This window comes from Rhodococcus sp. FG69, assembly GCF_057808915.1.
The window spans coordinates 1-54,895 of sequence record NZ_JBMDIX010000029.1; the positions used below are offsets into that span (position 1 = coordinate 1).

Annotated in this window: 61 protein-coding genes and 2 tRNA genes (1 of these 63 cut by a window edge); 30 read left to right on the plus strand and 33 right to left on the minus strand. The window is 63.1% G+C overall.

Annotated elements, in window-relative coordinates:
- Together ACODSO_RS20420 and ACODSO_RS20425 are read left to right on the plus strand one after the other, a co-directional pair.
- Positions 1-696 (plus strand): acetyl-CoA C-acyltransferase (locus ACODSO_RS20420; RefSeq protein ID WP_489038549.1); only part of this gene is annotated, 696 nt, incomplete at its 5' end.
- Between the two features lie 101 nt (positions 697-797).
- On the plus strand, positions 798-1,289 hold the full coding sequence (locus ACODSO_RS20425; protein WP_489038550.1) for an SRPBCC family protein: 492 nt from the start codon (positions 798-800) through the stop codon (positions 1,287-1,289).
- A gap of 8 nt (positions 1,290-1,297) precedes the next feature.
- Here the strand turns inward: ACODSO_RS20425 and ACODSO_RS20430 are convergent, their stop codons facing one another.
- A complete protein-coding gene (locus ACODSO_RS20430; RefSeq protein WP_489038615.1) occupies positions 1,298-1,975 on the minus strand; it encodes a DNA alkylation repair protein in 678 nt (225 codons plus the stop codon).
- A gap of 5 nt (positions 1,976-1,980) precedes the next feature.
- Positions 1,981-2,490 carry a VOC family protein gene (locus ACODSO_RS20435; protein ID WP_489038551.1) on the minus strand — a complete coding sequence of 170 codons (510 nt, stop codon included), beginning with the start codon at positions 2,488-2,490 and terminating at the stop codon, positions 1,981-1,983.
- An 80-nt stretch (positions 2,491-2,570) separates the two neighbouring features.
- Here ACODSO_RS20435 and ACODSO_RS20440 point away from each other — a divergent pair, with 80 nt between their 5' ends.
- Both ACODSO_RS20440 and ACODSO_RS20445 read left to right on the plus strand, forming a co-directional pair.
- Entirely contained in the window at positions 2,571-3,044 is a 474-nt protein-coding gene (locus ACODSO_RS20440; RefSeq protein ID WP_489038552.1) for a MarR family winged helix-turn-helix transcriptional regulator, read from the plus strand.
- Between the two features lie 64 nt (positions 3,045-3,108).
- The gene (locus tag ACODSO_RS20445) at positions 3,109-3,261 is read left to right on the plus strand and encodes a hypothetical protein (RefSeq protein ID WP_489038553.1); all 153 of its coding nucleotides are present in this window, start codon (positions 3,109-3,111) and stop codon (positions 3,259-3,261) included.
- Between the two features lie 4 nt (positions 3,262-3,265).
- On the opposite strand, the gene ACODSO_RS20450 is transcribed toward ACODSO_RS20445, so the two are convergent.
- A complete protein-coding gene (locus ACODSO_RS20450; RefSeq protein ID WP_489038555.1) occupies positions 3,266-3,553 on the minus strand; it encodes a hypothetical protein in 288 nt (95 codons plus the stop codon).
- A gap of 57 nt (positions 3,554-3,610) precedes the next feature.
- Between ACODSO_RS20450 and ACODSO_RS20455 the strand changes: the two genes are divergently transcribed.
- From ACODSO_RS20455 to ACODSO_RS20465, 3 genes are read left to right on the plus strand one after another with little or no spacing between them, the layout of a single operon-like run.
- Complete coding sequence (locus ACODSO_RS20455) at positions 3,611-3,940, plus strand: ArsR/SmtB family transcription factor (protein ID WP_489038556.1); 330 nt, start codon at positions 3,611-3,613, stop codon at positions 3,938-3,940.
- Positions 3,937-4,326 carry a VOC family protein gene (locus tag ACODSO_RS20460; protein WP_489038557.1) on the plus strand — a complete coding sequence of 130 codons (390 nt, stop codon included), beginning with the start codon at positions 3,937-3,939 and terminating at the stop codon, positions 4,324-4,326. The genes ACODSO_RS20455 and ACODSO_RS20460 overlap by 4 nt, the downstream gene beginning before the upstream one ends.
- Before the next feature lie 22 nt (positions 4,327-4,348).
- Complete coding sequence (locus ACODSO_RS20465) at positions 4,349-4,738, plus strand: MmcQ/YjbR family DNA-binding protein (RefSeq protein WP_489038558.1); 390 nt, start codon at positions 4,349-4,351, stop codon at positions 4,736-4,738.
- On the opposite strand, the gene ACODSO_RS20470 is transcribed toward ACODSO_RS20465, so the two are convergent.
- From ACODSO_RS20470 to ACODSO_RS20480, 3 genes are all read right to left on the minus strand, one after another.
- Positions 4,633-5,637, minus strand: coding sequence for a TIGR03619 family F420-dependent LLM class oxidoreductase (locus ACODSO_RS20470; RefSeq protein WP_489038559.1), 1,005 nt, complete (start codon positions 5,635-5,637; stop codon positions 4,633-4,635). The two genes, ACODSO_RS20465 and ACODSO_RS20470, sit on opposite strands and share 106 nt — an antisense overlap.
- 84 nt (positions 5,638-5,721) lie before the next feature.
- Complete coding sequence (locus ACODSO_RS20475) at positions 5,722-6,276, minus strand: cysteine hydrolase family protein (RefSeq protein ID WP_489038561.1); 555 nt, start codon at positions 6,274-6,276, stop codon at positions 5,722-5,724.
- A gap of 46 nt (positions 6,277-6,322) precedes the next feature.
- Positions 6,323-10,345 carry a bifunctional nitrate reductase/sulfite reductase flavoprotein subunit alpha gene (locus ACODSO_RS20480; RefSeq protein WP_489038616.1) on the minus strand — a complete coding sequence of 1,341 codons (4,023 nt, stop codon included), beginning with the start codon at positions 10,343-10,345 and terminating at the stop codon, positions 6,323-6,325.
- Positions 10,346-10,620: 275 nt separating this feature from the next.
- Here ACODSO_RS20480 and ACODSO_RS20485 point away from each other — a divergent pair, with 275 nt between their 5' ends.
- Both ACODSO_RS20485 and ACODSO_RS20490 read left to right on the plus strand, forming a co-directional pair.
- Positions 10,621-11,223 (plus strand): PadR family transcriptional regulator, encoded by a 603-nt coding sequence (locus ACODSO_RS20485; RefSeq protein WP_489038562.1) that lies wholly within the window; start codon positions 10,621-10,623, stop codon positions 11,221-11,223.
- An 8-nt stretch (positions 11,224-11,231) separates the two neighbouring features.
- Positions 11,232-12,719 (plus strand): MFS transporter, encoded by a 1,488-nt coding sequence (locus tag ACODSO_RS20490; protein WP_489038563.1) that lies wholly within the window; start codon positions 11,232-11,234, stop codon positions 12,717-12,719.
- A 9-nt stretch (positions 12,720-12,728) separates the two neighbouring features.
- Here the strand turns inward: ACODSO_RS20490 and ACODSO_RS20495 are convergent, their stop codons facing one another.
- Both ACODSO_RS20495 and ACODSO_RS20500 read right to left on the minus strand, forming a co-directional pair.
- Positions 12,729-13,451 (minus strand): GAF and ANTAR domain-containing protein, encoded by a 723-nt coding sequence (locus ACODSO_RS20495; RefSeq protein ID WP_489038564.1) that lies wholly within the window; start codon positions 13,449-13,451, stop codon positions 12,729-12,731.
- Between the two features lie 117 nt (positions 13,452-13,568).
- On the minus strand, positions 13,569-14,030 hold the full coding sequence (locus tag ACODSO_RS20500; protein WP_489038565.1) for a cupin domain-containing protein: 462 nt from the start codon (positions 14,028-14,030) through the stop codon (positions 13,569-13,571).
- 114 nt (positions 14,031-14,144) lie between these two features.
- On the opposite strand from ACODSO_RS20500, the gene ACODSO_RS20505 reads away from it, so the two are divergent.
- Complete coding sequence (locus ACODSO_RS20505) at positions 14,145-14,594, plus strand: universal stress protein (RefSeq protein WP_489038566.1); 450 nt, start codon at positions 14,145-14,147, stop codon at positions 14,592-14,594.
- Positions 14,595-14,607: 13 nt separating this feature from the next.
- Here ACODSO_RS20505 and ACODSO_RS20510 read toward each other — a convergent pair.
- Positions 14,608-14,681, minus strand: a tRNA-Ile gene (locus ACODSO_RS20510).
- 68 nt (positions 14,682-14,749) lie between these two features.
- Entirely contained in the window at positions 14,750-16,885 is a 2,136-nt protein-coding gene (locus ACODSO_RS20515) for a molybdopterin-dependent oxidoreductase (RefSeq protein ID WP_489038567.1), read from the minus strand.
- Positions 16,886-17,105: 220 nt separating this feature from the next.
- Here ACODSO_RS20515 and ACODSO_RS20520 point away from each other — a divergent pair, with 220 nt between their 5' ends.
- The 4 genes from ACODSO_RS20520 to ACODSO_RS20535 all read left to right on the plus strand — a co-directional run bounded on the left by ACODSO_RS20520 (position 17,106) and on the right by ACODSO_RS20535 (position 20,322).
- Positions 17,106-18,233, plus strand: a complete 1,128-nt coding sequence (locus tag ACODSO_RS20520) for an NDMA-dependent alcohol dehydrogenase (RefSeq protein WP_068374926.1) — start codon at positions 17,106-17,108, stop codon at positions 18,231-18,233.
- 108 nt (positions 18,234-18,341) lie between these two features.
- A complete protein-coding gene (locus ACODSO_RS20525) occupies positions 18,342-19,154 on the plus strand; it encodes a serine hydrolase domain-containing protein (protein WP_489038568.1) in 813 nt (270 codons plus the stop codon).
- Between the two features lie 144 nt (positions 19,155-19,298).
- Positions 19,299-19,811 carry a DUF3145 domain-containing protein gene (locus ACODSO_RS20530; RefSeq protein WP_489038569.1) on the plus strand — a complete coding sequence of 171 codons (513 nt, stop codon included), beginning with the start codon at positions 19,299-19,301 and terminating at the stop codon, positions 19,809-19,811.
- Positions 19,812-19,893: 82 nt separating this feature from the next.
- Positions 19,894-20,322: a cold-shock protein gene (locus tag ACODSO_RS20535; RefSeq protein ID WP_068374912.1), complete on the plus strand. Its 429-nt coding sequence runs from the start codon at positions 19,894-19,896 to the stop codon at positions 20,320-20,322.
- 87 nt (positions 20,323-20,409) lie between these two features.
- Here the strand turns inward: ACODSO_RS20535 and ACODSO_RS20540 are convergent, their stop codons facing one another.
- The 6 genes from ACODSO_RS20540 to aceE all read right to left on the minus strand — a co-directional run bounded on the left by ACODSO_RS20540 (position 20,410) and on the right by aceE (position 29,088).
- The gene (locus tag ACODSO_RS20540) at positions 20,410-21,843 is read right to left on the minus strand and encodes an acyl-CoA carboxylase subunit beta (protein ID WP_489038570.1); all 1,434 of its coding nucleotides are present in this window, start codon (positions 21,841-21,843) and stop codon (positions 20,410-20,412) included.
- A gap of 109 nt (positions 21,844-21,952) precedes the next feature.
- Positions 21,953-23,203, minus strand: a complete 1,251-nt coding sequence (locus ACODSO_RS20545) for a KasA/KasB family beta-ketoacyl-ACP synthase (RefSeq protein WP_489038571.1) — start codon at positions 23,201-23,203, stop codon at positions 21,953-21,955.
- An 8-nt stretch (positions 23,204-23,211) separates the two neighbouring features.
- Complete coding sequence (gene acpM, locus ACODSO_RS20550) at positions 23,212-23,514, minus strand: meromycolate extension acyl carrier protein AcpM (RefSeq protein WP_027497448.1); 303 nt, start codon at positions 23,512-23,514, stop codon at positions 23,212-23,214.
- Between the two features lie 173 nt (positions 23,515-23,687).
- Positions 23,688-24,596, minus strand: coding sequence for an ACP S-malonyltransferase (locus ACODSO_RS20555; RefSeq protein ID WP_489038572.1), 909 nt, complete (start codon positions 24,594-24,596; stop codon positions 23,688-23,690).
- 128 nt (positions 24,597-24,724) lie between these two features.
- Positions 24,725-25,990 (minus strand): PucR family transcriptional regulator, encoded by a 1,266-nt coding sequence (locus tag ACODSO_RS20560; RefSeq protein WP_489038617.1) that lies wholly within the window; start codon positions 25,988-25,990, stop codon positions 24,725-24,727.
- Positions 25,991-26,256: 266 nt separating this feature from the next.
- Positions 26,257-29,088, minus strand: coding sequence for a pyruvate dehydrogenase (acetyl-transferring), homodimeric type (gene aceE / locus ACODSO_RS20565; protein WP_489038573.1), 2,832 nt, complete (start codon positions 29,086-29,088; stop codon positions 26,257-26,259).
- A gap of 257 nt (positions 29,089-29,345) precedes the next feature.
- Here aceE and ACODSO_RS20570 point away from each other — a divergent pair, with 257 nt between their 5' ends.
- The 3 genes from ACODSO_RS20570 (at position 29,346) to ACODSO_RS20580 (ending at position 30,421) form a co-directional block, all read left to right on the plus strand.
- Entirely contained in the window at positions 29,346-29,768 is a 423-nt protein-coding gene (locus ACODSO_RS20570; protein WP_489038574.1) for a DUF3052 domain-containing protein, read from the plus strand.
- A gap of 29 nt (positions 29,769-29,797) precedes the next feature.
- Positions 29,798-30,256 carry a peroxiredoxin gene (locus ACODSO_RS20575; protein ID WP_489038575.1) on the plus strand — a complete coding sequence of 153 codons (459 nt, stop codon included), beginning with the start codon at positions 29,798-29,800 and terminating at the stop codon, positions 30,254-30,256.
- Between the two features lie 93 nt (positions 30,257-30,349).
- Positions 30,350-30,421, plus strand: a tRNA-Val gene (locus ACODSO_RS20580).
- A gap of 124 nt (positions 30,422-30,545) precedes the next feature.
- On the opposite strand, the gene ACODSO_RS20585 is transcribed toward ACODSO_RS20580, so the two are convergent.
- Positions 30,546-30,905 (minus strand): DUF5655 domain-containing protein, encoded by a 360-nt coding sequence (locus ACODSO_RS20585; RefSeq protein WP_489038576.1) that lies wholly within the window; start codon positions 30,903-30,905, stop codon positions 30,546-30,548.
- A gap of 31 nt (positions 30,906-30,936) precedes the next feature.
- Positions 30,937-31,548 (minus strand): TetR/AcrR family transcriptional regulator, encoded by a 612-nt coding sequence (locus tag ACODSO_RS20590; RefSeq protein ID WP_489038577.1) that lies wholly within the window; start codon positions 31,546-31,548, stop codon positions 30,937-30,939.
- Between the two features lie 65 nt (positions 31,549-31,613).
- Here ACODSO_RS20590 and ACODSO_RS20595 point away from each other — a divergent pair, with 65 nt between their 5' ends.
- A complete protein-coding gene (locus ACODSO_RS20595) occupies positions 31,614-32,255 on the plus strand; it encodes a TetR/AcrR family transcriptional regulator (protein WP_489038578.1) in 642 nt (213 codons plus the stop codon).
- 33 nt (positions 32,256-32,288) lie between these two features.
- On the opposite strand, the gene ACODSO_RS20600 is transcribed toward ACODSO_RS20595, so the two are convergent.
- The 3 genes from ACODSO_RS20600 to ACODSO_RS20610 are packed head-to-tail and all read right to left on the minus strand — an operon-like array spanning position 32,289 to position 33,783.
- Entirely contained in the window at positions 32,289-32,684 is a 396-nt protein-coding gene (locus tag ACODSO_RS20600; protein ID WP_489038579.1) for a DUF5313 family protein, read from the minus strand.
- Positions 32,681-33,130: a MarR family winged helix-turn-helix transcriptional regulator gene (locus ACODSO_RS20605; protein WP_068374850.1), complete on the minus strand. Its 450-nt coding sequence runs from the start codon at positions 33,128-33,130 to the stop codon at positions 32,681-32,683. Before ACODSO_RS20605 ends, ACODSO_RS20600 begins: the two co-directional genes overlap by 4 nt.
- Before the next feature lie 29 nt (positions 33,131-33,159).
- A complete protein-coding gene (locus ACODSO_RS20610) occupies positions 33,160-33,783 on the minus strand; it encodes a LysE/ArgO family amino acid transporter (protein WP_068374878.1) in 624 nt (207 codons plus the stop codon).
- Positions 33,784-33,851: 68 nt separating this feature from the next.
- On the opposite strand from ACODSO_RS20610, the gene ACODSO_RS20615 reads away from it, so the two are divergent.
- Positions 33,852-34,727 carry a LysR family transcriptional regulator ArgP gene (locus ACODSO_RS20615; protein ID WP_068374848.1) on the plus strand — a complete coding sequence of 292 codons (876 nt, stop codon included), beginning with the start codon at positions 33,852-33,854 and terminating at the stop codon, positions 34,725-34,727.
- Between the two features lie 19 nt (positions 34,728-34,746).
- Here ACODSO_RS20615 and ACODSO_RS20620 read toward each other — a convergent pair whose 3' ends face one another.
- The 7 genes from ACODSO_RS20620 to ACODSO_RS20650 all read right to left on the minus strand — a co-directional run bounded on the left by ACODSO_RS20620 (position 34,747) and on the right by ACODSO_RS20650 (position 43,186).
- Positions 34,747-35,679 carry an NAD(P)/FAD-dependent oxidoreductase gene (locus ACODSO_RS20620; protein ID WP_489038580.1) on the minus strand — a complete coding sequence of 311 codons (933 nt, stop codon included), beginning with the start codon at positions 35,677-35,679 and terminating at the stop codon, positions 34,747-34,749.
- A 4-nt stretch (positions 35,680-35,683) separates the two neighbouring features.
- On the minus strand, positions 35,684-36,268 hold the full coding sequence (locus tag ACODSO_RS20625) for a hypothetical protein (protein WP_489038618.1): 585 nt from the start codon (positions 36,266-36,268) through the stop codon (positions 35,684-35,686).
- 57 nt (positions 36,269-36,325) lie between these two features.
- Positions 36,326-36,925: a superoxide dismutase gene (locus tag ACODSO_RS20630; RefSeq protein ID WP_489038581.1), complete on the minus strand. Its 600-nt coding sequence runs from the start codon at positions 36,923-36,925 to the stop codon at positions 36,326-36,328.
- A gap of 87 nt (positions 36,926-37,012) precedes the next feature.
- Positions 37,013-38,764 carry a nitrilase-related carbon-nitrogen hydrolase gene (locus ACODSO_RS20635; RefSeq protein ID WP_489038582.1) on the minus strand — a complete coding sequence of 584 codons (1,752 nt, stop codon included), beginning with the start codon at positions 38,762-38,764 and terminating at the stop codon, positions 37,013-37,015.
- Positions 38,765-38,778: 14 nt separating this feature from the next.
- Positions 38,779-40,221, minus strand: a complete 1,443-nt coding sequence (locus ACODSO_RS20640) for a purine-cytosine permease family protein (RefSeq protein WP_068374793.1) — start codon at positions 40,219-40,221, stop codon at positions 38,779-38,781.
- A 288-nt stretch (positions 40,222-40,509) separates the two neighbouring features.
- The gene (locus tag ACODSO_RS20645) at positions 40,510-41,667 is read right to left on the minus strand and encodes an iron-containing alcohol dehydrogenase (RefSeq protein ID WP_068374792.1); all 1,158 of its coding nucleotides are present in this window, start codon (positions 41,665-41,667) and stop codon (positions 40,510-40,512) included.
- 28 nt (positions 41,668-41,695) lie between these two features.
- Positions 41,696-43,186, minus strand: a complete 1,491-nt coding sequence (locus tag ACODSO_RS20650) for a CoA-acylating methylmalonate-semialdehyde dehydrogenase (protein WP_489038583.1) — start codon at positions 43,184-43,186, stop codon at positions 41,696-41,698.
- A gap of 115 nt (positions 43,187-43,301) precedes the next feature.
- Between ACODSO_RS20650 and ACODSO_RS20655 the strand changes: the two genes are divergently transcribed.
- Positions 43,302-44,195: a LysR family transcriptional regulator gene (locus ACODSO_RS20655; RefSeq protein WP_489038584.1), complete on the plus strand. Its 894-nt coding sequence runs from the start codon at positions 43,302-43,304 to the stop codon at positions 44,193-44,195.
- On the opposite strand, the gene ACODSO_RS20660 is transcribed toward ACODSO_RS20655, so the two are convergent.
- Entirely contained in the window at positions 44,189-44,644 is a 456-nt protein-coding gene (locus ACODSO_RS20660; protein ID WP_489038585.1) for a MarR family winged helix-turn-helix transcriptional regulator, read from the minus strand. The genes ACODSO_RS20655 and ACODSO_RS20660 overlap by 7 nt on opposite strands.
- Positions 44,645-44,760: 116 nt before the next feature.
- Here ACODSO_RS20660 and ACODSO_RS20665 point away from each other — a divergent pair, with 116 nt between their 5' ends.
- The 5 genes from ACODSO_RS20665 (at position 44,761) to ACODSO_RS20685 (ending at position 47,908) form a co-directional block, all read left to right on the plus strand.
- Positions 44,761-45,861 (plus strand): substrate-binding domain-containing protein, encoded by a 1,101-nt coding sequence (locus ACODSO_RS20665; RefSeq protein WP_489038586.1) that lies wholly within the window; start codon positions 44,761-44,763, stop codon positions 45,859-45,861.
- Between the two features lie 25 nt (positions 45,862-45,886).
- Positions 45,887-46,090 carry a hypothetical protein gene (locus ACODSO_RS20670; RefSeq protein ID WP_489038587.1) on the plus strand — a complete coding sequence of 68 codons (204 nt, stop codon included), beginning with the start codon at positions 45,887-45,889 and terminating at the stop codon, positions 46,088-46,090.
- Positions 46,069-46,563, plus strand: coding sequence for a GAP family protein (locus tag ACODSO_RS20675; protein WP_489038588.1), 495 nt, complete (start codon positions 46,069-46,071; stop codon positions 46,561-46,563). The genes ACODSO_RS20670 and ACODSO_RS20675 overlap by 22 nt, the downstream gene beginning before the upstream one ends.
- A 26-nt stretch (positions 46,564-46,589) precedes the next feature.
- Positions 46,590-46,838, plus strand: a complete 249-nt coding sequence (locus tag ACODSO_RS20680; protein ID WP_068381145.1) for a hypothetical protein — start codon at positions 46,590-46,592, stop codon at positions 46,836-46,838.
- Between the two features lie 146 nt (positions 46,839-46,984).
- A complete protein-coding gene (locus ACODSO_RS20685; protein WP_489038590.1) occupies positions 46,985-47,908 on the plus strand; it encodes a YdcF family protein in 924 nt (307 codons plus the stop codon).
- A 2-nt stretch (positions 47,909-47,910) separates the two neighbouring features.
- On the opposite strand, the gene ACODSO_RS20690 is transcribed toward ACODSO_RS20685, so the two are convergent.
- Positions 47,911-48,474 carry a permease gene (locus tag ACODSO_RS20690; RefSeq protein ID WP_489038591.1) on the minus strand — a complete coding sequence of 188 codons (564 nt, stop codon included), beginning with the start codon at positions 48,472-48,474 and terminating at the stop codon, positions 47,911-47,913.
- A gap of 47 nt (positions 48,475-48,521) precedes the next feature.
- Between ACODSO_RS20690 and ACODSO_RS20695 the strand changes: the two genes are divergently transcribed.
- Positions 48,522-48,746: a hypothetical protein gene (locus ACODSO_RS20695; RefSeq protein ID WP_489038592.1), complete on the plus strand. Its 225-nt coding sequence runs from the start codon at positions 48,522-48,524 to the stop codon at positions 48,744-48,746.
- Positions 48,747-48,799: 53 nt separating this feature from the next.
- Entirely contained in the window at positions 48,800-49,780 is a 981-nt protein-coding gene (locus tag ACODSO_RS20700) for a cobalamin biosynthesis protein (RefSeq protein ID WP_489038593.1), read from the plus strand.
- Here ACODSO_RS20700 and ACODSO_RS20705 read toward each other — a convergent pair.
- From ACODSO_RS20705 to ACODSO_RS20715, 3 genes are read right to left on the minus strand one after another with little or no spacing between them, the layout of a single operon-like run.
- The gene (locus tag ACODSO_RS20705; protein WP_489038594.1) at positions 49,724-50,662 is read right to left on the minus strand and encodes an SURF1 family cytochrome oxidase biogenesis protein; all 939 of its coding nucleotides are present in this window, start codon (positions 50,660-50,662) and stop codon (positions 49,724-49,726) included. The genes ACODSO_RS20700 and ACODSO_RS20705 overlap by 57 nt on opposite strands.
- 33 nt (positions 50,663-50,695) lie before the next feature.
- On the minus strand, positions 50,696-51,196 hold the full coding sequence (locus tag ACODSO_RS20710) for a low molecular weight protein-tyrosine-phosphatase (protein WP_489038595.1): 501 nt from the start codon (positions 51,194-51,196) through the stop codon (positions 50,696-50,698).
- Entirely contained in the window at positions 51,193-51,900 is a 708-nt protein-coding gene (locus ACODSO_RS20715) for an HAD-IA family hydrolase (RefSeq protein WP_489038596.1), read from the minus strand. Before ACODSO_RS20715 ends, ACODSO_RS20710 begins: the two co-directional genes overlap by 4 nt.
- A gap of 71 nt (positions 51,901-51,971) precedes the next feature.
- Between ACODSO_RS20715 and cobC the strand changes: the two genes are divergently transcribed.
- The 3 genes in view from cobC to ACODSO_RS20730 are tightly spaced (at most 50 nt apart) and all read left to right on the plus strand, a layout consistent with a single transcriptional unit that may run on beyond the window.
- Complete coding sequence (cobC, locus tag ACODSO_RS20720; RefSeq protein WP_489038597.1) at positions 51,972-52,985, plus strand: Rv2231c family histidinol phosphate aminotransferase CobC; 1,014 nt, start codon at positions 51,972-51,974, stop codon at positions 52,983-52,985.
- Positions 52,986-52,991: 6 nt separating this feature from the next.
- The gene (locus ACODSO_RS20725) at positions 52,992-54,131 is read left to right on the plus strand and encodes a Nif3-like dinuclear metal center hexameric protein (protein ID WP_489038620.1); all 1,140 of its coding nucleotides are present in this window, start codon (positions 52,992-52,994) and stop codon (positions 54,129-54,131) included.
- A gap of 50 nt (positions 54,132-54,181) precedes the next feature.
- Positions 54,182-54,895 carry the 5' portion of a zinc ribbon domain-containing protein gene (locus ACODSO_RS20730; protein WP_489038598.1) on the plus strand. The gene runs 24 nt beyond the window's last position, so the window shows 714 of its 738 coding nt (coding positions 1-714); the start codon lies at positions 54,182-54,184; its stop codon lies beyond the right edge, outside the window.

A 54,895-nucleotide genomic window follows, 5' to 3' on the forward strand; every position in this document is an offset into this window, starting at 1 on the left:
GAGGGTGCGGTGGCGTGTAGTCGTGAGGAGCAGGATGCGTTTGCGGCGGCGTCGCATCAGCGTGCGGCTGCGGCGTGGAAGAACGGGGTGTTCGACGATGAGGTGGTGCCGGTAGAGGTTCCGCAGCGTAAGGGTGATCCGGTGGTGTTTGCGCAGGATGAGGGGATCCGCGGGGATACGACGGTGGAGTCGTTGGGGAGGTTGCGTCCGGCGTTCAGTGCGTCGGGGACGATCACGGCGGGTAATGCGTCGACGATCAATGATGGTGCGTGTGCGGTGGTGGTGATGAGTCGGGCGAAGGCGGAGAGTTTGGGGCTCGAGTGGTTGGCGGAGATCGGTGCGCATGGGGTGGTGGCGGGTCCGGATTCGTCGTTGCAGTCGCAGCCGGCGCGGGCGATTGTGAAGGCGTGTGCGCGGGAGGGGATCGATCCGGTGGATTTGGATGTGGTGGAGATCAACGAGGCGTTTGCTGCGGTGGGTATTGCGTCGATGCGTGAGTTGGGTATCGCGGAGGATCGGGTCAATGTCAATGGTGGTGCGATTGCGATCGGGCATCCGTTGGGGATGTCGGGTGCGCGGATTGCGTTGCATGTGGCATTGGAGTTGGCGCGGCGTGGTGGTGGTGTCGGTGCGGCGGCGTTGTGTGGTGGCGGTGGTCAGGGTGATGCACTGATCCTGCGAGTCCCCAAGAAGTAGAAGTCGTCGCAGTGGCCGGACCGACCGAACGCACACCGACGCTCTCTGATCTGATGGGGCGGACCATTCACGCGACGATGTCCCCGGAAAGGGGTTGTTCGATGGCTCGCTTTCGCTTGCAGCCGGTATCCGACCACAGCATTTTCGAGACGGCGAAGTACACCTACACGTACACGCTGGACCTCGCGGCGGATGCGGACACCGTCTGGGCCGGCCTCACGGCAGACCAGCCGTTGGCGTGGTGTTCGGCGTTGAAGGGGCAGTACACCTCCGGCCGCCCGTTCGGGAGCGGAACTACTCGCAACGTCGTCGTCGCTCGGCTCCTGCGCTTGAACGAGCGGTTCTTCGAATGGGATGAGAGCAATCGGCGTCATTCGTTCTACGTCGAGAGTGCGAGCCTGCCGCTCTTCGGAGTGTTTGCGGAGGACTACCAGATCACTCCTACCGCGACCGGCTGTCGGTTCGTCTGGCGTTTCGCCTTGGAGGCCAGGCCTGGCCTGGGGGTCCTGTTGGCCGTGACTCAACCACTGAACAAGAAGGTCCTTCTCGACGGTTTGGTGCGCGACACGATCGCCCACTTCGGGCGTGCGTGACCTGCGGGTCAGGATCGCCGGCTCACCATTTCGTTGATCCAGGTCGGAGCGAAGGGTGAAGTGCAGTTCGGGGGCGTTGGGTAGTCCTCGAGCACCTTCAACCGTTCCCCGATGTCGAGTGCGCGAGCCCGGAGGTCGGCGTGCTCGATGCCGATCTGCGCGAGGCAATGGTTTATCGCCCACTGCAAGCGGTCGGGTGCGTCTTTCATGTCTGACTCGATGACGTCGAGTAGCGATGAAAGGTCAAGACCGTCGGGACGTTTCGCGACTCGATCCGTCGTCAGCGCCCAACCGGCGCTGGCGACGGCCGCATCCGGATCATCGATCCACAGTAGGCGTAGTTCCTCCGAATGCGGATTCTTCTTCACTGCGTAATTGACGAGCCAGTCGTGCACCTTCGGAGTGCGTGCGTCCCGAATCATGGAGTCCAACTCGTCACGCTCGTACAGCTTGGGGCGACAGATCAGCAGCGCCAGGAGTCTCGCTGCGGTGTCTTCGGTGGCCCACAACGCGCGTGCAAGTTCGTGCTGGGTCTTCAATCGCCTGGCGATCGCGCGCAGCGCGCTGAGATTCACACCGTGGTCGTCACCGTGCTTGGCATTGACCTGTCGGAACTTGGGGTCGTCGAGCGAGGCCAACTCCGCCAGCAACTCGGTGACCGTCGGCCCGATGTCCTGCCCCGGAATGCCCTTCACAGCACGTGATTTCCGTACATCTCGCCGAGCGGATCGGCAATCAGTTCGATGCGGGCGCCGTCGGGGTCGCGGAAATAGAGCGATACCTCGCTGTGCTCGGCCAGTTCGATGCCGGCATCGATCAACTTGGCGCGCAGCTTCTCCCAGCGGTCCGGTTCGACGCTGATTGCTACGTGGTGCAGTCCGCCGAGTACTTCCTGATACGGCCCGACGTCCAACCCCGGAAAGTCGAAGAATGCGAGGAGGTTGCCATGGCCGATGTCGAAGAAGAAGTGCGACGACCCCGGGTAGTCGCGGTTCTCGATCAATTCCGTCAGCGGGAACTCCAACACGCCCTGATAGAACTCCACCGTTCGCTGGACGTCACTGCTGATCAGTGCCGTGTGGTGCAGTCCGCGCGCGGACGATGTCGGACGTTCACTCTTGGGAACTAGATACTGGGCCTTGATTCGTTCGCGTTCGTTCGCGTGATGCAGGGAACGTCGGTTCTCGTCTGTCGTGCTCATGGCCGAACTCCTCGTGGTGGCGCGCTCCGGGCAGCGCGGATAGTTGCCGTGTCAATTATATGACGAATATGCTTTCGGTCATGAACGCGACGCGATGGCTCGAACCTCACGAGCAGCACGCCTGGCGCGCGTACCTCGAAGCGACACGGCTCCTCGTTCGCACGCTGGACAACCAACTGATCCGTGACGCCGGCATCTCGTTCAGCGATTTCGAGTTGCTCGTCGTGTTGTCCGAGGCGCCGGAACGACGGCTCCGCATGAGTGAACTGGCGGATGCTGTCACCACCACCCGAAGCGGGGTTACTCGTGCAACCAGCCGCTTGGTGGACGCCGGCTGGGTTGTTCGCGTCAAGTTCGAAGACGACAAGCGCGGAATGTCCGCCGCGCTGACCGATGCCGGTATGGCAAAGCTGACGGCGGCCAGCCCGGGTCACGTAGCAGCCGTGCGGGAGAACATGTTCGATCTCCTTTCGGTGGACGATGTCGACGCGATCGGCCGAGGCTATCAGCGAATGCGCGAGCACATGTCCGGTAGATCGGGAACCGCCCGCTGAAGCATCGAACCCGCCACGTATGCCGAGCCTCCGGGCGCCGAATATCGGTCTAAGCTCGGATGCTGTGGAGTGGGGCGATGGTCTACAGCTGGCGGCAATCGTTCTGCTGTGCGGGGTGGGGGCGTGCCTGATCGTGGTGGGCGCATATGGATCGGGCGGGCTGATGTTCGCCGCGTCGGCCTTCTGGTTCTGGCGGTTGTACCGAACAGGAGAGTGACCGGCTAGCTTTCCGGGCGTGGGACTTCGGTTTCCCATCGAGCACGCCGCTCGTCGTCGGTTTGTTCCCACCAGGGTGTACCTCGTTCGCCTAGGGCGACTTTGGCTGCTTGTACACCGGCTCGCGACTCTGGCGCGCCGTTCGTCACGCGGACGTCGCGCCTCCAGGCCATCAAGATCGATCGCAATTCGGCGCCCCGTTCCTCTGGGATGGCGGGGTCGGTCGCACGCCAACGGCGGCCTTCGATCACGATGTATCGTCCGTCGTCGCTGTACTCGGGTTGCTCGGCCATGACTCCGACGTTAGCCGTCCATTGACATGCAAGCAGTTACTTGCCTATTGTCCATGTATGCCCGAGGAGCCGGGAGTCGCCGAGTTGTTCAAAGCCTTGTCCGACCCGACCCGTCGAGTGATCCTCGACGAGTTGGTTCTCAGGGACGAGCAGACATTGTTCGAGCTGTGCACCAGGTTGATCTCGATACACGGCATGTCCTCGTCGAGGCAAGCGGTCTCGCAGCACTTGGATGTCCTCGAAGCGGCGGGGCTCGTCCGAGTGGAACGTAAGGGCCGCTACAAGTTTCACTTTCTCGACACCGCGCCGCTTGCACGTATCGCCGAGAGATGGACCTCCCCGAATCACCCTGAACCGAATCACACTGAGCCGAAGGAACTGTTATGAAGATCTACATCTCCAGTCTGATGGTCACCGATCAGAACAAAGCCCGTGACTTCTACACCGAGATCCTCGGTTTCGTGGTCAAGCACGAGATTCCTTTGGGGGAACACTCGTGGCTCACCCTGGTGAGCCCCGGCAACGAGGACGGCCCGGAACTCGGACTCGAACCGGCCGAGCATCCTGCAGTCAAGCCGTTCCGGGATGCGCTCATGGAAGACGGCATTCCCGCAACCTCGTTCGCCGTCGAGGACGTGTACGCCGAATACGAACGTCTCCTCGCTCTCGGCGTCGTGTTCACTCAGAAGCCAACCGAGATGGGCCCGGTCACGGTTGCGACGTTCGACGACACCTGTGGCAACCTCATTCAGATTTCCAGCTACGCCGGCTAGGTACGCGCACTATCCTCGAGCCATGGCGACGCTGGACGACGTGGAACGATTGGTGAGCGAGCTGCCCGAGGTGTCCACCGGTACAAGCTACGGAAACAGAGCATGGTCGGTCGGCGGCAAAGTCTTCGCGTGGGAGCGGCCGTTCAGCAAAGCTGATATCAAGCGATTCGGGGACGAGTCGCCTCCGTCGGGACCGATTCTGGGAATCCGCACCGAGGATCTGGGGGACAAGGAAGCGATCCTGACGGCGCATCCGAAATCATGCTTCACGATAAGCCATTTCGACGGCTTCTCGGCGGTCCTGGTTCAGGTGGAAGCTGCGGACACAGAGGAGCTACGCGAACTGCTCACCGATGGTTGGCTGGTCTTCGCGCCCGCGGCGGTGGCCACGGCCTTCCTGGGCGACCGGTGATCCGACAGACCGATCTGAAGTAACTCTGCCAACTCGGACGCGACGTCGATCGCTTCGTTCACCGAACCTGTCGAATAGTGGAGATCGAAAAACACTCCGTCCACACCGTCTGCAGCCAGGGTGTCGACCGTGGATCTCAGCGAGTGGAGACTCTGTCCCGCTTCGACATTGACGCGTGTATCTCGTCGCAGTACATCCGGATCTCGTCCGGCATCGACCGCGGCAGACCGTGCACACGACCACAGGTGGGCCACATACTCGGCAGGCATGCCCCACAAGTTGATCCAGCCGGCGGCGCGTCTACCGATTCGACGTAGAGCCGCGACGCTGAATCCAGCAAGCATGATCGGCGGGCCGCCGGGCTGGGTCGGTCGGAGATCGACTGCGGACAGCGGAATGTCGAAGTGTTTTCCGTGGTACTCGACGGGATTCGTGGTCCACAGCACATGCAGAGCGTCGAGTGTCTCGTCGAGTCGTTGCGCTTTGCCTGTCCACGGCAGTCCGAGGGCGAGATACTCGTCCCGCATCCACCCCAGCCCCAGTCCGAGCGTCAGCCGACCCTGGGCGACGGCGTCGAGACTGCTGACCGAACGAGCGAAGAGCAGAGGGTGATGCCACGTCGCATTGACCGTGCTGGTGGCCAGGCGGACATGGTCGGTGGCGACTGCCGCTGCCGTCAGCGCGACGAACGGGTCGAGTGCCGCAGTGAATTCGGGTGGATATGGATTCTGCGGTGTGCCACCCACCGGGTACAGGTCAGTGGGGTGCAGCGGAGTGAGCACTCGGTCGCCGACCCACAGAGAGCGATAGCCGAGCTGTTCTGCCGTGTGTGCGAATTCGGCGACCCGGCTGCCATCGCAGTGCGGGCCGAGCTGGGGCAAGCAGATTCCGATATCCATGACGAGCCTTCCTTCGAACGACGGATGTGTCGTTCGAAGACAGTGCCCGGGCGTCCTTGTCGTCCGCTTGGAGTCGACTTGGATCTACCGATCGAAACGGATGTCCTCGGCCCGTATCGCGCCGGTCGTCCTGCCCGGAGCTCGCTGATTGTCCCAGTACAGGTTGGTGTGCGCGATGACCTGCGCCGGAGGGGGAGCGCCCCACTTGCTCAGGTCCTCGGTTGTGTGCGCATCGCTGACGAGAGTGGCGTCGTAGCCGCGGGCGAGGGCGCCGTGCAATGTGCTGCGGATACAGAAATCGGTTTGTGCACCGGCTACCACGAGTGCGCCGACGGCCAGCTCGGCGAGGACGGATTCAAGCTCGGTTTCCTCGAACGAGTCGCCGAACGTCTTGTGGATCAGGGGTTCGGAAGGGTCTCTGGTGAGCTCGGGAACGTATTCCCACCCCGCCGACCCCAGGGCCAGCTCCTCGGACGAATGTTGGATCCATACGATCGGAACTGCCGCCGTTCGCGCCTTCGCAACCAGTTCGGCGATTCGCGACACAACGGCGTCGGACTCGATCGAGGAGGCCATGACATCGTTCTGGACATCGACTACGAGCAATGCTGTGTTCGGACGGTCGATCAGTGTGGTCATGGAGGCGACACTAGTCACCTCGCGGACACTGCGTCACTCGCTTACCTCAGTACACGTCCCGGACGTACCGCTTCTCGGCCGAGAGGGCCCTCACGTACGCCTCGGCGCTCGACGGGGCGAGCTTTCCGTGTTGAGCGACAATGCCTTTCAGTGCGTTGTCGACGTCCTTGGCCATGCGCGTCGCGTCGCCGCACACGTAGAAGTGAGCCCCCTGCTGGAGCCATTTCCACACCTCTGCGCCGTTCTCGGTCATTCGATCCTGCACGTAGACCTTCGATGATTGGTCACGTGAGAACGCCACATCGAGACGCGCCAGAGATCCACCGTCGAGCATGCTCGTCAGTTCGTCGCGATAGTAGAAATCGGTTGCCGCATGCTGCTCGCCGAAGAACAGCCAGTTCGGTCCTGAGTGGCCGAGTGCGCGTCGCTCATGGAGGAACGCCCGGAATGGCGCCACGCCGGTTCCTGGCCCCACCATGATCATGGGTACGGCCGGATCCTCGGGTGGCTTGAAGTGCGACGACTTCTGCACGAAGATCCCGACGTCCTCGCCCGCGGCGTGATCGGCCAGATACGTCGAGCACACCCCACGCCGCGGCACGCCGTGCACGTTGTAGCGCACGGTCGATACCGTCAACTGCACCTCGTTCGGATTCTCCTTGGGGCTCGAAGAGATCGAATACAGTCGCGGTTGAAGAGGTTTCAGTACCGTCAGCCAGTCGTCGACGCCGGCGCGCACCGGCGCATGGGTCAGGACGTCGATGGATTGACGTCCCCACACCCAATCCGCCAACGCGCCCTTGTTCTCGGGCATCAGCAGCCGCTCGAGATCTGCGTCCCGGGTGCGAGTTTGGACGAATCGGAGAAGGTCGGGTGTTGCCTTGGCGATCTCGAGCCGATCGCGCAGTGCCAACCGGAGCGGCATCGACTCATGCCCCGCGATGTCGACGACGGTGTCTCCACCCAGCCCGGTCGCTTGGAGCCATTCGTCGACGAGCGCATCGCTGTTGCGCGGCCACACACCAAGAGCGTCGCCGGCCTCGTAGCTCAGTGTGCCCTCGGGAAGGTGAAAACCGAACTGGCGCACGTCTTTCGTCGACCCGGGCGCGTTCAGCGGAGTGTTGCGCACGAGCGCGGTGGGAAGGGGTGCCTTCTTGCCGTACGTGGTGGCGGCTGGAAGACGAGACTGCGCGAGTGCCGTGCTGGGGGCGTCGGACGGCGCTAGCTTCGAGAGCACCCGCTCGAGCCACGTCGACGACGCTTCCTCGTGGTCCGGCTCGCAGTCCACGCGGCCGACGAGTCGCGCGGCGCCGAGTTCGGCGAATCGACTGTCGAGGCGTCGACCGTTGCCGCAGAAATCGGCATAGCTCGAATCACCGAATGCGAGCACCGAGAACCGGATGCCGCTCAGATCCGGTGCTGAATCACCGGACAGGCCGTCGAGGAACGTCGTCCCGTTGTCGGGCGCTTCACCGTCACCGGTCGTGCTGCTGATCAACAACACGTCGCTGTAGTCGGTCAACTCGGACGGCGAGAAGTCTTCCATGACGTGCTCTCGGACCGTCATCCCGGCGCTTCGGAGCTGTTCGACGCAGCCGAACGCGAATTCCTCGGCGTTACCGGTCTGCGACGCCCACAGGACAAGTACCTGTTTCGTGTCTTCCTGCGCGTCGGGCACTGGGGCGGCTGCGTGCCGAGAGAACAGTCCGGCGAGCATCCCTTCGAGCCATGCCTGAGTCTCCGTCGACAGCGGCGTGGATGCCGGCAGCGTAGGTACACCCGGGGAGGCCGCATCAGCTCGTAGACCCGCGAGTAGTCCGGCGATGAAACGCTGCTCGACGACCGGAAGGGGCAGGGGAGGGCCTGCGCACTCGCCGACGAGCTCGGCGAGTGCGTCGATCGGCGACATGGATGTCGTGGACACTCCGGGATTCGATGTCGGTTGTGCAGCAGCTACTTTCGTCAACGTCACAGCGCACACTTTGAACTCCGGCTGCTGCGAGAGCGGATCGATGGCGTCGTTGGTGACCGCATTGATCGACAGGTATTCGCCGAACAGGTCGTTCCAGTGGAACGGCGCGAAGCAATCTCCCGGTCGGACACGGTCGCTTACGACGGCGGGGAGTACCGCTCGACCACGACGTGACGCAACCTCGATACGGTCACCGGCAGCGATTTCGAGTCGTGTGGCGTCGGTGGGGTGAATCTCGACGAACGGGCCGGGGTTCAGCTTGTTGAGTTTGTCGACCTTTCCCGTTTTGGTCATCGTGTGCCACTGATGTTGCAGGCGCCCGGTGTTGAGCAGGAACGGGTAGTCGTCGTCGGGCATCTCAGCCGGTGCCATCGAGGGGCGGGCGAAGAACTGCGCGCGTCCGGTCGGAGTCGGGAACGACAATTTCGGGACGGTTCCGTCCTCGTGCGTTCGCAGCGTCTGACTGATTCCGTCGTTCAGGTATCTGATCGGGTGCCGGTCGTCGTCGTCGACGTCTTCCGGAGGGCACGGCCACTGCAGTGGCGTGTCGCGCAGACGCGAGTACGTCGCACCGCGCAGGTCGTAGCCGGTGCGAGGGTTGGAGAAGCCCTTGATCTCCTCGAAGATCTCTTCGGCGCTGGAGTACGTGAAGTCCTCTGCATAGCCGAGTTCGCACGCCATCATTGCAATGATCTGCCAGTCCGGCATCGCTTGTCCGGGCGCGTCCACGGCCTTCTGGAACAGGGTGAGTGTGCGTTCGGAGTTGATCATGACGCCCTCGGACTCGGTCCACAGTGAGGCGGGCAGTACGACGTCCGCGTATCCGTTGGTCTCGGTGTCCGCGAATGCGTCCTGAGTGATCACCAATTCGGCACGTTCGAGGCCTGCGATTACAGTTCTTCTATTGGCAACCGAGGCAACGGGATTGGTGCAGATCACCCAGCAGGCCTTGATGTCACCGTCGGCCATCCGTGAAAACAAGTCGATGGTGCCACCGCCGACATCGGTGCGCAACGTCCCGGCGGGGAGATTCCACTTCTCCTCGACGAATGCGCGATCGTCCGCCGACAGGACTGCGCGTTGTCCGGGAAGCCCTGGCCCCATGTACCCCATCTCGCGCCCGCCCATGGCATTCGGTTGCCCGGTGAGGGAGAACGGCCCACTGCCGGTGCGACAGATGGCACCCGTGGCGAGGTGGAGGTTGACCAGTGCATTGGTGTTCCAGGTGCCGTGCGTGGACTGGTTCAGGCCCATTGTCCAGCAACTCATCCAGTTGTCGGACTCGCCGATCCACCGTGCGGCAGTGCGAATCGACTCCTCCGGTATACCGGTCTTTGCGCTGACCAGTCTCGGTGTGTAGTCGGGGAGGAAGTCCTCCATGGCGTCCCAGCCATCGGTGAACTCGTCGATGAAATCCTGATCGGTGTGCCCGTTGGCGACGAGCAGGTGGAGAAGACCGTTGAGCAGATCGAGATCGGTTCCGGGTGCGATCTGCAGGTGAAGGTGGGCTTTGTCCGCGGTGGCGTTTCGGCGGGGGTCGACGACGATCAACTTGGCGCCCTGCTTGACACGGTCCATCATTCGTAGGAACAGAATCGGATGGCAGTCGGCCATGTTGGCGCCGGTCACCAAGAAGACGTCGGCGTGATCGAAGTCGTCGTACGACCCGGGTGGGCCGTCCGCCCCGAGCGACAACTTGTATCCGGTGCCTGCACTGGCCATGCACAAGCGTGAATTCGATTCGATCTGGTTGGTGCCGATGAACCCTTTCGCGAGCTTGTTCGAGAGGTATTGCGCCTCGAAGGACATCTGTCCCGACACATAGAGACCGAGCGCGTCCGGACCGTGTTCGTCGAGGATTGCTCGCAGCTTCTTCGCGGTACTGGCGATGGTCGACGCGGTGTCGGCTGATTCGAAGTCGTCGCCTCGGGAAGCGCGGGTTCGGGCGGTCTCGAGTCGGCCCGGTGCCGCGAGCATGTCCGAGGTGGTCGATCCCTTCGTGCACAGGCGCCCGAGGTTGGTGGGATGTGATTTGTCGCCGACGGATTTGACGACGGTCGCGGGCTCGTCGGGACGCTTGCTGATCTGCAACGTCATTCCGCAGCCGACACCGCAGTACGCGCACACCGTCTTGACGGTGTCCACGCCGGTCTCGACTGTTCCTGTTCCCACGACACCCACCATCCTCAGCGCAGGATTCGAGTCGATGACACGTCCGTTAGCCCGACGTGACGTTGTCCTCACCGTCAGTCCTGAACGCCCGTGATGTTTTCGGAGTTTCACCCAAGGTGCAACCGACAGAATGTGACGAATAGGACATATGCGCTGGTCAGGGCTTTGACATCCGCGACTAGTCGTGTGAGAGTAGTCGCGTGTCGTCCATCCGCCTGTACATCCTCGGGTCCCTCGCTCAGCGAGGAGAGATGCATGGACATCAACTCAAGCTGCTGGCCGAGGAAGAACGCGTTCATATGTGGACCGACATCTCGGTGGGGAGCCTCTACGGGGCATTGAAGCGCCTGCATTCGGAGGCTCTGATCACCGACGTTCGGACCGAACAAGAGGGGAACTTCCCGGCGCGGCAGGTGTACGCAATCACCGAGTCCGGCCGTCGAGCCCTCGACGCGCTGCGACTCGAAGGCTTGACCGGTTACGTTCTGCGTCCAGATCCATTCGATCTAGCGCTCACCAGGCTCGATCCGGATCGTCTCGACCGACTTCCAGAGCTCATCGCGGCCAGAGTCGACCTGTTGAAAGAACTGTTGCGCACGACCCGGGAAGCGAATTCCCGGGCACGCCCGCACCTGTCCCTCGCCGAGACCTTCGCGCTCGAACATCGCGAGAAGCGTCTTGTGGCCGAGATCGAATGGCACGACAGCCTCGTCCAGGCATTGCCGAACGTGGTAGAGGACGAGCGCACTCGGACGCACTTCCCGCAACCACACTTCCCGCACCCGCACCGACCGAAGGACTGACACACACCATGACCGAGTCCATCCCCCGCACGTCCGCACCTGGTGTGGAGGTGCCCCGTCGGGCTTGGCAGGCGCTGATTGTGCTGCTGCTCGGTATGTTCATGGCGCTTCTCGACACGACGATCGTGAACGTAGCGCTGCCTACCATCGAGACGAGTCTCGACGCGTCCGAGGCGACGCTGTCGTGGATCATCTCCGGTTACGCTCTTGCGTTCGGCCTTGCCCTGATACCCGCGGGCAAGATCGGTGATCGCGTCGGGCACAAGTGGGTCTTCTTCGCAGGCCTCGCGCTGTTCACCGTCGCCAGCTTCGCATGTGGTCTGGCACAGAACGACCTTCAACTGGTGATCGCAAGAATCGTCCAGGGACTTGCTGGCGGCATCTTCGTCCCCGCCGTCACCGCGTTCATCCAGCTGCTGTTTCCCGGCCAGGTGCGTGGCAAAGCCTTCGCCATCATGGGCGCCGTCATCGGAGTGTCCACGGCACTCGGACCGATCGCAGGCGGATTGATCATCGAGGCGTTCGGCAACGAAAACGGCTGGCGCGGCGTCTTCTGGGTGAATCTGCCGATCGGTGCGGTAGGCCTGATTGCCGCTGCCTTCCTGCTACCGAACCGGTCGGAGATCGAGTCCGAGACCCGGTCCGAAACCGGCATCGACTGGGTGGGACTCCTGCTCGTCACCGCAGGACTTGTTGCGCTGTTGGTTCCGCTGATCGAGGGACAGGATCAGGGTTGGCCGGTGTGGACGTACATCACCCTCGCCGCCGGTGCACTGCTCATCGCAGCCTTCGGCGCCTGGGAGGTTCGATACACCAAGCGCGGGCACAACCCATTGGTTCCCCCGAAGCTCTTCGCGCATCCCGCGTTCACCGGCGGCACGATCCTGGCCCTGGTGTACTTCGCGTCCTTCACCAGCATCTTCTTCACTCTGTCGTTGCTGTGGCAGTCCGGGCTCGGCAACTCGGCGCTGTCGTCGGGCGCCGTGATGCTTCCGTTCGCCATCGGCAGCATCATCGCCTCCTCGCAGAGCAACAAGCTCACTCAACGACTTGGTCGAACCGTTCTGCTGCTCGGAACGTCCTTGGTGGCCGTCAGTTTGATCTGGATGTGGATTCTGCTCGCCACGACCGATCCGTCCGAGCTGACCAACTGGAAGCTGTTGGTGCCGTTGTTGATCGGAGGACTGGGCAACGGCGCGTTCATCGCGCCGAACGCGCAGTTCATCGTCGCAACGGTCGATCGGCAGGACGCGGGTGCCGCCAGCGGCGTCATCTCGACGATGCAGCGCATCGGTAGTGCTGTCGGCATCGCCGTCATCGGGAGCGTGCTGTTCGGGTCTCTGAACATCACTGGACCCGACACTGTCGCAAGCGGATTCATGCATGCGGCATCGGTCGCGATGGCAGTCAGCGCGTCGTTCGGTGTGGTGGCGCTGCTGCTGGTGTTCGCGCTTCCCAAGCGCGTCGACGCGCCAGGGCCGCCTGCGCGAGAGTGAAGCGAATCGCTAAGCGAGGCTGCGCTTGTGTGCTTCCACGACAGACGTTGCGAGCGCCGCGATCTTGACGTTCATGTCCTGAGAAGTCTTGCGTAGCATTTCGAATGCTTGATCGTCGGACACGTCGTGCATCGCCATCATCAGTCCGATGGCCTTGCCGATCTCACGGTTGCTTTGGAGACCATGGCGCAGGGTGTTTGCCTCTTCACCGGAGATGATTGCCGACACCGTCACGGCCGCGAACGCCGTCAACATGATGGCGTGGTCGGCGGTGTCGGAATCGAATGCGCCCGGTGTGTCACTGAACAGGTTGATCGCGCCGACCTTCTTCTGGTCGAGCATCAAACGGAATCCCATGGCTCCACGAACCGGCGTGCGCGTGACGACACCTCTCGCCAGAGCAGGCCACGCACTGGGCGAAAGGAAATCCGATTCGATCTGCGCCGCCTCGTTCTCGATTGCGTCGAGGCACGGTCCTTCGCCCGTTGCACGTTCGATGTCGTCGACGGTACGGGCAACTTGATCGGACGCCGCGACAGTCAGCGGCTGACCCCGGTTGACGAGCATCAGGCTGGCATGGTCACAACCCGGCACGAGCAGAGTCGCCGCCACACAGATGGCCGTGTAGATCTCTTCTGCGCTGGAGCCTCGATAGACGATGTCCGCCAATGCTGCAAAGACGGTCGCGGGATCGGCAGACGCTGTCGCGCTTGCCAGCGATTTTTCCTCCATGGATACTCCGTTCGGGTCGATGCGAAGGCCCATAACGGCATGTTGCGCCGCTCTGGACTGGGAAATATGCCAGCCTTCGACCAATCAGAGTACGCAGTGCTCAGTAGTCGAGGTTCACTAGGCAGTGGCTGCGCACGGTGGGGCTGGTGCATCCTCGGCGAACGGCTTGCCGGGAGGTTCGATGTACGCGGCGTAGAGGACCACCGGAACTGTGCCGAGATTGGTGCCCTCGTGTATGTGATCAGCGCCTACTTCCTCGGCGATGACCTGGCCTGCCGGTGTAGAGACCTGCGTGCAGTCGTGCAGGGTTCTCGTGAGAACGCCCTGCTCGACGAATGCGTAGACCGGACCGTCGTGGTAGTGCCAACCGGTTGTCCCGCCAGGTGCGATCGTGATCTTGCGGGCGGTGAAGTCGGTGCCCGCAATATCGGCGCTACCGGGAATCAGCGGGAAGGACACGTGGGCGAGAGTCTCCGCAGTGACCCCGGACGGCGGTGTCGCCCCGGCAAGCGCGGGGGACAGCCCGGCCACTGCGATACAGCAGAGTCCGACGGTAGCGATTCGGCCAATCGATGTCATCGCGTGTTGCCTCTCGTCAGAGTGCCCCGAACGACACCAGACTAGAACCCGCTCGATCAGGTGGGGTGGGTATCGAATATTTGCTCTTGCGGCCCGCTGAGTAGCCTTTCGTCAATGGATGAATCGCACGCGTTCGAATACGGAGTCGACGGGCCGAAGGTCATTCTTGCCGGAATCGACGGCTCGGAGTCGTCGTGGAAGGCGGCGGCGTACGCGGCGGGACTGTCGAGGCGTCAAGGATCGCTGCTCGTGCTCGTCTATGTACAACCTCTGGCCACCGCAGCATGGGGGCAGGCCGGCATTTCCCTCGTCGAGACCGGCAAGGAGATCGCCGACGAGTTGCTCGCCTACATCGAAAAGGCTGCGGCGCACACCGACGTACCCAAATGGGAATTCCGCACTGCCACAGGAGATCCCTACAACGGAATCGTCGCGGTCGCCGAGGAACTGCGGGCGGATGCCATCGTCGTCGGTGCGTCGGAGCATGCTGGTCACCGAATGTTCGGCTCGGTCGCAGTGAGACTGGTCAAAGCCGGCCGTTGGCCGGTCACCGTTGTTCCGTGAGGACCGAAAGTTGTGGGGCGGGCGGGGCTCGAACCCGCGACCAATGGATTATGAGTCCACGGCTCTAACCGACTGAGCTACCGCCCCATTCTCGCGCGTGGCGAGCGGTTACGAATGCTACCGAATCGCCTGTCGAGGACCCCTCGGAGGGGTCGTCATACGGCCGCGATGGTCACCGGTACCCCGTTGAGGATCGCATTGGCCGACACTGCATCCACTTTCTGCGGATCGGTGATGTCGTTGGCGCTCGCTCCCACCACCGTCGATGCAACCGAGAGTTCGACTCCCTTGCGCTGATGGCCGAATCCGTGCGGCATGCTGACCACGCCCGGCATCATCCGGTCGGTGGCGATCACCTCGATCTCGACCGCTCCCGCAGCCGATGTCACGGCGACAAGCGAGCCGTCCTCGATGCCGCGTGCCGTCAGATCATCGGGATGCGCGAGCAATTGGTGGCGAGGTTTGCCCTTGGTGAGCCGCGGTGCGTTGTGCATCCACGAGTTGTTGCTGCGCAGATGTCGACGACCGATCATCAGCAGTTGCCCGTCGGTCGGGACCTCGGTGGTGGTCATCAGATCGTGCAGCGCGGGGAGTTCGCCGACGATGATGTCCTGTACGAGTTGAATCCGCTTGTTTCGAGTGCGGAGCTTGCGCGGAAGACCGGGCACGAGTGGGCCGAGGTCCACGCCGTGTGGAGACTTCGCGAGCTTCGCGACCGACAGGCCTTTGCGGTGATTGCGAAGTAACACGTCGACGGTTCGGCGGGGAGAGAGGCGCAGGCGAGCCTCGGTGACAATGGATTTGGGGGTCAGGCGCGCACGAAGCGCACCGAGGGTGGACCCTGCGAGGGCCGCCTGATAGCGGACGGCGAGGTCGCGGAAGATCTCCCAATCGGCTTTGGCGCCAGCCTTCCTGGTCAGGACGGCGGGCATGAACTTCGCAGTGTTGCGCACGGCGAAGGCCTGGAAGATCAGGTCGTAGTGGTCGCGTTCGAGGGTCATCGTCGGCGGCAGGATCACGTCCGCGTGTCGGGATGTCTCATTGATGTAGAAGTCGAAGGACACCATGAAGTCCAGCTCTGCGAACGCTCGATCGAGCTTCTCGCCGCCCGGCATCGACAGCACGGGATTGCCGGAGAACACGGCCATCGCCCGGATCCGGCCGTCACCCGGCGTCGTCATCTCGTCCACCATCGTCGAGCACGGAAATTCACCCGCGAACTCCGGCAAGTCACGCACGCGCGAGCGCCACTTGTCGAAGTGACCTCTGCCGACGATGTTCTTCTCGACAAGATCGATGGCGGGATCGGTCAGCATCGCACCGCCGACGCGGTCCAGATTGCCGGTGAGAATGTTGAGCACCTGAATTGCCCACTGGCACACGGTGCCGAACTGCTGCGTGGAGACGCCCATCCGTCCGTACGCGACGGCAGCGTCCGCTGCGGCGAAGTCCATTGCGAGCGTTGTGATGTCCTCGGCGGAGATTCCGACGACGGGCGCCACCGACGCTGGCGTGAAATCGGCAACGAGCGAGGCTATCTCGGCTTCGCCGTCGACGTAGTCCGCGGTTCGTGTCTTGCCCGAGCCGACTATCGAGTTGATCAATGCAAGCAGGAGCAGCGCGTCGGTTCCTGGCCTGACGAAGTGGTGAACGTCCGCAACATCGGCAGTCTCGGACCGGCGAGGGTCGATCACGACCAGCTTGCCCCCTCGTGCCTTGAGGTCACGGACGCGGTTCGCGAAATCGGGCACCGTCATCATCGAGCCGTTCGATGCCATCGGGTTTCCGCCCAGTACGAGGAAGAAGTCGGTTCGGTCGATGTCCGGGATCGGAAGTGCGAGCTGGTGACCGTACAGAAGATGGTTGACGAGTTGGTGGGGAAGCTGGTCCAGGGATGTCGCCGAGTAGCGGTTCTTTGTTCGCAGCATCGACGTGAACGGGATTCCGTGCGTCATCGCGCCAAGGCTGTGCACATTGGGGTTGCCCTGATAGATGCCGACCGCATTGGAACCGTGCTTCTTACGAGTCGACGCCAGACCCTTGGCCACGAGGTCGTAGGCCTCGTCCCATTCGATCTCCTGCCACCCGCTGTCGGTACGACGTACCGGCTTGATCAAGCGATCAGGATCGTCGTGCAGATCGATCAAGGAGACCGCCTTGGGGCAGATGTGTCCACGGGAGAGCGGATCCAGCTTGTCGCCGCGGACGGACGTGACGGTGTTCTCCTCGACGGTGAACTCGAGGCCGCACATCGCCTCGCAGAGATTGCACGAGCCGAACTTGATCGTCATCGAAAAACTCTCCATTCGTCCGTGCGAGCCTAGCGCGGGCACTTGATCGAGCCGAGCGGTATCGATTGCCTCCTCGGCCCAATCCTGGAGCGGTCGGTTCCGAATCCAATCGAAACGGATAGCTAGAACGTGTTCCAATTTTGCGGTTCTGTGACTATCGTCGGATTCACTGCAATCGGCTCGAATGGCGAGCCGGACGGCGTGGAGGTGGCAAGTCGCAATGAAAACCAAAGGCGCTGTGCTGTGGGGTCTGAACGAACGGTGGTCGGTCGAGGAGATCGAGGTCGGGGACCCGGTGGCAGGAGAGGTTCAAATCCGCATGGAGGCAGCGGGCATGTGCCACTCCGACCATCACATCGTCACCGGCGCGACGCCGATGCCGTCGTACCCCGTCATGGGAGGGCACGAAGGGGCCGGGGTCATCACCAAGGTGGGGCCGGAGGTCAAGACCCTGAAGGAGGGCGACCATGTCGTCCTGTCGTTCATCCCGTCGTGCGGCCACTGTCCGGCCTGCGCAAACGGGCATCAAAATCTGTGTGACCTCGGAATGGGCCTTCTGAGTGGAATGGCGATCAGTGACGGCACCTTTCGGATACAGGCTCGCGGCCAAGACGTCATCCCGATGTGCCTGCTCGGCACGTTCTCGCCGTACATGACGGTGCACGAGACCTCCGCCATCAAGATCGACGACGATATTCCTTTCGACGTCGCCTCGCTCGTCGGCTGCGGTGTGCCGACCGGTTGGGGTTCGGCCGTCAACGTCGCCAAGGTGACCCCGGGTGAGACGGTAGCCATCATCGGCGTCGGGGGAGTGGGGCTCAGTGCACTGCAAGGTGCCGTGCAGTCGGGGGCGACCAAGGTCATCGCCATCGATCCTGTTCCGTTCAAACGTGATCAGGCGTTGAAGTTCGGTGCAACTCATGTATTCGCCAGTGCTGCCGAGGCATTGATGCCGCTGATGGAACTCACCGAAGGACGGATGGCGGAGAAGACGATCATCACCGTCGGCGAGATAAAGGGCGAGGACATCGAGGCCGCGCTGCTGCTGACCGCAAAAGCCGGCCGCTGCGTCGTCACCGGAATGGGACGCATGGAGGACATGGACGTCAAGCTGAACTTGTTCCTGTTTACGATGCTTCAGAAGGATCTGCAGGGCGCAATCTTCGGTGGCGGCAACCCGCGCCACGACATCCCGCTTCTGCTGTCGATGTACAAGAGCGGGCAGCTCAACCTCGACGACATGATCACCAACACCTACTCGCTCGACGACATCAACTCCGGATACCAGGACATGCTCGACGGCAAGAACATCCGCGGCGTTATCAAGTACACCGACGCCGACCGGTAGTTCATGCAGTTTCGGTAGTTCACCATCGCTTGAAAGTCACATCCATACGGTCAGGTGGCGTGGGAGGACCATTCAAGCGAAAGGGGGCCACGAACTAGGGTTGTCGATGTGCACAGTCTTGATTTGATCGCAGGTTGGCCAGTCGACAACGCATCGGCGACGGTGGTGTCCGAGGCCGGGGTGGTCGATCGGTACGGCGATCTCGATCGGGTCTACGAGTTGGCATCGGTCACCAAACTGCTCGTCGCGTATGCCGCGTTGGTCGCGATCGAGGAGGAGGCCATCGATCTCGAGCAGCACGCAGGGCCGGACGGATCAACGGTCCGCCATCTGCTCGCGCACACGTCCGGTCTCGCCTTCGGTGAGCAGAAGGTGCAGGCCGCTCCCGGCAGCAAACGCATCTACTCCAGTGCGGGTTTCGAGGTGCTGGCGGACACGATCGCTCAGGACACCGGCATCGCGTTCACGGACTACCTCGACGAGGCGGTGTTTCAACCGCTCGGAATGACCAGTTCCACGCTGCCGGGCTCGGCGGGGCATGGTGCTCGGTCGTCGGCGTCCGATCTGTCCGCGTTCGCTGCCGAACTGCTCGCTCCCACGCTGGTGTCGCCGTCGACCTTCGCCGCGGCCACGTCGGTCCAGTTCGAGGGGCTCTCGGGCATTCTGCCCGGCTATGGATCTCACAAGCCCAACGACTGGGGCCTGGGATTCGAGCTCCGCGACAGCAAGTCGCCGCACTGGACAGGAGCCGACAACTCGGTGCGGACGTTCGGCCACTTCGGCCAGTCGGGAACGTTTCTGTGGGTCGATCCGGATGCGGGCCTGGCGACGGTTGTGCTGACGGATCTCGCGTTCGGTGAATGGGCAAAGCCGCTCTGGCCCGAGCTCTCGGATGAAATTCTGCACAATAACCCCAGGTGAACCAGCAAGAACAAAAGAGCACTGGCGCAACAGGGGCAACTCGGGGCACACTAGTACAAGTACGTGCAATAGAGCAGCACTGATCCAGGCGTGTCGAGGTCGTTGGGGAAGACGTCCCTCGTCGAAGCTGGAGGTGTTTTCGAAATGCGCGTATCGAACCAATTCGCGGATACGACGGCGGGTGTGGTGTACATCCACTCATCGCCGGCTGCGCTGTGCCCGCATGTCGAGTGGGCGCTGTCGGATGCCCTCGATTGCCGCGCGAACCTGAAGTGGTCCGCGCAGCCCTCGTCGGATGGTCAGCTTCGCGCGACCAGCAACTGGGTCGGACCCGTCGGCACCGGCGCCGTATTGGCGGGCGTTCTGCGCTCGTGGCAGATGCTCCGGTTCGAGGTGACCGAAGACGCCAGTGACGGTGTCGACGGCGAACGTTTCGCGCATGTGCCCGGTCTTGGACTGTGGCGTGGGTCGACCAGTGCCAACGGCGACGTCATCCTCGGCGAAATGCGACTGAAGGCGATGATCGAGGGCAATTCCGGCAACCTCGCTGCGGAAATCGAACATGCTCTCGGCAGTAGCTGGGACGAAGCTTTGGAGCCGTATCGAACCGGCGGCGGTGGCGCCGAGGTCACCTGGTTGAGTCGCCACGCTGGCTGACGTTCGTTTTTCCGCTGTCCGGTATCGTCGCGACCGTGCCAAGGTAGGCATGTGGGTTGGTACGTGTGGATAGGTGGTTTCAATGTTGTCGACCGGTAAGGTCATTCGATTCGACGAATTCAAGGGATACGGGTTCGTCGCTCCGGACGAGGGCGGCGAGGATGTGTTCATCCACGTCAACGATCTGGATTTCGACAAGCGCCTGCTGGCGCCCGGTGTTCGTGTCGAGTACGTCGCCGAAGAGGGCGACCGCGGCCTCAAAGCGGCTCAGGTACAGATCATCGATTCGCCCAAGCCTGTCACTCGGGCGGCGGTACCGGCAGTGGTGCCTGACGCCGAAACGACCGAGTACGACGATGTCGTGTGCGACGTGCTGTCACTGCGTGATTTTTCTGCGGAATTGACCGAGGGTCTGCTGCACGCCAACCGTGCGTTGACTGCCGATCAGATTCTCGACGTCCGACAGGTCCTCATCAGGATCGCGCAATCGCACAAGTGGCTCGAGGGCTGAGAAGACCCAGGTCCGAGCGACTATCGACCGCACTACAACTGTGCCCCGGTGACAAGTCACCGGGGCACAGTTGTAGTGCGAGTTCGATCAGAGCGGGATGTTCTTGTGGTTCCCGCGGAGTGCCGGAGCCGCAGCCAGCGCTTTGGCGATGGTCGAGCGAGTGAGCGCGGGCTCGATCACTTCGTCGACGACGCCGATGGCCACTGCTCGGTCGACGCCTCCTGCAATGGATTCGTGCTCGACTGTCAATCGGTCGTGGAGTGCTTCGCGCTCGTTTTCGGAGGCCGCAGCAAGCGCCTTCTTGTGCAAAATTCCGACGGCTGCCTTGGCGCCCATGACGGCCACCTCCGAACCCGGCCACGCGTAGACAGCAGTGGCACCGAGCGCGCGAGCGTTCATCGCGATGTAGGCGCCGCCGTAGATCTTGCGAGTGACGAGCGTGACGCGCGGGACCTTGGCTTCGGCGAAGGCATGCAGCAGCTTCGCCCCGCGACGGACGACACCTTCCCATTCCATGCTGACACCGGGCAGGTAGCCGGGAACGTCGACGACCACGACGAGCGGGATACCGAAGGCGTCGCACAAACGCACGAATCGTGCAGCCTTCTCGGCGCTTTCGGAATTGAGGCAGCCTCCGAGGCGGATCGGATTGTTCGCGATCACGCCGACGGTCCTGCCGCTCAGGCGGCCGAGACCGATGACGATGCTGCGGGCCCAACCACCCTGGAACTCTTCGAAGGTCGACTCGCCCTCGACGTTGTCCAGCAGCTCGTCGATGATCGGATGTACGTCGTAGGCGCGGCGGTTCGACTCGGGCAGCAGCGCGCGTAGGTCTGTGTCGCCGTGTTCGGCCGCGGCGATGTCGAACGTGCCTTGCTCGCTGAACATCGATACGAGCCGACGAGCGCGGGTGAGGGCGTCCAGTTCGTCGTCGGCGACGATATGGCAGACACCGGACTTCTTGTGGTGGGTGTCAGGGCCACCGAGCGATTCCATGTCTACTTGCTCGCCGGTGACGCTGCGGACCACGTCGGGTCCGGTCACGAACACGCGTCCTTCGGGAGCCATGATGACGACGTCGGTCAGAGCTGGACCGTACGCTGCGCCACCGGCTGCGAAACCGAGGACGACGGAAATCTGTGGGACGAGGCCGGAGGCGCGAACCATCGCCTCGAATACGAGGCCGACGGCGTGGAGCGCTTCGACGCCCTCAGCGAGCCGAGCACCACCGGAATGCCAGATTCCGACGATGGGTGCGCCGCGATCGATCGCGGTGTCGATGGCGGAGACGATATGCCTGCATCCGTCCACTCCCATGGCGCCGCCCATCACGGTGGCGTCGGAGCAGTAGGCGACGGTGTGGACGCCGTCGATGTCACCGGACGCGGCCAGGAGGCCGGACTTGTCGTGGTCGTGTAGCGGAATCATCGTCCCGGCGTCGAAAAGCTTCTCGAGTCGGGCGACTGGATCACGGGGGTCGGTGGAACTACCCGAGCGTGTCACGGGGGACAGAATGGTCATCGCGTTCTCCTTCTGCATGCCCCGATGAGGGGCGTTCCCGGGTGAGAGTTGTTGGCTCTCACCCGGGTTCGAGTCCTGCACGGGTCAGATCGTCACCCTGTGGTAAAGATCAGGCCCGACCGAAGGCGAGCGCGACATTGTGCCCACCGAATCCGAACGAGTTGTTGATCGCGTACTCGATCTGTCCGACGCGGGGCTCGCCCTTGACGACGTCGAGATCGATCTCTGGATCCTGATTCTCCAAATTCAGTGTGGGAGGGATGATGCCCTCGCGCACTGCCAGCACCGTCAGAACCGATTCGAGAGCGCCGACGGCACCGATCGAGTGGCCCAGAGCGGACTTGGGTGCATACACCGCTGCGTGATTTCCGACGGCCTTGTTGATCGCCAGCGCTTCGGCGGTGTCTCCGATGGGAGTGGCCGTTGCGTGGGCGTTCACATGGGTGATGTCGGACTTCTGCAGACCTGCGGTCTCGATCGCACGCGCCATGGCGCGCGCGGCACCCTTGCCCTCCGGGTCGGGAGCCACGAGGTGGAACCCGTCGGAGGTGATTCCGGCACCGAGCAGGCGGGCGTGGATCGTTGCGCCGCGTGCCTTGGCGTGCTCCTCGGTCTCGATGACCATGAGCGCACCCGCTTCACCGAAGACGAAGCCGTCACGATCCTTGTCGAACGGACGTGACGCACCCTTCGGATTGTCGTTGTTGGTGCTCATCGCCCGCATCATGGAGAAGCTGGCGATCGGAACCGCGTCGATGTAACCCTCGACGCCGCCGGTGACGACCATGTCCGCGTCGCCCATCACGATCATCCGCCACGCATGTGCGATGGCTTCCGATCCCGAGGAGCAGGCAGAGACGGGGGTGATGACGCCGGCCTGTGCTTTGAGCTCGAGTCCGACGACCGCTGCGGGGCCGTTCGGCATGACCATCTGAACGGCGAGCGGAGATACCTTGCGGTAGCCGCCGGCCTTCATCTTGTCGTTGGCCTCGATCAGTGAATCGCCGCCACCGAGACCGGTACCGATCGACACACCGAGGCGAAGGGGATCGACGTCGGGAGTACCGGCGTTCTTCCAGACCTCACGACCGAGCACGGTGGCCAGCTGCTCCACGTAGCTCAGGCGACGAATCTCGACCCGCGAGAGCAGGCTCTGCGGGTTCACCGCGAGGTGGCCGCCGATCCGCACGGGCAGGTCGTACTCGGCGACGAAGTCGTCTTCCAGCGTTGCGATTCCGCTGTCGCCGTTCAGCAGACCCTTCCACGTGGCATCGACGTCACCCGCGAGTGACGTGGTCGCAGCGAGGCTGGTGACGACGACACTGGGGAAGCGTCCGTTGGCGGTGGATGGGTTGGTCATGGGCCCTGTCACTCGCTCGCGGAGTCGTCGAGCTTGGCCTTGATAGCTTCTGCGGCTTCGGGGTTCTCCGCTTCGAGCTTCTGGATGTAGTTGACGGCGTCGCCGACGGTACGCAGACCTGCGAGGTCCTCGTCGGGGATCTTCACGCCGTACTTGTCCTCGGTCTGCACTGCGATCTCGACCATGGAGAGTGAGTCGATGTCGAGGTCGTCCACGAAGGACTTCTCGATGGTCACCTCGGACGGTTCGATGCCCGTGACCTCCTCGATGATCTCTGCAAGTCCGGCGATGAGGTCTTCCTGGCTGGCCACTTGAGTGGCTCCCTTCTATTGGTGATCGGCACGTCGTGAATCGGCGTGCCGAAGTCATGGTGTTGGTCGTGCGCTTCCTGCCGACGTCTTCGTGGACGCCAGATGCCGACCCTCCGCTGAGGACGGCACCTCGAACCCGTGACTATTTCGGTCACGGGAAGTCTCTAGGAGCTCTAGATCAGCTCCGCCAGTGCGGCGATGTCCTCGGGCTTCTTCAGGCCCAGGTTCGGTGTCCCGCGCATCTCACGCTTTGCGATTCCGATGAGCGTTCCGGCCGGCGGCAACTCTGCCACAGCAGTGACCGCCGAGTCACGCAGCGTCTGAGTGCACAGATCCCACCGGACAGGTTTCGTGACCTGTGCGGCAAGTTTGGTGACGGCGTCCGCCCCGGATGTGACCGGCTTGCCGTCGGAGTTCGACAGCAGCGTCCGGACGGGTTCGGACGGCGTGATCGCGGCGACAGCCGCTGCGACCGCGTCCTGCGCGGATGCCATGAATCGGGTGTGGAACGCGCCCGCAACCGGAAGTGCACGCACTCGTGCCTTCTCTGGAGGGTTCTCGGCGAGTTCGGCGAGTGCTGTGAGCAACCCTGCCGCAACGATCTGGCCCGCGGCATTGACGTTGGCCGGCTCCAGTCCGAGTTCTTCGAGGCGGGCGAGAACGACGGCTTCGTCGCCACCGAGCACCGCTGACATTCCGGTCGGCTCGAGCGCACACGCCTTTGCCATCTCGGCGCCACGGACCGATGCGAGGGTCACTGCCTCGTCGGAGGTGATCACCCCTGCCACTGCGGCGGCGGCAAGCTCTCCGACGGAGTGCCCAGCGATGATCGCGTCGGCGGGCAGGATTCCCTGTCCGACGATTTCCTCGAACGCGAGAAGCGCAGCGGCGACGACGAGAGGCTGCGTCACCGAGGTATCGGTGATCTCCTCCGCGGTGGCAGTCGTACCGAGTCGTGCAAGATCGAGACCGGACGCCTTGGACCACAGGGCAACGCGATCGGCGGCTCCGGGTAGTTCGAGCCATGGCAGAAGCATGCCGGGTGTCTGGGAGCCCTGGCCGGGCGCAAGCAACGCAATCACATCGTTAAGAGAACACCGTCGAGGCCTGTTTAGGAGATGTCGCTCCCGATGAACCTTCGACCCCCAATTTGTGAATACCCAACAAACGGGCTTGTGGAGGGTTTGCATCGCCGAAGCGGGTGTAGGCGTTACGTGACCACTTCACCGAATGTGACGTGTGTGATCTGTGGGGCAGGATAGTGCGGTTCGTGATGGGTTCGAGTCAGACGACCTACCGTTGCCGCAACCCTCAACACGTACGCATCACGGGATGATGTCGGATCTCGTCCTGTGACTTCGGCTATTCTTTTGAGCCGATATCGCACAGTATTTGGATGAACAAACAGCAGACGCGCACAAGTTTCGACCGCGCCACCGCAGTCGAGGTAGGCGTCGAGAGTATCGGCGAGGCCGGAACCTGCCGAGGACAGCGGAAGCACGAGGAGGTCGTTGAGCGCGGCGATCGCGGCCGCGTCACCGAGCAACGCGCGCTCGGGTAGCAGCTCTCCAGCGTGTACCGGCCGGGGGGCACCGCGCCATCCCGCTACCGCCTGCATTCCGGCGAAAGCCTCGACCGCACTCGAATGCGCTGCACCCAATGTGCGCGTCGTCGGGCCGATCACAACCGGACCGTCCGAAAAATTCTGCAGCATTTCGTCAAGAAAGGAACTACTCGTCGGGTCGTCGGACAGCTGGCCACTGACCACCATCACCAGACGGGTTCCCTGGACGACTGCAAGAGCGGCACGACCGTGCTTCTGTGCCACCGCGTGCACCGTCCCCACCACCGAGACGCCCAAGTTGTCCGGAGGCGTACCCACCAGGACGGTGGCAGGTGCCGTTGCATCCCAGTTGAGCGTTGCAGCTCGCGACAGCATGTCCGATCCCGTGTCGCCCCGGACCACGGCGTCGACCACCAACGCCTCGAGCCGTGTGTCCCAGGCCCCGCGAGATTCTGCGGCACTGGCATAGACCGACGCCGCTGCGAACCCCAACTCGCGGCCGTATCGCAGGACAGCCTCGGTCAGAGCGACGAGCTGCTGGTCGTTGCGTGCCAGCGCGGGCAGCCACTGTTCGAAGAACTCCATCGCGACACGGACCATGTCGACCGTCTGACGCAGCGTAAGCCGGCGGGCCAGATCTTGCGGAATGACCTGGAATGCATCGAGGCTGAACCGGATATCGCTCTGCGGGTTCTTCAGCCATTCCAAGAAGTTGTCCACCGCGGTCTGGATCAACAACTGCACGCTTGCTCGCTGTGCCGCGTCGAGACCACCGAAGAACGGCAACTGATCCTGCATGGCCGTCACGGCCTCCGTCGACAACCGACCGGAGAACTGCTTGACGCGCCGCAGTAGTGCGTCAGGCAGCGGATCGCGCTTCTGACGTGCAGGCGTGAGCGCTTTGACCGGCAGATGAACCTCGTTGTCGGTGATGTAGCTGTCGCTTACGTACTCGTCACGGTTGGACCCGGAACGCTTATCGTCCGGGTTCTTGCCCTGCTCGGTCACTCCGCAGGCTCCGCTCTGGTCTCTCGGGTCACTCCGCAGGCTCCGCTCTCATCTCCTGGGTCACTCCGCAGGCTCCGCTCTCGTGTCGACCATGAGAAAAACCTACGCCCGCCCACCGATGCCCGAGAAAACGGACACCAGTGGACGGGCGAGGGTTGTCACCGAAGTGGTTACGCAGAACCGGTGTCGGCGAACGACGTGGGCGCTGCCGTCACGTCGTCGATCTTGTACTTGTCCGCCGCTTCGACTGCCTTGGACTTGTCGATCTCGCCGGACGCAGCCAGAGCCGACAGGGCGGCGACGACGATCGATTCCGCGTCGACGTTGAATACACGTCGCGCAGCCGGACGGGTGTCGGAGAAGCCGAAGCCGTCGGTTCCGAGCGTGACGTAATCGCCCGGAACCCACTGACGGATCTGGTCCGGAACCGCACGCATCCAATCCGAGGACGCGATGACCGGGCCGTTCGCGTCGGCCAGCGCCGAGGTGACGAACGGAACGCGCTTGTCGGCACCGGGGTTGCGAAGCGACTCCCGCTCGGCGTCGACGCCGTCGCGGCGCAGCTCGCCCCACGACGTCACGGACCACACAGCCGAACGCACACCCCACTCCTCGAACAGCAGCTCGCGAGCCTTACGGGCCGAGACCATCCCGACGCCCGATGCCAACAGCTGTGCCTCGGGTCCGTCGCCGTCCTGCGGAGCCTCGAACCGATAGATGCCCTTCAGCAGACCCTCGACGTCGAGGTTCTCCGGCTCGGCCGGCTGCACGTACGGCTCGTTGTAGAGAGTGATGTAGTAGAAGATGTTCTCGCCGCCGAAACCTTCTACACCCTCGGTGCCGCCGTACATCCGACGCAGACCGTCCTTGACGATGTGCGCGATTTCGTACGAGAACGCCGGGTCGTACGCGACTGCAGCCGGGTTGGTCGACGCCAACAGCAGCGAGTGACCGTCGGCGTGCTGCAGACCCTCACCCGTCAGGGTTGTGCGACCTGCCGTTGCGCCGAGTACGAATCCGCGGGCCATCTGATCGGCTGCGGCCCACAAACCGTCGCCGGTGCGCTGGAAACCGAACATCGAGTAGAAGATGTACAGCGGGATCATGACCTCGCCGTGGGTGGCGTACGAGGTTCCGACCGCGGTGAACGACGACGTAGAACCGGCCTCGTTGATGCCCTCGTGCAGGATCTGGCCGACCGAGCTCTCCTTGTAGGCGAGCATCAATTCCGAGTCCACCGAGGTGTACAGCTGGCCGTTGCGGTTGTAGATCTTCAGCGACGGGAACCACGAGTCCATACCGAACGTGCGGGCCTCGTCGGGGATGATCGGCACGATGCGGTGCCCGATCTCCTTGTCGCGAAGAAGTTCCTTCATCACTCGCACGAGCGCCATCGTGGTGGCGACTTCCTGCTTGCCCGAGCCCTTGCGAAGCGTCTTGTACGTGTCGTCGCTCGGCTGCGGAAGCGGCGTGGCGCTGACGCGACGCTCGGGGACGAAACCGCCGAGCTTGTTGCGACGATCGAGCATGTACTGGATCTCGGGAGCATCCGCACCGGGGTGGTAGTACGGCGGCATGTAGGGGTCCTTCTCGAGCTCCTCGTCGGAGATCGGGATGTGCTGGATGTCCCGGAAGGTCTTGAGGTCGTCGAGTGTCAGCTTCTTCATCTGGTGCGTGGCATTACGGCCTTCGAAGTGCTTGCCGAGGGTGTAGCCCTTGATGGTGTGGGCAAGGATGACCGTCGGCTGACCCTTGTGCGCCATCGCCGCCGCGTAAGCAGCGTGGACCTTGCGGTAGTCGTGGCCACCGCGCTTGAGGTTCCAGATATCGGCGTCGGACAAGTCCTTGACCAGTTCCTTGGTACGCGGATCGCGACCGAAGAAGTTGTCACGTACGTAGCCACCGTCGTTGGCCTTGTACGTCTGGAAATCGCCGTCGGGGGTGGTGTTCATCAGATTGACGAGCGCGCCGTCGCGGTCCGCGTGCAGCAGTGCATCCCACTCGCGTCCCCACACGACCTTGATGACATTCCAGCCTGCGCCGCGGAAGAAAGACTCCAGCTCCTGGATGATCTTGCCGTTGCCGCGTACCGGGCCGTCGAGGCGCTGCAGGTTGCAGTTGACGACGAAGGTCAGGTTGTCGAGACCTTCGGTCGCGGCCACATGTGCGAGGCCGCGTGATTCGGGCTCGTCCATCTCGCCGTCGCCGAGGAACGCCCACACATGCTGATCGGTGGTGTCCTTGATCCCGCGGTCATTCAGGTAGTGGTTGAAACGCGCCTGGTAGATGGCGTTCATCGGGCCCAGGCCCATCGACACCGTCGGGAATTCCCAGAAATCCTGCATCAATCGCGGGTGCGGGTACGACGGCAGTCCGCCACCCTCGTGCTCGTGGCTCGCTTCCTGACGGAAGCCGTCCATCCGCTCGGCCGGGATGCGGCCTTCGAGGAATGCGCGTGCGTAGATGCCGGGGGAGGCGTGGCCCTGGATGAAGATGTGGTCGCCACCGCCCGGGTGGTCCTTGCCGCGGAAGAAGTGGTTGAAGCCGACCTCGTAGAGCGCTGCGGAGGACGCGTACGTCGAGATGTGACCGCCGACGCCGACGCCGGGGCGCTGCGCGCGATGCACCATGATTGCGGCGTTCCAACGGATCCACGCGCGGTAGCGGCGCTCCATCGATTCGTCACCGGGAAACCACGGCTCGTTCTCGGTGGGGATCGTGTTGACGTAGTCGGTCGAAGTCAGCGACGGCAGTGCCACGCGGCGTTCACCGGCGCGCTCGAGCAACCTGAGCATCAGGTAGCGAGCGCGGTTGGGGCCCGACCTCTCCAACAAGCCGTCGAAGGATTCGATCCATTCGTTGGTCTCGTCATTGTCGATGTCGGGTAGATACGACGCGACACCCTCGCGGATGACGCGTACCCGACCGTCAGAGCCGGTAGGCCCACTCGGCTTGCCGGCAGGTTGTGTGTTCTGCCGATCGTCCTGGTTCAACTCGGACAACGTGTGTACTCCTCAATGTGGCGGTCGCTCGGTGCGGCGGCCGTTCCATGCAACTCGCGCTCTGTGATGGCGGGCCGCGTTCCTCATTCCAGTGATTCTCCTCAATCCTCCTACAGATGTTTCGCGAAGGTAGTACAGAGGCCCAATACCCACCAGTAGAAATTTATGTACGCAATTTCGGCGCGGTCAGCTTGCGGATGCGGCGAAAACACTGTTCGCTTGCACTACTTCACCCACTATGCAAGGAGGTCACCACCGTGGTCGCCGCGGCGGACGCTCAGAACTACGCTCAGAAACTTGGAATCACCCGCGACTTGGTCGTTCAGGAGCTGGGCTGGGACGAGGACACAGACGACGACCTGCGTGCCGACGTAGAGGACACCATCGGCGGTGAGACTGTCGACGAGGACTCCGACGAGGTCATCGACGTGGTGTTGCTGTGGTGGCGCGACGGCGACGGTGATCTTGTCGACGCACTGATGGATGCCATCGGTCCGCTCTCGGACGATGGATTCGTCTGGGTTCTCAGCCCCAAGACCGGACTCCCGGGGCACGTCGAGCCGAGTGAGATCGCCGAATCGGCGCCGACCGCAGGGTTGACGCAGACCTCGGCCGCCAATCTCGGTGACTGGATCGGCAGCCGACTGGTGCAGCCGAAGACTCGGGCGACCAAACGGTAGCGACCCCTCGAACAGAAAGACCGGATTCGATGCCACTCGAGGTGGGCGCAGAGGCGCCCGACTTCACCCTCAAGGACCAGAACAATCAGGAAGTGACCTTGTCGTCGTACCGCGGCGGCAAGAACGTCCTACTGGTCTTCTATCCACTCGCGTTCACGGGGACTTGCCAGGGCGAACTGTGCAAGGTCCGTGACGGTCTGCCCAAGTTCGAGAACGACGACACCGCCATTCTCGCGATCTCTGTCGGCCCTCCGCCGACGCACAAGATCTGGGCGGCCGAGCAGGGGTACACCTTTCCGCTGCTGTCGGACTTCTGGCCGCACGGATCCGTCGCCCAGGCGTACGGGGTGTTCAACGACAAAGCCGGCTTCGCCAACCGAGGCACCTTCGTCATCGACAAAGACGGAGTCATTCGGTACGCGGAGATGAACCAGCCGGGAGAAGCGCGTGATCCATCAGCGTGGGAGACGGCTCTGGCTTCGGTGTGAGCTTTTGTAGGCGCCTGACCTGCCGAATTGGAGATCGGGCGCTGAGACGATAAATTTCTCCAAGCGTTCCGGTGGTTTCGGCCACCGGCACTCGGGCGTATAGCTCAGCGGTAGAGCTCTGGTTTTACACACCAGCGGTCGGGGGTTCGAACCCCTCTGCGCCCACTTTCCAAGCCGGTTGGCCCGAATGCGCACCTTCCAGCAGGTGCGCACGTTGCAACTTGCGCGTTGGCTGAAACCTGCGCAGGCGACGGTGCAACTCAGGTTGCAGCCTGACTCCCGACGTCATTCACCGCGTACCGGGCCCGACTGTCTCGTAGGCCTCCACCAACCACGATCGGATTTTTTCGTCGATTTGGCCGGGTTCGTCGAACGCCAGCCGATGCGTGACGACCTTCTTCGTCGTGTAGAACGACTCGCGCAATCGGGGATGCTCGACCGCGCGAAGCAGGTGAAACGAGACCTCCAGGCGCCCTGACTTCACGAATGCGCCGGCGAAGACGCGCTTTCGTGACCACGAGATTTCAGTGCGGTGGACCTTCTCGAGAACCTCCGGGCCGGATGCGAGCACAGCTTCGCGGAATTCCAGCATCATTTCGGCAGCCTGATCCGAGAAGGGAGCGAGGTATTCGTCGACGGTTCCAGTCATGGGTCGAGCGTAGGACCGAAGCGGCAGGTGGTCAGGTCGTAGTGGTTCCCGCGATTCGATCGGCCAAGCCTGCTCCGGACTGGATGAACCGCCGGCGGCCGAGCGTCGTGAAGGAGCGGTCCTCGGACAGGAATGCCGAGGCGAAGATTTCGATCTGCGCGATCATGGCGACCGCTACGACGCTGGCTTCGGCGGCGGACAGTCTTCCTCTGGCTTTCTTGGCCGCGGAACTCAGAACCGGAATCAGCACGAGCGCATTCGAGCGACGAATCGCTTCGACCTGCTGACTTGCCCCACGGGATTGAACGAAGTACACGGTCGAGCTAGTGCGGTTGTCCGACAGCCACGCCACGAGTGGTTCGACGAGCGAGCCCATGTTGCGAGCCGGAATCACCACCTCCAGCGCGATTCGCTCGATCTCGCCGACATACTCGGCAGCGAATTCACGCAGACCCTCCAGCAGGATTTCCTCGCGCGACGGGTAGTGATAGTAGATCGCTGCCGACGTCATTTCGGCGGCGGCTGCGATATCGGCGACCGTCACGGAATCGACTGGTCGGGACGCGAACAACTCGAACGCTGTTTCTACGATGACCCCACGGCGCGAGGGGCGGTGCGCTGGTCGCTTCAGTGTTGCCGACATTCACTCTCCTAGGACTACGGTCATGCAACACTAGTGCTTCGTCCTACGAGAGGTGAGCTTGTCAGGTGAGTGATCAGGGGGCTGACGACAAGGTGGGAAAGAAGTCGCCGCACAGGCCGTCGCGACGACATGAAATCGTCGCGGCTGCGATTCGAGTTTTCGCGGCAAAGAGCTTCTCCGATGCAAGCATCCAGGACGTGGCAGACGAGGCTGATGTCGTACCGTCTGCGGTCTACTACCACTTCGCCGGGAAAGACGAGTTGTTCGAGCTCGCGATGCGGCGCGTGCTCGACATGGTCAACGAGGTCGTGGGCGAAGTTCGCGCACAGGAAGATTCCAGCGAAGTGCCATCGTTGGAACCCGTCATCCTCGCGGTTTGGACGTGGGTCGAGAAGCACCCGGACGAGTCACGACTGCTGCACTATCACCTACCTGGCGCCACTGCAGACGCCTCGGCGCTGCGACGTGAATTCGAAGAGGAGCACGTTCAGCGCGCATTCGACTACCTGCCGCCTGTCCCGGTCCCCGCCACCAAGCGCGCGGCAGCAGCGGCGCATGCCTCGCATACGCTGTCGACGAGAACGCTCATCGAGTTGCTGATGACCATTCATGCACTGCGAATAGGTGAGGGACCTCTGAGTCGGCATGCGTCGAAAAGTCTGAGCCGTGCCGTGATCGCGGTGGGGGACAGAATCATCGTCGGTTGATTACCGACGTATTTGGCTCCAGCGCAACAGATTTTATCGTGGGGGACGATCTGCGAGGTGCAATTGCTCGTACCTGACACGTTCGGAGTCGAGTGCCGCCCGTTTGCGGTCACTCTTCAGATTCGAAGGGAGACCGTGTAATTCGAGTCTGCGAGCGCGGTTGAGCTCCATGAATGCCACCGTGTAGAACAGAGCGAGCAACACGCTCAGGAGAACCATTGCGCCGCGCAGCCACAGGGCGCCGGGGAACAACACGAGAAAGCCGATGAAGATGGGCAGGAACGGAATCATCGACCGTAGTAGGTGTCTCGGTACTGCGCCCTTGCCGACGAGGTCGTTTCGAACCCAGTCCTGCATCGACATCGGAAGCTTCCGTCCCAGGACGTAGCCCAGCCATTGGGCTGCATTCGGACGTGTTCGGTCGGTCATGCCAGCGCTCCTGCGTCTATCGCGGCTCGGTTGATTCGTCCGAGCACCGTGTGTAGCTCTTCCAGCTCGGCGATATCGACTCCAAGCTTCTCGATGACCGCGGGTGGAATTTTTTCCGCTTGCTTCCTCATCGCAACTCCCGCCGGTGTCAGTCGAACCTCGAGCTGACGTTCGTCGGAAGCGTTCCTCGCCCGCATGATCAGACCGCCTGCTTCCAGACGTTTGAGGAGGGGCGAGAGGGTTGGGGAGTCGAGCTGGAGGGCACTGCCGATGGCTTTGACCGACATCGGCGACGATCCCCACAGCGCGAGCATGACCAGGTACTGGGGGTGGGTGAGGCCCATCGGCTCGAGTAGTGGTCGATAGACGGCCAGGACTGCCCGGTTGGCGACAGCGAGGGCAAAGCACACCTGCCGATCCAACGCGAGGGGATCTTCGTCAGGCATATTTGAATCGTACACGAATAGTTAGTGCACTAACTATTTACCGCCTGGGCTACCAAGGTGGCTCCAAGGGCGAGCATGAACGCTGCGATGGCGCCGTCCAGAATTCGCCACGCTGACGGCTTCGAAAACGCTGGCCGTAGGAGACGCGCACCGAATCCGAGGGCGGTGAACCATACGATGCTGGCCGTCGCTGCGCCGACGCCGAACCACACTCGTGCCGTGTCGTAGGTTGCCGCGACCGATCCGAGCAGCACGACGGTGTCCAGGTAGACGTGGGGATTGAGCCAGGTCAGCGCGCAGGCTGTGACGATCGCCGTTCCGATCCGCGCGGGATCAGGAGTGTGCTCGGTCGTCAACGATGTCGGCCGGTACGCGCGCCGAGCCGACAGAAGTCCGTAACAGATGAGGAATGCGGCGCCGCCCCAGTAGGCGAACTTCAGCAATCCCGGCGCGGAATCGACGATGAATCCGGCCCCGGCGATGCCCGCGCCGATGAGAAGGATGTCGGACACGGCGCACACGGCGACGACGGCGAGAACGTGTCGGCGTTCGATGCCCTGCCTCAGCACGAACGCATTCTGTGCACCGATCGCGACGATCAACGAGAGACCGAATGCGAATCCGGCGAGTGTGGGTGCGAGCGAGAAGGTCATGATCACAAGCTAGGAGAGGTCCAAGATTAAGTACAGCGAAAGTTTCTGATGCTGCGTTAGCATCTCTTATGTCGAATCTGGATCTGCCGCAGCTCGAAGCGTTGGCAGCGGTGGTCGACGAGGGATCGTTCGACGCCGCCGCACGTCGACTGCACGTCACGCCCTCCGCCATCAGTCAGCGGGTGAAGTCCCTGGAAACGGCGGCGGGAACCGTGCTACTACGCAGGTCCAAGCCAGTTCAAGTGACGGCGGCCGGAACGCCCTACCTTCGTCTCGCGCATCAGATCGGTGCGCTCATCGCCGAGGTGACGGTCGACGGGCTCGCGCAGAGACCCACCAGTGTGCCGATTGCGGTCAACGGCGATTCGCTGAATACCTGGGTGCTCCCAGCGCTCGCCGAGCTGTCCGACCATGTCGACTTCGACGTCCGTCGAGAGGATCAGGATCACTCCGCCGAGATGTTGCGGCAGGGCGTCGTCATGGCGGCGGTCACTACGTCCGACGAGCCGGTTCAGGGTTGTTCGGTGACGAGGCTGGGCATCATGCGGTACCACCCGATGTGCTCGCCGGCCTTTCGTCGCAGGTGGCTACCCGACGGCCCGTCGGGCGAGGCGCTGACGCGTGCACCGATGCTGGTATTCGACCGCTCGGACGACCTACAGGACCGCTACTTGCAACAGTGGGGGCCGGTGACGGTGCCTACTCGCAGGCACTACATCCCTTCGTCCGCAGACTTCGCAGAGGCAGTACGTCACGGAATCGGTTGGGCGGTATTGCCTCGGCAACAGTGTGATCGGATGGAGATCGGTGTGGACCTGGTCGACCTCGCTCCGGGCACCGGGATCGATGTGACGTTGTACTGGCAGCAGTGGACTCTGAAGACTGCTGCGCTGGAGGAGTTGTCGGAAGCAATCGTCGCTGCGGCGGCGACAGCGCTCGATTGATTCATCGGTGCGATTCTGTCTACCCGTCTGCACCGAGCCTGCTGCGCGACAGTGCGCGGCCTGCATCGGTTCCGGAGCGCCACGCGCTCTCGATCCTCGGTGCACCGTGCGGACACCACTGATCTCCGGCGAAATATACTCGCCGGGAACCTAATTCGACAGAGCCGAATGTGCTGTGGTGGGCGGCGGAGGGTTTCGCGAACGTCCAGCGATGCGCGTGCGTCCACGACGGTGTTGCTGCGCCGACCACTTCTTTCAGTGCATCGACGGTCGGTGCGACGGCCGCCACGGGATCGTCGAGGTATCCGCGGGCGAACGATGCCGTCGTGTGTGCGACCAGAACAGTGGCGAAGTCGCCTCTCCTCGATCCGTCGTCGGCGAGAAATTCGAGTACGGGGTGGTCGTTGACGAATGCCGCATTCTGGAACGGAAGATCCCACGCGTCGAAACCGCACACAAGCGTCACGACCGGGTCGTAGTCCACGGAATCAGGTACGGAAACAAGACGATTCGACTGTGGATCCGGCATCGCGAGAACCATGTCACCGTCGGGCAGCTGGTCCAGATCGAGCGTCTCCGTGTCGGTGTTGTCGAGCATCTCCCGGACGAGCGACCGGAGGCCACCTGGAGTCGCCCATCGCATCGGACCTGTACTGGTACCGGGAGCAGCGTCGGGCGAGAGCACGCCGAAGGTGTCGGTCCACTCTCGAGCGAGCCCGGCCTGCTGCCAGCGAGCGACGACTTCTGCGAACTGACGATCACGCACCGTGAAGTAGCCCGCTCCGATGTCGACCCGTCGCCCGTGCATTTCGGGCGAGGCCATGCGGCCACCGACAGCCGGGCCGCGGTCCACGAGGCGGAAGGGTATACCGGATTCTCGAAGTACGACGGCGCAGGCGGCGCCCGCGATACCAGCGCCGACGATGGTGACGGTCTCGTGACCTGAGCTCATCTGTTCACCGTAGGCGCTTCGCCGAAATCTCCAGGTAGTGGCGTCCACGCGGTGACAGGCGGTATCCGACGTCGAGGCTGTGAGTCAGGCCCAGATTCTTCAACTTTCGGATCCTGAGCTTGAACGGCGCGGTGTCCGACCCGACCGATGCCGCGAGATCGGCCGCTCGCACGCCTGGCCGATTCGCGACGAGCTCGAGATACGAGGTCGTCCACGGCGTATCCGCACGAAGGTCCATGCGTCGGAGCGTGGCATCCAAGTCGCGGAGTGCGTCGCCGTCCAAGTCGGTGTCGGCCCGCAAACTCTCTCGGGGATCGGCGCCGTGAAACCTGACTTCGATCCGGAACACCGGGAGGTGTTCCGGACCTCGGAAAGTCGCGAGAAGCTCTTGTCGCGACGCGGCTCCAGCCGCACGTGCATCGTCGTTGCTGATCGAGTTCGGATCGATCTCGTCGATCCGAACGATGAGAACAACGCCAGCAGATGTCTTGATCGAGGTGCCGACATGGACCCGGGCCTTCGACCATCGACGGAACGCGACGTTCACGGTGCCGTCGGCGATCGCGTTGGCGACGGCACTCGTGAACATCACACTCGGCTCCCGGGAGGCGCACTCACACAGCCGAGAATAGCCGCGTTCCCCGGCTCAGTTCCAGGGTCCCCTGGATGCGACGTCGGACCAGTCGACGATATTCCAGAACGCAGTGACATAGTCAGCCTTGACGTTCTTGTACTGCAGGTAGAAGGCGTGCTCCCACATGTCCAACATCAACAGTGGGGTGATGCCGAGGGGCACGTTCGCTTGCTGATCGTAGAGCTGGAACGTGAGCAGTCGCTTGCCGAGCTCGTCCCACCCGAGCACAGCCCAGCCCGACCCCTGCAAGCCGTTGGCGGCTGCAGTGAACTGAGCGCGGAAGTTGTCGAACGAGCCGAACTGGTCGTCGATTGCCGACGCGAGTTCGCCGACTGGCTTGTCTCCACCGCTAGGCGAGATGTTCGTCCAGAACTGCGTGTGGTTGAGGTGGCCACCGAGGTGGAACGCAAGATTCTTCTCGTGCAGGAAGATTCGAGAGTGATCTCCGGTCGCACGAGATTCCTCGAGCTGGTCGAGTGCGGCGTTGGCTCCAGCGACGTAGGCCGCATGGTGCTTGGAGTGGTGAAGCTCCATGATCTCACCGCTGATGTACGGCTCCAACGCCGCGTAGTCATAGGCGAGTTCGGGTAGGACGTATCGTTCGGTCGTCATGTTTTCGTCTCCTGTTGCATGTATCTCGTGTACACGACCATCCTGAAACCTCGAGTTCTGTCGAGGTCAAGCCCATCGTGACGACCGTCACCGAACCACGGTGTCCACCTCCGCCGGTGACACCGCGCTCAGTGCTGCATAGTGGTGCGGTAACCGCATTGCTACCAGGTCTTTTCGGCGGACGACGTTGGTGGGGTACACGGTCTCGAGATTGGTGGTATCCACCACGGCCGTCGCGGTACCGAGGCCGTCGGACACTGTGCTCTCGCCGCGAGGGAACGCGAAGGTGTCCGGGCCGAACACGCCGCTTCGCCCGAGGAGCCCCCGGTCGACGTCGTAGGCATTGGCGAACGCGAACCACACGTTGTTCTCGCCGCCTCGCACCCTCATGTGGTGCCAGTGGAGTGGGTCGGCGCCGGTGAGGATGTCCCCCGGATGCGGGATCGACGTCCCGGGGTTGGCTCCGATTGGCGCGACCATCGCTGCCGGGCACACGATGAGATCGCAACCTCGAAGCGCGAGAACACGTCCGGCCTCCGGAAACAGCACGTCGTTGCCGATCAGAATCCCGACGCGACCGACCTCGAGATCGAGAACGGTCCATTCGCTTCCGGGGGTGAAGTACTCGGCGTCGGCTGGTGCGACGTGCGTCTGGCGGTACGTGCCCAGTACCCCAGCCGGTCCGACGACCACGGCCGTGTTGTAGATGTGGTCACCGTCGACCTCGGCGATGCCGACGACAACTGTCGTCGACGTTCGCGCTGCTGTTGCCGCGACATGCGCGATGGACTGCCCGTCGACGGTCTCGGCGCAGCTCGACGGGTGTCGTGTGCTCGACACCGGCCCGGTGACAGACAGTTCCGGAAAGACGAGCACCGTTCCGGGGCTCGCAGCCGACATGACTTCGTCGATGGCTGCAAGGTTCGCCTGGACCGACCCGGTCGGTGTCGACTGCACGACGGTGACTTCGGTGCGTGTTCCAGTCGGCAACGGCTGATGGCCGTACAGGGAGAAGAAGTCGAGAGGATTCCACAAGAAGGTGTTCGACTGCAGTTCTCGATACAGCTCGGGTCGACGTTCGCCTGCCGGGTGAGGACGTCGGGATCGAGCCGGGTCGATGGTCGCGTAGACGATTCCGTTGCCGCTGTCGAGTGAGGCGGCGATCGTGCCGTCGGGTTCGATGATGCAGGTTCCTCCGCTGAACTGCACCGTGCGCTCGAGGCCCCAGCGGTTGCTTTCCATGACGTAGCAATCGTTCTCGAATGCGCGACTGATCCAGTACGGTGCCGGTGTTCGCTCGGCAAGCCAATTGCTGATGTGGCAGATGACGTCGGCGCCGTCGAGGGCGACCAAACGGGCTGTCTCCACGAAGTGGATATCCATGCAGATCAGCAGTGCGATCCTGCCGATCTCGGTGTCGTGAACCGCATGACCGAGGTTGCCCGGGGCTGCCCACTTGGGTTCTGCGATGTACGAGTGGGTCTTTCGGTGAGTTCCGACGATTCCGTCGGGCCCGATCAGCACCGCGCTGTTGTAGAAGAGGCCTGTCTGCGGATCGATCTCCGGCATTCCGATGACGAGGTAGCAGCCGTGCTCGCGCGTCACTTCCGCGAACGTATCGGTGGTGGGACCAGGGATGGTTTCGACGACCGATGCGGCTTCGTCGTAGTCGTACAGGCAGTATCCGGTGGTCGCCATCTCGGGGGTGGTGATGAGCTTGGCGCCGAACGTCGCGGCTTCGGTGACCAGGGTCAGCAACGTCGACACGTTGCCGGACTTGTCGAAGAGTGTCGGCTCGAATTGGATTGCGGCGCTGAGGTAGGGAGCGGGCGAAGTCACGATGAAGTGTCCTTTCAGTGCGTCGACGTTGCGTCGGGTTGCGCGACCGATGAGGGCGCGTCGGTTGGCGTGTAGAAGCGCCCTCGTGTCAGCACGGTCAGTGGCACGTAGATGATCGGCCCGATGAACATTGCAATGAACGACGCGTAGTACGACGGGTAGACCCCGAACACCCCGACGGCGCCGACTGCGATGCCGATCAGCATCGCGCTGATACCGCAGGGGTTCCAGTTGCGGACCCAGCCGTCCCGGAACTCGATGTTGCTGGACGGGGCGAGACCGAGCCACTTACGGCAGATGAAGTAGTCCGCGAGAAGAATGAAGATCCAGGTGTTGGTCATGATGCCGGTGACTGCGAGGAACTTGTCTGTGTATTGCAGGATGTTGATGGGGTAGAAGGCAACTCCGACGACGAGGAGTGCGACCATCCACCACTGTCGGCCGAGCTTCCTTGGAGACAGCACGTCCCATGCATTGGACAGGGCCAGTGACCCTGAATAGAGATTCATGACGTTGATCCGTACCTGTGTGACGATCGCGAAGATGACGCCGAGCAGACCCATCACGATCGCGAAGTAGAGACCCGGATCCGTCGCGGACAGTTCCGGCGTTGCAGTGCCGTCGAAGTGTCGGAGCATCGTGAATCCGAGGAAGACGCCGAGCACCATCACGACGACGATCATCAGCAACTCGGCCAGCATCAGGCTTGCTGTGCCGCGGTAGGTGACGTCCTTCTTCACGAACCGTCCGTAGTCGGTTGCTATGAGTGCCTGAAATACGACCTGGCCGTTGGCCAAACTCAATGCCTGCCACATCGCCGTCGAGGAGAAGCCATCGGTGGCGACCCATTCGCCGGGCCCGACGAGTACGTAGCCGCTCGCCAACATGTACATCCCGATCGCGAAGAGAATCAGGAAGATCGGCATTCCGAACCGCTGCAGAACGTTCATCGAGTGCATTCCGCGCCACGAGAAGTACAGTGCGACCAGAGCGACGATCGCGAAAACGATGGTGGCCCAGAACGAGTCGATGTCGATGCCCGCGAATTCGCTCAGTCCGTGGGAGACGATGCTTCCCTCGAAGATGAAGTAGAAGACGTAGTTGACCGCGTAGACCAGCGAGGCAACTGCCGACCCCTTCGTTCCGAAGCCGAGACCGCGGGTGAGGAGGGGGAGCGACAAGCCCTCCTGGCTCGCGATTCGCATGATGAGGCTACCGACGAGAGTGGCGCCGACAACCATGTATGCGATGGGTATCAAGAACATCGGCCATCCGACGAGAAAGCCGATCTGGCCTCCGAGCGAGAACCAGAACATGGCCGTGACGTTCCCGGTGAGCACCAGCAGAATTGCGGGCCGGGGCCAGCGCTGAGTTGCCGGGACCCTCGATGTTGCGTAGCTCTCGATCTGATCGTCGAGGCTCGTGGCCGGTCCTTCGAAGTATTTCTTCATGTTCATGTCGGTTGTCCAGTTCGTTAGATCGACGCCTGAGTATGCGCGGGCTGACCGGCAGATGCGGTGGGAGGTGTCGAGGGAGTTGCCGAGGGGCACGTGCGCCCGGCGCGAGTGGGCACCGCGGACGTGCACTGAACAAGAGAATACTTCCTGTAGACACTATTTTTCTAGGAACTATGTAAATAGTGTGTGACGCCGTTGGATTCGATTGCAGCGGGAGACAACGACCGATGGCCTCGCACCCCAGTGGGGTGCGAGGCCATCAGACGTCGACTTTCAGTACGCCGCTGTTCAGTACACCGTGCGGTACAGCTCCGCGATCTCCTCGGCCGTGGGTACCACCGGGTTGTTCGACGGCGATCCTGACGCCAGGGCCTGCTCGGCCATCAGCGGAATCAGTTCGTCCCAGCGTGCCCGGTCGATGCCGTAGGTACCCGGCCTCGGTACCTCGACGTCGGCGCACAGCGTGTCGATGAACTCGATCAACTTCTTCGATGCGCTGTCGTCGGAATCTGTCCGCTCGGCGGCGCCCAGTTGTCGTGCACAATCGGCGTAGCGGTCTTGCGCCCCCGAGATCGAGAACGAGGTGATCGCGGGCAGCAACATTGCATTGGAAAGTCCGTGTGCCACATGAAAATGTGCGCCTATCGGCCGACTCATTCCATGCACGAGACACACGCTTGCATTGGAGAACGCCATGCCGGCTTGAGTCGAGGCGTGCATCATGTGCTCACGCGCTTCGCGATCCGAGCCGTCTCGGTATGCACGCAGAAGGTACTTACCGATCGTCCTCATCGCCGACAGTGCAAGTCCATCGGAAATGGGGTTGGCCTTCTTGCTGACGTACGCCTCGATGGCGTGCGTCAACGCGTCGACTCCGGTGTCTGCCGTCAGTCTCGGCGGCATGGACATCGTGAGTTCCGAGTCGACGATAGATGCGATCGGCAAGAACGACAGACCGGGGCACAGCATCTTCTCATCGGACTCGACGTCTGTGATGATCGTGAACTGAGTTGCCTCGGAGCCACTTCCGGCTGTGGTTGGGATGGCGATGATGGGAAGCGCGGGTCCCGCGTAGAGCCGAGGAGCCTTGAAGTCGCGCATGACGCCGCCCTGCGTCGACAACACGGCCAAGGCCTTGGCCGTGTCCATCGGGCTGCCGCCGCCGAATCCGATGATGGCGTCGGCGTCGTGGGCTGCCGCCGCGTCGAGGCCTGCCTGCAGAGAATCCGTCGTCGGATCAGGAACGGTCTCGGCGAACAACGCGGCCTCCTTACCGGTCGCTTCGATGATCTTCAGCAGCCGCTCGGCAGCGCCGGTGCTGACCATGAACGCATCGGTGACGAGAAGGGGTCGTTGGACATCGAGGTCGATCAGGACCGATCCCAGCTCCTCGACGGCGCCCGGGCCGAGCTTGAGGAAACGAGGAAACGAAATATTGGCAACCATTCCTACTCCTTCGTAGGTGAATCGGTGCTCAGCTGTTTTCCGGGAAGCCGAGGTTGATGCCACCGTGGCTGGGGTCGAGCCAGCGGCTGGTGACGGCTTTGCCGCGGGTGAAGAAGTGGACGCCTTCGGTCCCGTGGGCGTGGGTGTCGCCGAAGAGGGAGTTCTTCCAGCCGCCGAAGCTGTAGTACGCCATCGGAACCGGAATCGGGACGTTGATGCCGACCATGCCGACCTCGACTTCGTTCTGGAACCTGCGTGCTGCGCCGCCGTCGTTGGTGAAGATGGCGGTGCCGTTACCGTAGGGGTTGTCGTTGATCAGTTGGAGGGCTTGGTCGTAGGTGTCGACCCGCACGACGGACAGGACAGGTCCGAAGATTTCGTCGGTGTAGATGCTCATGTCGGTGGTGACGTTGTCGATCAGCGTCGGTCCGAGCCAGAAACCATCTGCTTCGCCGTCTGCTGTGACGCCGCGGCCGTCGACGACGATGGTCGCGCCGTCTTTTTCACCGGCGTCGACGTAGGAGGCGACCTTGTCGCGGTGGGCTTTGGTGACCAGTGGTCCCATGTCGGAGCCCGTGGTGCCGTCGCCGGTGACCAGTGGTGTCGTGCGTTCGGCGATCTTGGCGACGAGGGTGTCGGCGATGTCGCCGACGGCGACGAGGGCGGAGATGGCCATGCAGCGTTCGCCTGCGCTACCGAAGCCGGCGTTGACCATTGCGTCGGCGGCGAGGTCGAGGTCGGCGTCGGGTAGGACGATGGCGTGGTTCTTCGCACCGCCGAGGGCCTGCACGCGCTTGCCGTGCGCCGTTCCGGTGGAGTAGACGTATTGCGCGATGGGGGTGGAGCCGACGAAAGAAATGGCCTTGATCTTCTTGTTCTCGAGCAGTTCGTCGACGGCGACTTTGTCGCCTTGCAGGACGTTGAAGACGCCCGGGGGGAGTCCGGCTTCTTCCCATAGTTCGGCGAGCCAGATGCTGGCGGTGGGGTCCTTTTCCGATGGTTTCAGTACGACGGTGTTGCCGGTCGCGATGGCAACGGGGAAGAACCACATGGGGACCATGGCCGGGAAGTTGAAGGGGGAGATGATTCCGACGGGTCCGAGGGGTTGCCGGATGGAGTAGACGTCGATGTTGGTGGAGGCGTTTTCGGTGTAGCCGCCTTTGAGGAGATGAGCTATCCCGCAGGCGAATTCGACGACTTCCTGGCCTCGGCTGATCTCGCCGAGGGCGTCGGAGAGGACTTTGCCGTGTTCGGCGGTGATGATCTCCGCCAGCTCGCCCTTCTTCTTGTTGAGCAGTTCGCGGAAGTTGAAGAGAATCTGAGTGCGCTTGGCGAGCGAGGTGTCGCGCCACATCGGGAACGCCGCTGCGGCGGCGTCGATGACGGCTTTCGCGTCGTCGAGGTTGGCGAGAGCCAACTGTCCGGTCACTTCGCCGGTAGCGGGGTTGGTGACGGGGGAGGTCTTGTCCGATGTCCCTGCAAAGGGCTTGCCGTCGAGCCAGTGTGCAATCGAGGTCACAGTTGTCTTCCTTCGCTCGTGAATGTGATCCCAGTCTCGATGGCATCGGTGCGCATGTCAAAGGCCAAAGACGCACCACGTCGTGCAAAAATGCACGGCTTGCTATCGTCGACACATGTTCACTGCCGACCACCTGCGGTTCTTCCTCGAGGTTTCTCGTCATGGCCGACTCATCGAGGCCTCCCGCGCCCTGGGAGTCGACCACACGACGGTGGGTCGGCGGATCACGAGCCTAGAGAAGGCGGCGGGCAGGCGACTGTTCGATCGCACCCCGGCAGGGTGGAGATTGACCGAGGCGGGACACCGGCTCGTCGGCTACGCGGAAACCGTCGAGTCCACTCTGGTGGCAGCGTTCGAGGATCAGACGTCCAGTGTCGGATCCCTCACCGGATCGGTACGAATCGCCGCGCCCGACGGATTCGGTGCGTTCGTGTTGACGCCGAACCTGACGACGCTGCGTCATGCTCACCCGGATCTGAACGTCGAGCTCGTGACCGCAACCGAACACAAGACGATCGACACCAGAGAATTCGACATTGCGGTGACGTTGGAAGAGCCGTCACCGAGATTCGTGGCCTTTCGCAGACTTGCGACCTACTCGCTGCACCTGTACGCGACACGGGAGTATCTCGAATCTTCTCCGGCGGTCACGAAAATGGACGACCTACGTAACCACACGCTGATCTGGTATGTCGGCGCACTTCTCGATGTGGCTCCACTCCGGATCTTCGATTCGATTCTCGCCGACGGTCGCGCGCAGATCCAGACGAACAACATCACCGGGCATTGGCTCGCAGCGCGTAGCGGCCTGGGTATCGCACCGCTGCCGAGTTACATCGGCGAGCCCGACGATACGCTGGTTCGCGTTGTAGCAGAACACTTCTCGATCGAACGGACCTACTGGATCGCGGTACCGCGCGAACTCACCGGACTGGCGCGGGTCAAAGCTGTCGACGAGTTGCTGAGCAACGTCGTGGCCGAACACCCTCATCTGACGTCGGGTCAGTGATCGACGGACGCTGGCGAGGATGTCGCATTGTCCAGAGCCGTGGACAGTACGGTCTCGAATGCTTCGCGAGCGGCATCGGAAGCGAACAGCGCGCGGTGTACGGACTCGACGACGCCGGCTACGTCCTCGAACTTTCGCTGTCCGCGTGCGGTGGTGCGAATGAGAACCTGGCGACGGTCGACGGTGCCGGTACGCCGGTGCACCAGATTGTTCGACACGAGTCGGTTGACGACCTTGGTGAGCGTGGGCGGGGGCAGCAACGCGAACTCTGCGGTGTCCGCCATGGTGTGTCCGTCGCCGTCGGACAGAAAGCTCAGGACCCGCCACTCCTCGAGGTCGAGGCCTTCTGGTTCGAGCGCGAGGCGCATGCGTTCGCTGACAGCCCGCTCGAGAGCGGACAGAAGTCGGTCTGCGCCGCCACCGCGATGCGTGGGTTCCGTCGGCGTCACGCGATCAGACTCCTATCATGAATCGAACTGCAGGCGCTCCGAGGTGCACGGCCTCGGTTCCTGAAAGTGCAGTCTATGCGAGCGCGACGACTGTGGACGGCCGGGACGAGGTGTCGATGACGGAAAATTTGGACACCACACGCTACTTCGACGGCGAGACCTTCACGGTCGGCATCGTCTTTCCGATGTCCGGGCCTTTCGGATTGATCGGGCCGTCGAGCGAGCTGTCCGCTCAACTGGCGCAGGAGGAGCTCAACGCCAGCGCTGGCGTCCTTGGCCGGCACGTCGAACTGCTGCCGATCGATGGTGGCCGCGCACCTGCTGCGGTGGCGGCCGACGTGCGGGCTCTGCTCGATATCGGAGCTGTGGACGCCGTCGCGGGGATGCATACCTCGGCGGTGCGCAGGGCATTGATCCCGATCACTTCCGGACGCATCCCGTACGTGTACACCTCGTTGTACGAAGGCGGCGACCGCTACCCGGGGCTGTTCGTCACCGGCGAGACCCCGTCGGGGCAGTTGATCCCGGCTCTCGAATTCATGGTCCACGAACTCGGCCGGACGAAGTGGGCAGTCGTCGGCAACGACTACGTGTGGCCTCGAAAGAGCGCTGCGATCGTCACCCGGTATCTCGGGTCGATCGGAGCGTCCGTTGCCTTCGCAGCCTTTTCGCCGATCGGCACCTCCGACTACTCGGGGGCCGTCAGCGCACTGGAGAAGTCGGAGTGCGATGCCGTCGTCGTACTCCTGCTCGGAGACGATGCGGCTGCATTCCATCAACATTTCGCCGCAGTCGGTCTCGATCAACGGTGCGCGCGTCTGAGTCCGCTGATGGACGAAAACATGCTGCTCGCCACGGGTTCTGAGAACACCCGCGATCTGTACGTGTCCTCCGGATACTTCGAAACATTGGCGACGAAGGAGAGTCTCGACTTCTCCGGCCGGTTCTCGGCACGATTCGGACCGGACGCACCGATTGTCGGATCGCTCGGTCAATCTTGCTACGAGGGGGTCACTTTCCTCGGGAACCTGGTCAATCGAGCAGGCACAGCCGAGGTTGCGGTCCTGGACTCGGTGTCGCAGAACTTCTCCTACGACGGCGCGCGCGGTCACCTGACGATGGTGGGTGGGCATATCGTTCAACCGATCTATCTCGCCAGAGCGGGTGCCTACGACTTCGACGTCCTGGGGGAGATCACGCCCCACCGACGTGTCTGATCGATCCGTATAGTCTGGCTCCCACATGGTCACGTTGCTGTCGGCGCTCGTCGGGTTTGCAGTCCTCGACTCACTCGATGTGCTGTTGATCGGAATCACCGCGGCGATCGCATACGACGCTCGGCTTCGCCGAACACCCCCGCTGAAGACGGGGCTGGCGTTCATCGGCGGCGTCTTTTTCGCGACCACGTCGTTCGGTCTTCTGCTGTGCTCGGGTTCGACTTCCTGACCGGCATCTTCGACTTCGAGCTCACACCTCCCGTTCGATACTGGGGTGAACTGGTGTTGAGCGTCGTTCTGATCGCATTGGCGCTACTTCCGCAGTCGGATCGTCCGCCGCCCGCATGGACGGCGAAGTTCAGAAGAAGTCCTTCGTTGCTCGCAGTGACCGGGTTCGCGGTCGGAATCGTGCAGGCACCGACTGCTGTTCCCTATCTGGCAGGTCTCGCCATGTTGTCCTCCTACAGTCCGCTTCCGCCGACGTGGCCGGTGATCGTGGTCGCCTATTGCGTGCTCGCCTTGATCCCGCCGCTGGTGGTGCTCGTCATGTCCATGGGTTCCAGCCGCGCCGCCCGGCGTCGCTACCGGCGTGTGGTGCGCGTGTTCACGAAATTCGGTCCGGCCGTGGTTCGGATCGTGTTCGGGATCGTCGGCTGCATGTTGCTGCTCGACGTGATCGTCAACCGCTCGTATCTGTGGTGACCGGACCCGTCGCCTACGGTGGAACCATGACTGTGGAAGATTTCGGTGGCCGTCGCACACTCTCAGCCGAGGAATTGCTCGTCGTGGTGGGGGACTACGCCCTCGTCGACGAGGCCGGGGACCAACGTGGTCTCATCGAGGCGGTGGGGCAGGAAGGGTTGTCGGTTGTCGTGACCGTGGCAGAGGACGCGGGTCCTGTTCATCTGACCTTCGCGCCGGACGCGCAGATCGTGATCGAACCCTACGACGGCGGCAAGGCTCCCGTAGTGCCCTGAGCGCTGATTCCGTTGCCGCGACGCGCTTTTCGGTGTAGCCGAATCACATCGGTGTAACTCTATGCACTTCAGTAACATTAGCCACAGCGGTCACACTCGAGCTAACCTCTAGTCGACCTCTACGTCGTCTGCAGGAAGGACGTGCTGTGCGAATCAGCCTGTCCAGAGAAAACTTCGGTATCTCGATCGCCGCCTCGGCGGTCGTCGTACTCGCATTCGGTGGAGTGGCCACTGCGCAACCGTTACCGCTCCCGATCGACCCGGGCGCACTCATCGAGTCGATTGCCGAACCCGCGACACCTGCCCTGTACAACGCTGCACAGGACAATCTCGTCAAGGGCAACTACGATCTCGGACTCGCCTCGCTCGACGCGTTGACACTCGCCTCGCCGGCGGACGCCAATGTTGTTGCATTGCAAGCTTTCTACCGCAACGCCGCCGAAGACGCGGACGGCACGGACGCGGCACTCACCCGGCTCGCCGAACTCGATCCGTCGCTGCACGACGCCGTCGTGCGCGCGCTGGCCATCATTGCCACCTCGGCCGAGTCGACCGTGGACTTCGCCCCGGTGCTCGACGGTCCGCGCACGGCAATCGTCGCGCTCGGGTTCGGTCTCCACGGGGACGGTTCGATGCAGGACGAGTTGGTCGATCGGCTCGAAAGCGCAGCCGCCGCGGCATCGGCCTCACCTGAATCGCCCGTGGTCGTGACTGGTGGAAATCCGCAGAGCGGCGTTGCCGAGGCAGAGGCGATGCGCGAGTGGCTCGTCGACAACGGTGTTGCCGCCGAGCGCATTCATGTGGAGAACAAGGCCAATTCGACAGTGCAGAACGCGCTGTTCAGCGTGCCGATCGTAGAGTCGATCGGCGCAGACTCCGTCGTCCTCGCGACCTCCGCCAATCACGTTCGTCGCTCGATCTCCAACTTCGCCATCGCAGGCGCAGACGTTGTGGGCGCGGTCGCCGCAGACCCGGCCGATGTCCCGGAAGTTCCTGCGCTGGGCCTGGATTCGCGGCTAGGCTTGACTGTCGACGCCACCAAGGTCATCGGGATTCCGCGTACGTACTGACGTCATACCTGAGGTGCGGGGTTCGCGGCTGCGATCCGCTTCTGTGCACGACGTCTGCGGCTACGGACGACGAAGTAGACGAGTGCCGAGAACAACACGACGGCGATGACGGCGCCGAGTGCGGTCGCTCCACGGAAGCCAGGCGCCTCGGTGTCGAGCGTCCTTTCGCCTGCGTGCGCGGCGTTGTTGCTGCCGAGAACGATCGAGAGTGTCAGCAGGTTCGGCGCAGCGACAGCGACGGCGAGCACGATTGCCACGATCGCCGTGACCTTCCCGCCGCGCTTCTTGCGAACACGCCATGCGGCGGTGAAAAGCAGGAGGGGAACAAGCGTGCACACGGTGCCGAGCACGAGCCCCCAGAAGATGCCCTTGCTGAAGGCCTGATCGGACAGGTTGGCGACCCGAATGCTCCACCACCGGGGCAAGAATGCCGCGAGAATCAGGTACGCGACTATCAGCGCGACCAGTGCGATTGCGCCGATGATTGCCTTGTTCACCCAGCTCGGTCGCCCAGTTGTGGTCGTTGCGGTGGTGTTGCCTGCGTCGAGCGTGCCATCTCCGGTCATGTGGTCGATCCTAACCGCGAATCGACCGGTGACTGTCGACACATGTGATGGCCCCCTCATCTGCATGTTCATTCGTCTACGCCTCGGCGAGAATCAAGATCATCAACGCCCTCGTAGGTGGGCGCACGGCGATCCTGGGGGACACCATGACAATGCTCCTGATGGCAACGGTCGGCTTTCTCGGAATGGCAGCGGCCATGCTTCATTCCGGCCACGACCTCGATTTCGACAACAGGCAGATCTCGGGCGCCTATCGGTCGCGCTGGGCCTGAGGGTCCGGCGACCGGCGGCAGGCGGTTCGACGGTTGTTCGCTACCGTCGGTACATGAACTTCCGCTGGACGCGCTTTCACAGTCGCGCCGCAGGCCTTGTGCTCGGATTCGGTCTGGACCGAATCCTCGGCGACCCTCGGGAGTTTCATCCGGTCGCCGGATTCGGCCGTGTCGCAGCGGCAGTGGAACAGCGAACGTATCGCGACAGCAGGCGGGCGGGCGCTCTGCACACCATCGTTCTCGTAGGAGCGGTGACTACGGTGGGCGCAGCCGCCTCGACCGCCGCTGCCCGTCGCGGTCCAGTCCTCGACACTGTCGTCACGGCGTCCGCAGCCTGGGTTGCACTCGGTGGAACCTCGCTGGCTCGAACGGGATCTCAGATGGCCGAGCATCTACGCAATCGGGAGATCGAGGCCGCGCGCACGCTTCTACCGTCTTTGTGCGGCCGCGATCCGAGCGTGCTCGACATCGACGGTTTGTCTCGGGCATCGCTCGAATCGATCGCGGAGAACACGTCGGATGCCTCCGTCGGCGTCGTGTTCTGGGGGGCGATGGCCGGGGTGCCCGGGATCCTGGGATACCGGGCAGTCAACACTCTCGACGCGATGATCGGCTATCGCTCTCCGAGATATCGGCGTTTCGGCTGGTTCGCTGCTCGGCTCGACGACGCGGTCAACCTCGCCCCGGCCCGGCTGACTGGAGCTGTCACCGCGGCGGTGTCACCCGCCGTCGGCGGGCGTCCGAGTCAGTCGCTACGTGCCTGGCGTCTCGACGCGTCCCGGCATCCGAGTCCGAATGCCGGCGTCGCCGAGGCCACGGCCGCCGGCGCACTCGGAGTCAGCCTCGGTGGCAGAACTCAATACGCTCATGGCGTCGAAATCCGTCCCACCCTGGGGGCTGGTCGGGCACCGACACCGGATGACCTCGATCGAGCCGCGACGTTGTCGGTTCTGGTGCAGGTTGCGGCGACAGCAGTGTCAGCGATTCTTGCCGTAACGGTCGGCAAGGCGCACGTCCTTGTCCGTGAGCGCTGATCCGGCCTTGGCCTTCGATTTGCGTTCCTTGCGTGTGGGCAACGTGAACTCGGGTTCTTCGATGGCCGAATCGGCGTGTAGCCGTGCGGCAGCGGAAATCGGAGTATCGGAAGTAGCGACCTCGGAATCCAGATCGGCCAAGTCCTGGTTGGTTGCTTTGCGCCGCTCTCGCCATTCCGCCCGCACGAAGTACGCCAATCCGAGCGGAGCCATAATGCCGAACGCGAGCCACTGCAAGCCGTACGACAGGTAGGGCCCGGAGTCGGTCTGGGGGAGTTCGATCAGTCCGAGTCCGCCTGGCTGGCCCTCGTCGAGCTGAAGATAGCCCTGAACGGCGTCCACCCCGACTGCAGTCCCGATCTGATCGGGATTGATGTTGTAGACCTGAATGTGGCCGGCTTCCTCGATGGGCTCCCGCGAGGTGCCCTCGGCCTGACGAATCCGCGCGTCGAGCGTCACCGCAGCCGTTGGTGCCGGCTCGATCGACGGAGGTGCAGTTCCCTGCACCGGCAGCACGTAGCCGCGGTTGACGAGAACCGTCGGGCCGCTGTCGAGCCGAAACGGCGTGATCACCTCGTACGCAGGTTGCTCGCGAATGCTGCGGAGACGGACGAGAACTTCGTTGTCCGTGTCGTACGAGCCTGTTGCCACAACCCGACGCCACTCGTCGCCGTCCGCAAACCCAGGCCCGGACAGCAGCTGTTCGATGGCCACCGGCTCGGCGTTCACCGACTCGTTGATCAGTTCGTTGCGGTGCGACGTCGACGTGTTCTTGCCCAGCTGCCACGGCGCGAGCACCGTGAAGCACAGGTACGCGAACAGCGCGACGACGGCAGCCAACGCGAACCATCCCGGTCGCAGCAGAAATCTGAGCCTTCGCACAACAACTACGGTAGCGGCTGAGCTGAACGAGATCTACGACGCCTCGTCGGAGACGCGCTCCTCGGCCCAACGCACCAGCCCCGGCATGGCTGCCTCGACCTGTTCGCGCACCTCGGCGAAGGCGTCGTCCGAGGAGTAGTACGGATCAGCGACCGATTCGTCGTCGGCGTCGTCATCGAACGATCGCAACAGCGCGATCCGTTCGGCGGGTACGCCCAACTGAAGTAGTTGTCGAGCGTGACCGGTGTCGAGGGCAACCACGAGATCGGCCGTCAGGTGATCCGCGCCGACCTGAGCGGCCTCGTGATCCGACTCGTACCCGTGCACCTCGAGTTCGGCTACTGTCCGCGGGTCGGCACCCTCACCCTCGTGCCAGCCGTCGATGCCTGCGCTCGTCGTCCGTACGGCGGCTCCAAGGCCCGCGTCCTGGAGGTACGCGGCAAAAATCTTCTCGGCCATCGGGGAGCGGCAGATGTTGCCGGTGCACACGAAAGTGACGTGAACCGCGGCGTCGGACCTATTCGGTGTTGTCATGAAGCACCGGTGTTGTCACTGAGCACCTTCGACAGTTCGTCCATGTTCGTCACGGTGAACGCCGCGTCGTCGTTCTCGCCGGCGATGCCGTAGCCCCAGTCGACGTAGATCGCCGGAATACCGAAGCGTGCGGCGCCGTGGACGTCGTGGTCTCGATCACCGACCATCAGGACGCGGTCTGTGCCCCCGACGCCGACCTCCTTCGGGACGACTCCGAGATTGCGAAGCGAGTGGGCGATCACGTCGGGCTTGGCGCGTCGTTCTCCGTCGTTGCTGGCGCCGCCGATGAACTCGAAGTACTGCGACAGCGCGAAATGATCGAGGATGCGGTGCGCGAACCGCTCCGATTTGGAGGTGGCGACGCCCAACCGAACTCCGCGGTTCTTCAACTCCGCCAACACCGGCTCGATCCCGTCGTAGACCGTGTTCTCGGCCCACCCCGTGGTGTCGTATCGCTCGAAATACGCCTGCAGCGCCGCCTGGGCGGTGTCTTCGGACAATCCCATCGATCCCCGGAGCGTGTCGATCAACGGCGGACCGATTACCAACGCCAATTGCTCTTCGGTCGGCGCAGGCGCGCCGACCGAAGCCAACGCGTGGCGGAAGCCGGCGAGGATGCCCGGCGCCGAATCGGTGAGCGTTCCATCCAGGTCGAACAGCACTACCTTGGCGCGTGGGAGTGGCGATGCGTCGAGGTTTGTCATGACAAAACCATATCGCCGACGGTCGGGACTACGCTCATCGGCAACGAAAGGATCCGTTGGAATTGGACTCGATGTCGCTTCTCCGTCATCACGGTGACGCAGATGTAGGCGAAGGACTCGTCGATTTCGCGGTCAACGTGCAAGGTTCTGCACCTCCGGCGTGGCTTCGGAAGAGATTGGCCGACGCGCTTACCTCGCTCGGTGCGTATCCGAGCGCTGCGGCCGAGATGCGCGCGCGTGAAATGGTCGCGCGACGTCACGGGCGAACTCCGGACGAGGTGCTGCTGCTGTCGGGTGGCGCCGAGGGCTTCGCCCTGTTGCCGAAGCTCCACCCTCGATGCGCGGCCGTGATCCATCCGTCGTTCACCGAGCCGGAACTGGCGCTGCGCGAAGCAGGCGTGGCCGTCGAGCAGGTCGTACTGCCTCCGCCATTTCGACTCGACCCGCACCTGGTACCCGCCCGAGCCGACATGGTCGTCGTCGGAAACCCGACCAATCCGACGTCGGTGCTGCACGCGCGCGAGGCAGTTCTCGAGCTGCGTCGGCCAGGTCGCATCGTCGTCGTCGACGAAGCCTTCGCCGACGCGATCCCGGCTGAGACCGAGTCCGTCGCGGCGGAATCGCTCGCCGACGTTCTCGTTCTACGAAGCCTCACCAAGACCTGGGCGCTGGCCGGGCTGCGGTGTGGCTATGCGCTCGGGCACCCGGACGTCCTGGCCCGGCTGACGACAGGGCGCGCACACTGGCCGGTCGGCAGCCTGCAGATCGAGGCCATTCTCGCCTGCAGTGAACCGGAGGCAGTTCGGCTCGCTGCGGAGAAGGCGCAGTCCATCACGACCGACCGGGAGGACATGATTCGACGACTGGAAGGTCTCGGAATCGCAGTTCATACCCCGGCCCGGGCGCCGTTTCTGCTGTTGACGGTGCCCGACGCGGACAGCGTTCGCCTCCGTCTGAGAGCGAAGGGCATCGCTGTGCGCCGTTGTGACACGTTCCCCGGCTTGGCACCGGATCATCTCCGCGTCGCAGTTCGACGCGCCGATCAGGTCGACATACTCGTCGACGCACTCGCCGATGTTCTCTAGGAGCCGATTGTGACAGCCCGTGTGACCCTGGCCGATGTCGTTGCCGTTCTCGATACCGCCTACCCTCCCAGGCTTGCCGAGAGCTGGGACTCGGTGGGCCTGGTCACCGGCGACCCCGCGGACGAGGTGAGCAAGGTCTTGTATGCCGTGGATGCCACCGCAGACGTAGTCGACGAGGCCGTCGCGTGGGGAGCCGACCTTCTCGTCGCGCATCACCCGCTGCTACTCAGGGGTGTCGACTCCGTCGCTGCGAACACTCCGAAAGGTGCTCTGATCCACCGCCTCGTCAAAGCGGGATGCGCGCTGTTCACCGCGCACACCAACGCCGACAGCGCCGACCCCGGAGTGTCCGACGCTTTGGCGGATCTGCTCGGAGTGACCGACACACGCCCCATCGAGCCGATCGATGCTCCGCCGATCGACAAGTGGGTGGTGCTGGTTCCCGGTTCGCACAGCGACGCGGTGAGGGGCGCTCTGTTCGGGGCGGGTGCCGGCGCGATCGGCAACTACAGCAGCTGCAGTTGGAGTGTTCGCGGGGTGGGGCAATTCCAGCCCGAACACGGGGCAGAGCCGGCGATCGGATCGGTCGGGACACTCGAACACGTCGACGAGGATCGGATCGAAGTCGTGGCTCCTGCGTCCGTACGTCTCGCTGTTCTTGCAGCTCTGCGGGGTGCGCATCCTTACGAGGAGCCGGCGTTCGACATCTTCGAGGAGGCGCGGCTGCCGACATCGACCGGACTCGGACGGGTGGGAAGTCTCGAGGCCCCGACGACACTTCGGGACTTCGCCGAACGTGTTCGGGCGGCTCTCCCTCCGACTGTGTGGGGCGTGCGGGCCGCGGGTGACCCCGACTCCGTGGTCTCCACCGTCGCCGTGTGCGGAGGTGCGGGCGATTCGTTCCTGGACGCCGTCGCACGCCTGGGTGCAGACGTGTTCGTCACCTCCGACCTGCGGCATCACCCGGTGGACGAACACCTCAGGGCGGGCGGACCTGCTGTCGTCGACGTCGCGCATTGGGCGTCGGAATGGCCGTGGTGCGAGCAAGCGCGCGGAGTTCTCGATGCCGAGTTCGCAAGTGTGCCGGGCTGGAGCAGCAGGGTCAGTGAACACCGCACCGATCCATGGACCGTCGGGGCCCACTGAGCCGGTAGTGTGGATCGAATCAACTTCCATAGTCGCAGGAGTCATCACGCGTGAATGTCGACCCCCGAGTGCAGGCCTCACTTCTCGAACTGGCCGCAGTGGACACCGAGCTGACGCAGATCGCACACCGTCGCCGCAGTCTTCCCGAGCAGGTCGAATTCGAGAAGCTCGAGGCAGAGCGAATCGCCCGCAAGGACAGCGCCGTCACCGTCCAGATCGCGATGGACGATCTCGACCGTGACATCAAGAAGCTCGAAGGCGAGGTCGACGCCGTCCGGCAACGCGAGGACCGGGACAGGAAGCTTCTCGACAGCGGAACTGTCGCAGCAAAGCAGATGTCCGAGCTGCAGCACGAGCTGTCGAGCCTCGAACGGCGTCAGGGCATCCTCGAAGAGGAACTGCTCGAGGTCATGGAGCGGCGTGAGGCGTCGGAAACCGACTACAACCACGCGGGTGCTCAGCTGACTCAGATCGAAGACGAGCTCGTCGACGCCGGCCGCCGCCGCGACGACGCGGTCGCCGACGTCGATGCCGCCGAGCAGCGTGCGACGGCACGTCGAACCGAATTGGCGGCGACGTTCCCCGAAGATCTGCTCACAATCTACGAAAAGCAGCGCGGGCTCACCGGACGCGGTGCGGCGCTGCTGCAGGCTCGTCGGTGCGGCGCGTGCCGCATCGAACTCGATCGCGGCGAAATCTCTCGTATAGCGGCCAAACCTGCGGACGAGCTCCTGCGGTGCTCCGAATGCAATGCGATTCTCGTG

Coding starts and splice junctions, on each gene's coding strand:
- ACODSO_RS20425 (WP_489038550.1), top strand. CDS start 798: ATGGCTCGCTTTCGCTTGCAGCCGGTATCCGACCACAGCATTTTCGAG.
- ACODSO_RS20435 (WP_489038551.1), bottom strand. CDS start 2,490: ATGAGCACGACAGACGAGAACCGACGTTCCCTGCATCACGCGAACGAA.
- ACODSO_RS20440 (WP_489038552.1), top strand. CDS start 2,571: ATGAACGCGACGCGATGGCTCGAACCTCACGAGCAGCACGCCTGGCGC.
- ACODSO_RS20450 (WP_489038555.1), bottom strand. CDS start 3,553: ATGGCCGAGCAACCCGAGTACAGCGACGACGGACGATACATCGTGATC.
- ACODSO_RS20455 (WP_489038556.1), top strand. CDS start 3,611: ATGCCCGAGGAGCCGGGAGTCGCCGAGTTGTTCAAAGCCTTGTCCGAC.
- ACODSO_RS20460 (WP_489038557.1), top strand. CDS start 3,937: ATGAAGATCTACATCTCCAGTCTGATGGTCACCGATCAGAACAAAGCC.
- ACODSO_RS20465 (WP_489038558.1), top strand. CDS start 4,349: ATGGCGACGCTGGACGACGTGGAACGATTGGTGAGCGAGCTGCCCGAG.
- ACODSO_RS20470 (WP_489038559.1), bottom strand. CDS start 5,637: ATGGATATCGGAATCTGCTTGCCCCAGCTCGGCCCGCACTGCGATGGC.
- ACODSO_RS20475 (WP_489038561.1), bottom strand. CDS start 6,276: ATGACCACACTGATCGACCGTCCGAACACAGCATTGCTCGTAGTCGAT.
- ACODSO_RS20480 (WP_489038616.1), bottom strand. CDS start 10,345: ATGACGTTGCAGATCAGCAAGCGTCCCGACGAGCCCGCGACCGTCGTC.
- ACODSO_RS20490 (WP_489038563.1), top strand. CDS start 11,232: ATGACCGAGTCCATCCCCCGCACGTCCGCACCTGGTGTGGAGGTGCCC.
- ACODSO_RS20495 (WP_489038564.1), bottom strand. CDS start 13,451: ATGGAGGAAAAATCGCTGGCAAGCGCGACAGCGTCTGCCGATCCCGCG.
- ACODSO_RS20500 (WP_489038565.1), bottom strand. CDS start 14,030: ATGACATCGATTGGCCGAATCGCTACCGTCGGACTCTGCTGTATCGCA.
- ACODSO_RS20505 (WP_489038566.1), top strand. CDS start 14,145: ATGGATGAATCGCACGCGTTCGAATACGGAGTCGACGGGCCGAAGGTC.
- ACODSO_RS20515 (WP_489038567.1), bottom strand. CDS start 16,885: ATGACGATCAAGTTCGGCTCGTGCAATCTCTGCGAGGCGATGTGCGGC.
- ACODSO_RS20520 (WP_068374926.1), top strand. CDS start 17,106: ATGAAAACCAAAGGCGCTGTGCTGTGGGGTCTGAACGAACGGTGGTCG.
- ACODSO_RS20530 (WP_489038569.1), top strand. CDS start 19,299: ATGCGCGTATCGAACCAATTCGCGGATACGACGGCGGGTGTGGTGTAC.
- ACODSO_RS20535 (WP_068374912.1), top strand. CDS start 19,894: ATGTTGTCGACCGGTAAGGTCATTCGATTCGACGAATTCAAGGGATAC.
- ACODSO_RS20540 (WP_489038570.1), bottom strand. CDS start 21,843: ATGACCATTCTGTCCCCCGTGACACGCTCGGGTAGTTCCACCGACCCC.
- ACODSO_RS20545 (WP_489038571.1), bottom strand. CDS start 23,203: ATGACCAACCCATCCACCGCCAACGGACGCTTCCCCAGTGTCGTCGTC.
- ACODSO_RS20575 (WP_489038575.1), top strand. CDS start 29,798: ATGCCACTCGAGGTGGGCGCAGAGGCGCCCGACTTCACCCTCAAGGAC.
- ACODSO_RS20585 (WP_489038576.1), bottom strand. CDS start 30,905: ATGACTGGAACCGTCGACGAATACCTCGCTCCCTTCTCGGATCAGGCT.
- ACODSO_RS20590 (WP_489038577.1), bottom strand. CDS start 31,548: ATGTCGGCAACACTGAAGCGACCAGCGCACCGCCCCTCGCGCCGTGGG.
- ACODSO_RS20600 (WP_489038579.1), bottom strand. CDS start 32,684: ATGACCGACCGAACACGTCCGAATGCAGCCCAATGGCTGGGCTACGTC.
- ACODSO_RS20605 (WP_068374850.1), bottom strand. CDS start 33,130: ATGCCTGACGAAGATCCCCTCGCGTTGGATCGGCAGGTGTGCTTTGCC.
- ACODSO_RS20610 (WP_068374878.1), bottom strand. CDS start 33,783: ATGACCTTCTCGCTCGCACCCACACTCGCCGGATTCGCATTCGGTCTC.
- ACODSO_RS20615 (WP_068374848.1), top strand. CDS start 33,852: ATGTCGAATCTGGATCTGCCGCAGCTCGAAGCGTTGGCAGCGGTGGTC.
- ACODSO_RS20620 (WP_489038580.1), bottom strand. CDS start 35,679: ATGAGCTCAGGTCACGAGACCGTCACCATCGTCGGCGCTGGTATCGCG.
- ACODSO_RS20625 (WP_489038618.1), bottom strand. CDS start 36,268: ATGTTCACGAGTGCCGTCGCCAACGCGATCGCCGACGGCACCGTGAAC.
- ACODSO_RS20630 (WP_489038581.1), bottom strand. CDS start 36,925: ATGACGACCGAACGATACGTCCTACCCGAACTCGCCTATGACTACGCG.
- ACODSO_RS20640 (WP_068374793.1), bottom strand. CDS start 40,221: ATGAACATGAAGAAATACTTCGAAGGACCGGCCACGAGCCTCGACGAT.
- ACODSO_RS20645 (WP_068374792.1), bottom strand. CDS start 41,667: ATGGTTGCCAATATTTCGTTTCCTCGTTTCCTCAAGCTCGGCCCGGGC.
- ACODSO_RS20655 (WP_489038584.1), top strand. CDS start 43,302: ATGTTCACTGCCGACCACCTGCGGTTCTTCCTCGAGGTTTCTCGTCAT.
- ACODSO_RS20665 (WP_489038586.1), top strand. CDS start 44,761: ATGACGGAAAATTTGGACACCACACGCTACTTCGACGGCGAGACCTTC.
- ACODSO_RS20670 (WP_489038587.1), top strand. CDS start 45,887: ATGGTCACGTTGCTGTCGGCGCTCGTCGGGTTTGCAGTCCTCGACTCA.
- ACODSO_RS20680 (WP_068381145.1), top strand. CDS start 46,590: ATGACTGTGGAAGATTTCGGTGGCCGTCGCACACTCTCAGCCGAGGAA.
- ACODSO_RS20690 (WP_489038591.1), bottom strand. CDS start 48,474: ATGACCGGAGATGGCACGCTCGACGCAGGCAACACCACCGCAACGACC.
- ACODSO_RS20695 (WP_489038592.1), top strand. CDS start 48,522: ATGGCCCCCTCATCTGCATGTTCATTCGTCTACGCCTCGGCGAGAATC.
- ACODSO_RS20700 (WP_489038593.1), top strand. CDS start 48,800: ATGAACTTCCGCTGGACGCGCTTTCACAGTCGCGCCGCAGGCCTTGTG.
- ACODSO_RS20710 (WP_489038595.1), bottom strand. CDS start 51,196: ATGACAACACCGAATAGGTCCGACGCCGCGGTTCACGTCACTTTCGTG.
- ACODSO_RS20715 (WP_489038596.1), bottom strand. CDS start 51,900: ATGACAAACCTCGACGCATCGCCACTCCCACGCGCCAAGGTAGTGCTG.
- cobC (WP_489038597.1), top strand. CDS start 51,972: ATGTCGCTTCTCCGTCATCACGGTGACGCAGATGTAGGCGAAGGACTC.